Below are 57,671 nucleotides of genomic sequence, written 5' to 3'. Positions count from 1 at the left end.
CCGTCTTCACTGAGGATGCTGCCGCCCTTGCTCAGTACGGCATCGGTCATGTTCTCTTGCCCCCACATCGGCTCCCAACCGTAGAACGTTGTTTTGTCGCCGTCCTTCACGGTCATCTTGGCTGCCGCCGCTGCCAACGCTTCCCACGTTTTCAGATCTTCCGGCTTAATGCCTGCCTTCTCGAGCGCGTCTTTGCGGTAGTACATCACTTGGGTCGTGCCGTACATCGGCAGGAAATATTGCTTGCCGTCCACCTGACCTTGGTTCAGGAAGGTCTGTACGAAATCTTCCGCCTTGAAATCCGGATTCGCTTGAATGAGCTCGTCCATCGGCGCGTAAAGGCCTTTTCTAGCCCATGCCGAATTGGCGCTCAACACCGCAGCCGGCACTTGCTTGGCGGCGATCGCCGCTTGAAGCTTCTTCTCGGTCTCCGAATAATCGGCTTGCGCGATCCCTTTGACGATGACTTCGTCCTGGGAGGCATTGAACTTATCGATCTGCGTCTTCATCAGATCGCCCAGCTTGCCGCCAAGTCCGTACCAGAATTCGATCGTCACTGGCTCGGACGGCTGCTCGGCCGGCGCTGCCGTTGTTGTTTCCGTCGTGTTCGCGGCTTCCGCATTGGCGTTCGCCTCGCCGTTGCCGTTGGACGCGCCGTTCTGCCCGCAAGCCGTAAGCAGTGCCATGGAGATTAGCATGGTTGTTGCAATGGTTTGTTTTGTCTTGGTCATGATTGAATAACCCTCCAATATTGTTTATTCTCGTACCTTTAGCCTTTGGCGGCTCCGGCCGAAAGATTAAAGCTGTTCATAATCGTCTTCTGCATGAGCAGGAACAGAACTAACAGCGGCGCGATGGTGAACGCGCTTGCGGCCATAATGAGCGGCCACTTCAGCCCGTACGCGCCGCCTTCCACGAAGAAGCTGCGCAAGCCCGCCGATACCAGCTGAAGCTCGGGGCTCTTCGTAATCAGCGAAGGCCAGAAATAGTTATTGTATTGATCGATGAACGTAATGAGCGCCAAGACGGCGAATGAAGGACGCGTCAGCGGCACGAGAATCGTCCATAGAATCCGGAAGTGGCTCGCCCCGTCGATCTGGCCGGCTTCCACCAGTTCATAAGAGACTTGCAAGAACGCCTGTCGGATCAGGAAGATCGCGAATACGCTGACCCCATTGGATAGAATCAATCCCGCGTACGAATCGAGCAGGTGCAGCCGGGACAAGACGACGTAGCTCGGCAAGTAGACGGCCGTAGCCGGGATCATGAAGCCGAGCAGGATCGCGCCGGAGAACAAGCGCTGAAGCCGGAATTTCATATGGGTGACCGCATACGCCATCATCGCCGAATTGATCGTCTGCAGGATAATAATCGCCAGCGCAACGCCCGTACTGTTGGCCATATACCGCCAGAATGGCGCTTCCATCCAAGCTTCCGCGTATTGCTGCCATTGCGGCGATGCCGGCCAGAGCACCGGCGGGAAGCTCCAAATCTCATCATTCGTTTTCAATGCGCTTGTGGCCATCCAATAGAATGGGAAAGCCATCGCCAAGGCAATAACGAGCAGCGCTGCATGCCGGAGTACTTTGCCGGCAGTCTCCCAAAGTTGCGTGGATTTTGTCGTAACCACCGTACTTTCTCCCCTCTATCAGTAATGGATGCTTCGTCTGCTCACGAAGGAAGAGGCGAGCGACAGCAAGAGGCAGCTGATCACCAGGACGACCGCCACAGAGGAAGCCTCTCCGATATTGAACGATTCGAAGGCGGATTGGTAATACATATACAGCAAGGTTCGCGTGGATCCGGACGGTCCGCCTTGCGTCAAAACGTTGATCTGATCGTAGGCTTGCAGCGCTCCGATCGTCTGCACGATGAATAAGAAGAACGTGGTCGGCGACAGCAGCGGCAGCGTGATCCGCACAAGCTTGTCCCATCCGGATGCCCCGTCCAGATCGGCGGCTTCCAGCAGCTCAGCCGGCACATTCTGCAGAGCCACCAGGTAGAAGACCATCGCCCATCCAATCGATTTCCAGATCGTCACGATGAGTACGCCTGCCAATGCCCACTTCGGATCCTGCAGCCAACCGATCGCCTCTGCGCCGAACGCCTGAAGCACCGTATTCGCAAGTCCGACCTCCGGCTCGAAGATCCAGGACCAGACGATCGATACCGCGACCATCGGCGTCACCCAAGGCAGGAACATGAGGGTCCGGTATAGGCCGGCCGCTCTCATCGGGCGGTTGAGGAGCAGCGCTAGCACTAGACCTCCTGCCATTGACGGCAGGACACTGCCTGCGCAGAACAAGAAGGTAACCTTTATCGCTTCATAGAAGGCCGGATTGTCGAAGAGATAGCGATAATTCTCCAGACCGACGAAGACCTTCTCCGGGCTCATGAAATCCCAGGACGTGAAGCTGAGGTACAAGATATAACCTAGCGGGATGAACCAGAACAGCGTCAGCGGAATCATGGCCGGCAGCGTGAATGTTACAGCCAGCGCATCCTTCCGCAGCTTAGCGGAACGTCTCATGCTGAAACACTCCATTCAATTTTGTTTGAATTTTTGATAGAATACAGGATATAATCACCGCTCTCTCATTTCTGTACAATTATTTTTGTACACTCAATGTACTGCTTGTTTGTCAACGGAGCATCAGGATCTCTTAAATACTTTGTAAAACTTGTCGAATTGCGGAGGGAAACGGATGAAGAGGCCGACAGAGGCAGGCGGAGAAGCAGCACCTGCCAGACGGGGTGAATTGCGGGCAAAGGTGATCGATGCCATCGCCCAGACGATGGATCTATATGGCGCGAACTATTCGTTCGGCCAGCTGTACGGGATTATGTTTTTCGAGGATAAGCCGATGACCTTGGAGGACATGAAGTCGCATATGAATATGAGCAAGAGCAATATGAGTTATGCCATTCGCTCGCTGCTCGGCTCCCAGATGGTCGTCAAGCTGGAGGAGAAACAAGACCGCAAGGATCTCTACGTGGCGGAGACGGATTTCTTCCAGGCCTTCCGCAATTTCTTCACGATGAAGCTGCAGCGCGAGATCGACATCATGACGGCAGCGATCGACGATGTCATCCAAGAGCTATCGGAGATGGCGCTTGCGGAGGAAACCGATGAGGAAGAGCGCCGTTTATGCTTGAATGACCTGCACAAGCTGCGTCACAGCATCGGCTATTATGAATGGATGCAGCGCTTTGTCGACCGCCTGCAAGCCGGCGATTTATTTGAGCATGAGGGAAAATCGCGTCCGTGAACAGCGGTTATCCGGTTTGAATAAAGCAACGAGAATAGGAGCGCGAGCAAAAAGGGCTTCGTAAGTTAGAAGCCCTTTCGCATTCGCTGCTATGGAGTAAGGTTCCTATTTTCTACTCTTCCTCGCCTTCGCAATTCACTTCCGTAAACATATTCAACGGGAAAAGCGTCGGCACTCTCCGGCCAGGCGTCTGGATGAATTCCACGAAATCACGGCCGACGCGGATCAAGGTCCCCCGCAGTTCGCCGATATCTTCCGCTGTGGCCGACACTTCAAAAGGCAGCGTCCGTTTGACCCGTTCGTTCAGGACGATATAGAAGGAAGTCTGCATCGCAACGACCGTTGTCCCTACCGTAAACGAGCTCTTGGTTACGTTGGAGAGCTTGCCGACCGTTTTGGTCAACCTCGGAAATCCAGGCTGGAACACCGTAACCGTCCGTCCTATCAGCGGTTGCAGGCGCTGTACCAAGGTAATATTCTGCGGGGCCGGGCAGCCATGAATATTGTTCTTGGGCACCATATCTCCTCCTCTTGCATTCTAGTTCGTTCTATTAACGTATGTACGTCACTGCGATTATGCTTGGGTGAATCTTCTTGTATGAGAGCACAAAAAAGAGCCGCGCGTCTCTCGCAGCTCTTCCCGATTCTTGCTTTATCGATCTTGTGCAGGCCCTGAACCATGCCACTCCACGATTCCCCACTTGCGAATGATTTCGCGCCCAATGTCGGATGGCAGCTTACTCTCCGTGTCGACAATGATATGCTCCAATTGCTTCTTAGCGAGTTCCTCGGCAAGTTGGGCGGAACGTTGCAGATGCCAATTCAGCGACGCAACGGTCTTCTCCCTGCCCCGTATCCGGGCATGGTTCACTTCAAGCGGCGCAACGAGCCGGACGACGAATACGTCCGCTCCCGGAACAGCTAATCGTATTTTGTCCAGATGCTCGTTACTCTCCATGACGCTTGGTATGATGAGGCATTTTGCCCCCATAGCACGATAGTTGCTCCAGACGGCAGCCAGATTCCTGAATCCCAACTCCATGTTGAACGGATCTTCGCTTGGCGGAGGGAAGGAACGCCTTACATGATCGAGGTCGACTACCGCATGGGGGATTGAATAATCATACTCCAGCGTTTCGGATATGGCATCCGCGGCACTCGACTTTCCGATACCAACAGGTCCAATGATATTCAGCACGGGAACGCGTTCTTGCGTATGCATCGCATCCACTCCTCCATTTGAATCCATTCTCATAAATAGGGGTATTTCCCTTGTTGGCTGATCAAGCTAGGTTACAGCTGATGAGGTAGTATCGGCTGTTCCACTGAAGGCGCTTCGTAGCCATCTGAATCCAGATTCGCGGGTTGACCGGAAGAAGCCTCAATGCGTGCTGTTTGCAAGCCCCGCGTTACTTGAATGCAGAGCGTGAGGAAGATCGCGTACAGAATAAACGTGGATAGGCTTAAAGTAAGAAACAGCGAACCGCTCAGCTCATCGACTTGACTGACAATACGATTAAGCACGTTCGTGACCATCGTGAAGAGCAGCAGCGGCGCCGCCAAGCGCGCGATCCAGCGCCCATCCTGCTTAGCGCCGTCCGTATGTTCTTGATACCATCGGCCAATCGTACTGTATATGGACGGAATCCCGTACAGATTGTAGACCGGGACCAGCATGCTCGCGAGGGACATGCCGGGGGAACGCGTGAAGTGCGGGAAGAGCGCGTTCAGATCCATATGGACGCGATAAATCCAGATGAGATAGACGATCGCGACGACATAGTACAAGATGGCGGATACGATCTCGATGAAGCCGTAGAAATCATACACATAGATGGAGAAAGCCTCCAGGCTAGCTGCGTACACGATGGAACCGGCCAAATCGGCGCAAGCCAATCCGACAAGCACCCACAGCAGTATTTTCAATACATTCGATAGCGTTTCCGACTTTAACTTCAAGGCATGTTCACACTCCGGAGATAGGGATTAGGTAATTGCTGCAAATAGGCAATGGCTTCCTCCAAGGTCGCGACAGGAACGACCTGGAGCGTCAAATTCAGTTCTTCGGCGGTCTGCTCCGCCTCTTCCTCGTTGCTGATCCCCAGATACAGGAACGTCTCCTTATCCTTCGGGACGAAGAAAATATCCGTACCCGCGGCCTCGGCCGTACGCAGCTTATCGCGAATGGCGCCTACGGAACCGACCGTATGATCTGCTTCAAGCGTTCCGGTCCCCGCAATAATAATTCGTCCGCCTTGGGAGAAATCCTCGCGTTGCGCTTCTTCCACCAAGCCGATCCCCAGCATAAGGCCGATGGAATCGCCATAATACCCCGAGGTTTCGTCAATCAATTGCTGAAGGCGCTCATCCCGCCCATCTTCCGTGGCGGGAGCGGAGGTCACCTCCGATGCCGAATCGAAGGCATGGTGGATCGTCTCGTCGCGCAGGTCTTCCTCGAATTCCAACATCGCGCCGAAATCGTCTTTGGCCGAGGCATCGACCTTGGTGAATACGGCTTCCGGATCCCGAAGACCGATCGAATATTTCTCATAGCGGTTACGCGTTATACCCTCTTGCACATACACGAAGTGAACGCTGCCGTCCACATCGATTTCCCGGACGGCAACGATCTCGCCCCGGGACGTGAAGCTATAGTAGTGGGGCCAATAGGCAAAGACGGCAATGGAAAAGGGGATGAGGAGCAGCAGTAAGACAATGATCCAGTGGCGGTATGATTTCCGACTGCCGTGGCTAGGCTTCAAGGGGATTTCACTCAACTTTATAACCATCCTATAGGTTGAATTGTAGGCGAACGACACCTAATTCGACAATACGGCAGGTATTCCTGCATGCTCGAGGAAGAATCATGATCTTGGAATCATGGCGTATAGATAGGCGTTCATCTAATCGCATACGCCTATCGTTTGCATATATTGCTCTAGAAGGAGGAGTATGTTATGCATCATCCCCATGTTCAGAACGTCCACCCGAAGCATCCCATCCCGTTCTATGCGGGAAAGGTCTTCAGATATGACTATGACGATGGCAATGTATTCATCATTCATTTCTTTGACGCCCATCATCGGCATGACGAAGGAATTGCCGGGCAGCATAAAGGATACAAAGGCTACTATCAATTTAATTATGTGGAGATAGCGCCCCATGTTTACTTCATGTATTGGCTGGAAGAAATCTACACCGTGAGTCAAGTCGTCGATTTCAATAGGATGCATGTCTATACGCACTATACCTATGACTACGGCGGTGTTCGCCAAAGCTTGTTCCATTCGGGCAAGGTCACCCAGCTACATGCGGCAACCAATTGTAATTCCGGCTCATCCTATTATTAATTCACCCTTGCCGCGTCGTCTGCTCCTAGCGTCACAACGACGCAACAAAAAATCCTCGATCCATTTTGAATCGAGGATTTTCCATGTTTCAGACCTTCCTGTACCGAGCCTATTGCGCCAGAATCCCGTCGATGCGGGCTAGCTCCTCGGTACTGAAATTCAAATTGTTCAGCGCTCCGACCGCATCTTCGATTTGGCTGATCTTGCTCGCTCCGATTAAAGCCGAGGTGACGCGGCCTCCGCGCAGCACCCAAGCCAGCGCCATCTGCGAAAGTTTCTGCCCTCGCTCTTGCGCAAGCGCGTTCAGTTGGCGCACCTTGCCGAGCACTTCCTCGCTCAGCTCTTCCGAACGGAGGAAGACGCTAGGGCCGGCCGCACGGGAATCCGGTGCAATCCCGTTTAAGTAGCGGTCGGTCAGGATGCCTTTATTAAGCGGAGAAAATGCGATAGAACCAATGCCTTCCTCCTCAAGCACATCCAAGAGACCATCTTCGACCCATCTTCCCATCATGGAATACCGCGGCTGATGAATGAGGCACGGCGTTCCGAGGCTTCGCAGGATGCGCGCCGCCTCCCGGGTTTCCTCCGGTCCGTAGTTGGAAATACCGACATAGAGCGCTTTGCCTTGGCGAACGATCAGGTCCAGCGCAGCCATCGTTTCTTCGAGCGGCGTGTTCGGATCCGGACGGTGATGATAGAAAATGTCCACGTAGTCCAGTCCCATCCGCTTCAGGCTTTGGTTCAGACTGGCCACCAGATTTTTCTTCGATCCCCATTCTCCATAAGGGCCTGGCCACATATAGTAGCCCGCTTTGGTGGAGACAATCATCTCATCCCGGTACGGCAGGAAATCCTGCTTCAGCATCTGGCCGAACATTTCCTCTGCGGATCCGGGCGGCGGTCCGTAATTGTTAGCCAGATCAAAGTGGGTGATTCCCAGATCGAAGGCTCTGCGCAGCATCGCCCTTCCGTTCTCGAAGCTATCGATCCCGCCGAAATTATGCCACAGTCCAAGTGAAATGGCTGGGAGCCGGAGCCCGCTCCGCCCGCAGCGATTGTATGTCATATTGCCGTATCTTTCGGCATTAGCTGAATATACCATGGAATGTCCTCCTCTTTCGTTCTCTCCATAAGTCTCCTGCTTATCGTAATCGAACCGAAGGAATAAACCTATGTCAGCATGTAATTAGAATATGGCGTAATGTCAGATTAATAGAGGTTTCGGTATTGCGTGGGAGACATGCCCTTGAGCTTTTTGAACGCTTTGGAGAAGACCAGCCCGTCCTGATAACCGACCGAACTGGCCACTTCCCCGACCGTGAATGACCCGTTCTTCAACAGTTCGCAAGCACGTGCCATTCGATACGCCAGCAAATATTTCTGCGGAGGCAAGCCGACCGCTTCCTTGAATATGGCGGACAAGTACTTCCGGTCGAGGCCGATCATGGAGGCGAGCTGCTCTACAACGACGTCTTCGCTATAGTGGTTATGCAGAAAATCCAGACAGCGGTGAATATATTCATCGCGCGATCGCCGATGTCCATGCACGGCAGGAGAAGCAGGGGCAAGCTGAATCACCAATGTCAGGAAGTCGAGCAGAAGCGCGCTAAACCGTAAATCCCTGCTGCTGTCATCTTGCGTCGCTTCATTCAACATCTCGTAAAGCTTGGGCATGATTTGCATATCCATCGGGAAAACCGGGCGATCCGGCGTTAAAGAAGTTCGCGACAGGATGGAATCCGCCTGCTCCCCCCGGAAGCCGATCCAGGAATACGTCCATGGATCCGCAGCATCCGCTTGATAGAAGACGACGTGGCCGGGAAACGTGAAGAATGCTTGTCCCGCCGCGATGTTGTAAGTCCCCGCGGAGGTGCGGACGATGCCGGTTCCTTGGTGAATGAAGTGCACCTTGTACATATCCCGAATGCCAGGGCCGAAGGAGTGGCTTGGCTTGCAAGCTTCTTTGCCCCAGTACATCAAATATACATTCGGATTGTCGCCATACGGCTGCTCCGGATTATAGTGAAAGATAGCCATTGCTTCTATCATCAACCTTTAATTGTGATGTGAACGATATTCTAGAATGATCCTGCTGATACCCTATCATAGCATGTATCTATATACGGAATGAATGGAAGCACTGCATAACGAAGAACAGGAGCGCCTTTGTCCAAGGCTGCTCCTGTTCGCTGTCGTTCATGAACGCTTCATCTTCCACTTCACTACCGGATACAGCATGACCACCAGCAGGATAAAGACATAACCCACATAGCCGATCATGCTACCGAATATCTCGAATGAGATTACATTCTGCGGCCACATGCTCACGAGATAAATAATAGGCGCGATCATCACTACCCAATGAATCCGCTTGCCCTTCTTGAAGATGGAATAGCCGGCATGCATCGCCAAATCGATGGCCATCGCGGTCGTATTGAATAACGTCATGATCCACACCGTGAAAAAGACCGATTCCATCCGTTCGAAGAACTGTCCGGGAATCTTGACTTCCTTGGCCATCTCAATCGCAGGGTAACCAATCTGCATCAGCCCCGCCTGCGAGAAAATCCCCACGCAAGCCAGATAGAGCGCCGTACTAATCAATACGGGAATCCCGACGCCGGCAATGGCTGCTTTCGGAGCATCCTCGGGACGTTTCAACATCGTCGCATAAAAAAGAATCGATTCATACCCGATAAGCGTAAGACTGCTTTCCTTGACCCCACTGAGCAATGGCCCCCAGCCTGTGACGAAAAGCGGTTTCAACTCCTGCCATACGATAATTTGATTGCTGAGTATGAGCACAATCATCGTAAAGGCAAGGACGATCGGCAAGAATAAAGCATTGAGCCGAAGGATACCCATACGCGATCCCGACACCGCATAGCATACGACCAGCAGAAACATAAGCGCAATGGCTTCCGAAGGCGTCCGCTCGAAAAGATAGGTTTTGGAGATGTTGGCGACCGCCCTCACCTGGTACGAAGCGTACATCACATAATACATAAGAACGACAAGAATAAGCGCTGTTGCAACCGGCTTGGTCAACAGCTTGCCGGTGAATTCGTAGAAGGTATTGCTTCCCAGTAACGCGCCGTATTTTCCAAGCACAAAAGCAAGCAGCATGCAGAAGCAACCCGCGATTATAATGGAAATCCAGCCGTCCGAAGATTCTGTAATTCCCGCCAGCACGCGCGGCAATGCGAGTACGCTCGCGCCGATAATCATGGACGTAGTAGCCATCGCCATCTCCAAAGCGGAAATCCGATTATCGTCGTATTGTTGTCGGGTCATCGAAACCACCACTATTCCGTTAAGTCAACAATCTACCCTTGCTTCTCCCCTGCCACAGCCCATCCGGATCAACATGGTGATCGAGCATCCCTTATTTCTTCTTATGGTAGCTCAACATTGGAAATTTATACAAATAACTCGTCTGGATCCTATTTATCCCCTCTTTCCTGCTCCTTGATCACCTGCTCAATCCCGAGCAGTATCAGCTTCAAGCCGAACTCGAATGCCGCGTCGGTCCCCATCAACTCGAACAGCCCCCCATTGAACATCCTCCGGAACAGTCCGGCATCCGTCTCGCTCATCGAATCCAGAAGGCGGGTCATCTCTCCGTCCGGAAGCTCGCCCTGGTCCTCCACGATTGCGGCAACATTGCGTTGATGCTCATAATCGTCCAGCACGAAGTAGAACACATAGTTTACAAGCGTCAGGACCGCCTGTAACTTCTGCTCTTGCGCAAGCGGCGTCGATTCCACGCAGAGCAGCATACGGTTGGTGAACCGGATGATGTCCGGCTCGTGGGGCAGCGTCATCATCATGAGCTGCGTCGAGCAAGGATGCCGGCGAAGCACGCTCCGTATGGTGATCGCTAGCCCCTCCATCTGTTCCTTCCAATCCCCCTCGGGGTGGAATTCCTCCAGAATCATTTTCGAGATCTGGTTGGCCAGCCGCTGATAGAGATTCTGCTTGCTCTTGAAGTACCAATATAGTGAAGGCGCCTGAATCCCCAGCCGATCAGCCAATCGCCTCATGCTGAATTTCTCGATGCCGTCCTCGCTAAGAAGCTCCCACGAGGTATCCAGAATCTTTTCCTCCGAAATCTGAGGCTGCTGCTTTTTCATCCCTATCCGCCCTTTTATCTAACAGTGTAAGTTTATACTTTACAGGTACCTACGTTCATGATACCATCTAACACTGTAAGGCACAATCTAACACTGTTAGATAACACCACAACAACAAAGAAAGTAGTGACCGACATGGATGCAGAAAACCTCCATTACTTCGAGAAAGCACCGATCGCCAAAGCTGTAGCTCACTTCGCCGTACCTATGATGCTGGGCATGTCCATGAGTGTTATATACGCCATCTTGAACGCCTATTTTCTAGGCACGCTCCACAATACGGCCCTATTAACCGCGCTTGCGTTAACCTTGCCGTTATTCTCGATTATTATGGCGCTTGGCAACTTGATCGGCATGGGCAGCGGTACCTTCATCTCCCGGTTGCTAGGCGAGAAAAGATTGGACGATGTCAAGCATGTGTCTTCGTTCGCCTTTTACAGCAGCTTGGTACTCGGTCTTATCGTGATAGCCGTCGGGCTGCCGCTAATCGACTCCATCGTTCATGGCCTCGGGGCAACGCCGGACTCCTTCGGATTTACGAAGGACTATGTTACGGTTATGCTGATCGGATCACCGATCGTCGTGCTTTTCTTCACGCTCGAGAACATCGTGCGCTCGGAAGGCGCGGCCGTCACGTCAATGATTGGTATGATTCTTAGCGTTGTCGTGAATATCATTCTCGATGCGCTCGTCATCTTCGTCTTCCATTGGGGCGTGATCGGCGTTGCGTCCGCTACGGTTGTTTCCAACCTGGTTGCGAGTGCATTCTACGCCTACCATATGGGTTATAAGAGTCAATTCTTGAGCATCTCAATGAAATGGTTCAAGGCTAACAAGGATATTCTAAGCCATGTATTCAAAATCGGCGTTCCCGTCTTTATTATGAGTATTTTCTTGGGTGCCATGTCGCTCGTCTTGAATCATTTTCTTGTCGAATATGGTGATGCGGCTACGGCGGCTTTCGGAATTTCATCACGTCTGCTGCAATTTCCGGAGTTTATTCTGATGGGATTGTGCGAGGGAGTGGTGCCGCTCATCGCTTTCTCATTCACAGCGAATAAATTGCGCATGAAGCAAACCATTGGATTCACGATCAAGGCAATCGTCGCGTTAGCAGGCGTGTTCGGCGTCATCGTCTATCTGACTTCCGACCATCTGATCGGTTTATTCACGAATGACCCGCAATTAATCGAGATGGGCAGTTATATTCTGCATGTGACGTTCTTATCCCTATTCATTTCGGGAACGACCGCGTTGTTTACGGGGATCTTCCAAGCTACGGCGCAAGGAACCGCCGCGTTTATTATGTCCGTCATTCAAGGCATTACGCTGATTCCGGTGCTGTATATCGCCAATCGCATGAATGGGTTCCACGGCGTCGTCTGGTCGCTCGTCATCGCGGATGCCGTCGCGTTCCTTGTCGGGGCTACCATGCTGGTTGTTCTGCGGAACAAGTTGCAGCCGGATTTGGAGCATGTATAGGCAATAAAAAGCAATAAGCGAGGTCTTCTCTCTGGAGACCTCGCTTTCTTCAGGTGATATGGATAAGTGCTTGACATAGATGCCGTTATACCTTCTTTTTGTAGGCTCTCATCGCGAAAATATACGCCACAATCATAATTCCGATGCACCACGCGAGCGCAATCCAAATGTCGTTGCCGACTTGTTGACCTGACAACAAGTCGCGGATGGTTTCTACGATAGAGGTTACGGGCTGATTCTCGGCGAAGACGCGAACGGCGGTCGGCATGGACTCGGTAGGCACGAATGCGGAACTGATGAATGGAAGGAAGATAATGGGGTAGGAGAAGGCGCTGGCGCCATCGACGGTTTTGGCGGACATTCCGGCAATAGCTGCGACCCATGTTAGGGCTAGCGTAAACAGAGCGAGTATTCCCGCTACGGCAAGCCATGGCAGCACGCCCGCGGATGAACGAAAACCCATTAATAACGCGACGAGTATGATGATGAGCACCGACATGGCGTTGGATACGAGCGACGTCAGCACATGCCCCCAGAGCAAAGCAGAGCGAGAAATCGGCATGGTCTGAAAACGTTCGAATATGCCGCGCTGTACATCGGTAAACAACCGGTACGCCGTATAGGATATTCCGCTGGCGATCGCCATGAGCAATATGCCGGGCAGCAGGTAATTCACATAATTATCCGTCCCGGCTTGAATGGCGCCGCCGAATACATAGACGAACAACAGCATCATGGCGATCGGCGTGATGGTAACCGTAATGATGGTATCCATGCTGCGGAAGATGTGACGCATGGAACGTCCGAGCATGACGCTAATATCGGTGAAGAAATGTTTCTTTGTCGCCTCCATATTACATGCCCTCCTTTTTACCGACGATGTTCAGGAAGATTTCCTCTAAGGTCGGTTGTTTCTCGACATACTCCACCTTTGCGGACGGGAACATTTTCTTGAGATCGGAGAGCGTGCCGCTGGCGATAATCCGGCCTTCATGGAGAATGGCAATGCGGTCGGCCAACTGTTCCGCTTCTTCCAAATACTGCGTGGTGAGAAAGACGGTCGTGCCGCCGTCGGCCAACTCCTTGACGATCTTCCATACTTCGATGCGCGCTTCGGGATCAAGTCCAGTGGTTGGTTCGTCGAGGAAAATGACCTGCGGTTTGCCCACGAGGCTCAAAGCGATATCGAGTCTGCGGCGCATCCCGCCGGAATAAGTCGATACTTTACGGTCTGCGGCGTCTGTCAGGCCGAACCGGGTCAGCATCTCATCCGCAATCTGGCGCGGGTTCTTAAGATAGCGCAGTTTGGCAATCATGACCAGATTTTCCCGCCCCGTCAATATTTCGTCCACGGCGGCGAATTGCCCGGTCAGGCTAATGGACTGACGCACATGATCGGGTCGAGACGCGACATCGTATCCGTTGATGGCGGCGGTTCCGCCATCCGGGGTGAGCAAGGTGGTGAGGATTTTGACCACCGTTGTCTTGCCTGCCCCGTTGGAGCCGAGGAGCGCGAAGATACTCCCCGCCTCTACCTCGAAATCTACGCCTTTCAACACCTGATGCTGCTTGTAGGATTTTTGCAATCCTTTGACTTGAATGGGTTTGGTTTGCACGCTTGGCATCGGAATCCCTCCCTGAATTAGATGACCGTTACTTTCGATACCTTGGCTTCCATGCCTTTGAGCAGCGCGAACGTCAATTTATCCATCGTTGCGCCGTCGAAGTCGATCGTCTTGATCGCGCGATAATACTTCCTCGAGAAGATCGATGCCGACTGGAAGGATACGTTCTTGAGCGTTGCGCCCTTGAACGACACCCCGTTCAATGCCGCTTTGTCAAACTTGACGCCGATGAACGTTTGCCCGTCGAAGTTTTGCCCGGTTAGGTCACAATAGGTGAAGTCAACGCCGTCGAATAGGCAGCCTTCGAAAGTCGTTTTCCTCAGATCGGTCATCGTTAACGTCACGTCGGTCATTCTTATGCCCGTGAATTTGGCGCCGTCAAGCCCGGACTTGTTGAAGTTGGTACGAACCAGGATCGCCTTATTGAAGCTTGCGTTGCGCAGGTCGAGCGTGGTGAAACTGCAATCCGTCAGATTCGCGCCGTCGAAATTCGCTTCGCGCACGTCGCTGCTCTTGAACGAACTGCCGGTCAAGTCTGCGCCAGAGAAATCGGAACCGTGCAGCGCGCTGCTGTTGAACTGTCCTTTGTGAGCCTTCACGCCCGCAAAGTCGCTCTGCGCAAGGTTGCTTGCGCTCAGGTTCGTCACCACTTCACGCTCGAGCGAGCGGGAGAGGTTCGCGACTTCCAGAATCGTCTGCTCGATGTCGCCGATGCTCTCGACCGTCATCTTGAACGCCGTATCATCGTCCTTGCCCGCGGCCTTGAGTTCACGGTAGCGCTCCTGCAGATCGGAGAGCAGGTCGGCCTTCAATTCGGTCACGCTCTTCACCCCGTCATACGGCATAAACACGCTGTTCAGGTAATCCGTCAATTTGTGGCTCATCATCAAATCTCCCCTTAAAGTAAATTTTCCAACACGCGTTTGGCATACTCCCAATTGCTTTTGTTGCGGTCGTAAGTCTCCATGCCCTTTGGGGTAATCTTAAAATATTTGCGCCGTCCGCCCTGTGATTCATCGCCCCAATACCACTCGATGTCGCCGTCCGCTTCAAGCCGGCGGAAGCTGGAGTACATCGTCGCTTCCTTCAGTTCATACTCGCCGCCGGAACGCTCGGCGATCAGCTTGACAATCTCGTAACCGTAACGATCAGCTTCGGACAATAGCCGTAGGATCATCGTATCCGTGTGTCCGCGTAACAGGTCGGATGTGATTTTGTTCTCGCTCATCTCATCACCTCCATAACTGTATAATACGATACACTACTATGACAGTCAAGGTACTTCTGCAGTTATAATACTCTACCTGTAACAAAGTGTGTATCCACAAGGTGAAACGGCTTGCGCCGTCCTCTGGCGGCGTATTAAGTTTCATTCCGGAGAAATAGAAGATGGTTAATAAGCGTGAAGCTTAAAAATCCTTATATTTTAACGAAAAAAAACCGTGCAGCGCACGGTTTTCTAGGCAGGGAGTTCGACGGAAGTATCCGGCAGATCTGAGCGTCCGCCGCTCTTCACTCGCCGCGAGTATCATCGAATAACTCCCTCAGCATCTTCTCCTTGTTATTCAGGAACTCCTTCATAATCAGAAAGTGATCGGTCTCCTCCAGCGCCTGGACTTCGATGCCATCCGGCGTCAGATTATAAATTATCGAATCCGGATATGCCATCAGGATCGGGGAATGGGTCGCAATAATAAATTGGGAGTTGCGCTCAACCAGCTCATGGATCCGTGACAGCATCGCCATCTGGCGAAGCGGCGACAAGGCCGCCTCGGGCTCGTCCAGAATGTATAATCCATTCCCGCCGAACCGATGTACGAATGCGGCGAAGAACGACTCGCCGTGCGACTGCTCATGCAGCGACTTGCCGCCGTACGAATCTTTGATCGGCCGCCCGGATGAAGGCTGGCTATCCAGCTCATCGATCGTCGTGGCGAGATTATAGTAGCTTTCCGCCCGGAAGAAGAAGCCATCCTTCGGCCGCCGCGGTCCTTTGACCAGTTGGATATAGTCAAACAGGTTCGAATGGGTCGCCCGGGTCGAGAAGGAGAAGTTAATCGTCCCTCCCTCCGGATTAAATCCCCATGCGACGGCGATGGACTCCATCAGCGTCGATTTGCCCATGCCATTTTCACCTACGATATAAGTGACCTTGGGGTGGAATTCAAGGGTCTGAAGGCTGCGAATGACTGCCAAATCAAAGGGATAACGATCATATGCGGGAATCTGCTGCCTCATGAGCTGAATGCGTCGTAAAAAAGAAGGCGGTCCGTTCAATTTGCTTCACTCCCCTGCATGGAATTATCCGCTCCATCCACCATACTTTACGCTCGGCACGCATGCAAATTCTCTTGGGCAGACGCCCGAAGATAAAGGGAGCGGCTGCCGCGGCAAGCCACTCCCTTCTCCCGCTTCTATTGTTTGGCTTCGCTCAACCGTTCAAATCTCATCCGCAGCGCGAGCGGAGCGGCCAAGAACACAATCACGGCCGATAGCACATACGTGGGCACGAGGTCGATGCTCTTCATGAAGATGCCCGAGAGCCCGGAACCGATTAGGATGCCGGCCATCATAACAGGCATTATCGTTCCATTCACCCGGCCGATATAAGCCTCCGCGACGATTGAGATTAATGCCGAGCTTAGGATAATCTGCATGAAGGCCACCGCTCCGCCGACCAGGAACCGCATCGCAGCCGTCACAGGGACCCACACGGACAAGGCTTCCACGACGATCGACACCGCAAGGAAGATCACGGCCGCGACGACGACGGTTCGAGCATTCGCCTTCTGGCCGAAGACTGTCGCCAGGCCGCCGCCGACCAGCATCCCGAGTCCCGCGAGCGCGTAGAACCATTGCAGATCCTCTTTATCCAGGTCAAGACGTTCGGTAATCAAGAAGACATCCAGCGGCTGGATCAATCCCGATCCGAGACCGATCAGCGCGAACACCCCGGTAATGAGCAGCAGATTGCGTTGACCGCCCACGTACCGCAGCCCCATCACTAGCTCATTCCATACGGAGCTCTCTTCGGGCGGCTTCTCTCTCGTATAAGCAGGCAGGGCGAGTTGAACAAGCGCGGCGAAGGCGAAGGCGATGACCAGAATAACGAGCGAGGTGTTGACGCCGAGCCAGCCATAGATCGCCGTACCGATCATGGGACCTACGATGACGAATAAGGAGGACAGACTCTGCGTCATTCCGATGGCCGTCGGCACCTGCTCTTCCGGGACATGGCGCTTGAACATAATGGCAGACGAAGGCTGCGAGAATTGGCTGATAACGGCCGATACGACCGTCGCCGCGAACACGGCCTGCCACCATCCCGTCGCGATCAACGCTAGAATGACGGCGACAGATACGGCGCTGAGCGCATCCCCTATAATCATCGTCCACTTCGGATTCCAGCGGTCAGCGAGCGTCCCGCCGATCAGCGAGAAGACGAAGATCGGCAAATACTCGAATACGGTCAGCAGCGAGACCGCGACAGGATCGTTGCCGGTCTGCTCCATTACATAGAACAGCAGCGCCATATTACGGACCCAGATGCCCATCTGTTGGATGAGGTCTACCGAAGCTATGATCAGGAAGACCCGATTGCGGAACAATTGATTCACGCTTATTCACCCCTAATTATTAATCCGACTAGTCAGTCTAATAATTAAACAAAAAAATTTATCTCTCTCTCTGTCTACTTCTTCCGAATGCCACGAAGCAAGATATCGATCGATCTCCGGTATAGAGGAAGAATCCGTTCTGAGCTAAGGTCGTAATACGCAACGCCCAGGCCGCCCAGCAATCCGAGCACGATATACATCAGTTCAGTCGTCTCCATAGGCTCGAATTCCCCGCTGCTCATCCCCTCCTCCAGCAATTGCCGAAGAATCGGATAGTGCATGCGCGTCATCTCGAGCAATTTGGCGTGTATGTCCGGATCTGCAGATTCACTGCCGGCGAATTCTTCCGCAGCCCGCATGAGCGGATTCTGGAAATCGGTCGCGAATAGCTCAGCCAGCGTATATAACTTCTCTGTCGCCGTGTGCAGCGGTTCGGAAGAACGGGCCCACTTGTCGAGCCATTCCTCTGTCGTTAGCTCCAGAATGTATAGGAATAGCTCCTCCTTGCTCTTGAAGTGATAATAGATGCTGCCCTTGCTGGTTCCGGCAATCGTGACGATCTCATCCATCGTCGTAGCCGAATATCCTTTTTGCTCGAACAGGGATTTGGCCTTTAACGCAATACGCTTCTTCGTTTGTTCCCCCGCTCCAGCAGGTCTAGCCATTGCTCGCTCTCCTTCCCTTCCGTGTTGCCACCCATTAACCGACTACACAGTCTACAAACTCAGTATAGGGGGAGATTTGCCTGCTTGCAAGAAGCAACTGCCTGCGGTGGGTATAAATTCCGTATGGTTCCGTAGCAAAAAAGCGCTCAACCTTGCAGCGGCAAGATTAAGCACTTGTTCGTGTCCTTTCTCTACATCATCCGTTGGCGCCTGCTTGAGAGGCAACTCGCGGACCGGTTCGTACCGTTCTTTGGCTCCCGACCGATATTCTCTTCTTGAAGTAGCTGATTACGCTGGAGACGATGAATACCGATGCGATGGACAAGATGCCCTGTATGATGCCGGCCGAATAGAAGCCGAGCGCAACAATGCAGGAATCGATAATAAAATTGACCGTACCCGGGTTGGCCTTGTAACGCTGCTGCAGGAACAAAGCCAGAATGTTGGAGCCGCCAAGCGAAGCTTTATTCATGAACAACGTCGACAATCCTAATCCGCACAGCAAGCTGCCGATGAGCGTGCCTGCGTACATATTAACGGCAAAATCCGGCAACAGCCGATCAACCGACGACATCGCGGTGACGAGACTGACGGAGAGCAGCGTGAACAGCGTGAAGTTCCATCCCATCCGCATAACGGAGAAAACGTAGAACGGAATATTGATCAGAAAAAACAGCCATGCAAACGGGATATCGACCAGATAGCTGAGCGTCAGGGAAAGTCCCGCCGTTCCTCCGGTCGCAACCTCGGCATGCCCGAGCATAATCAGCCCTGAGCTGACAAGCATGCAGCCCAGCAGAATATTCAAGATGCGTATCATGATGATTCATCCTCCATTTCCAAGCTTTCCATGTTCTTTCGTTGTTTACATGATATAATACGGAATAACCGAAACACATGTCTTTCTACACGATAATCCGACTAAACGGTTATCATTTTGAAGATATTTTCGCAATTCCATATTCATTATGAAGGTGATTACGAAATGGATCAGATCGATATCTCCCTGCTGCAGATCCTGCAAGAAGATGCCCGCATTACCGTCAGCGATTTGTCGAAGAGATTGTCGCTCAGCAGGCCGAGCATAACCGAGCGGCTGCATCGTCTGCAGGAAAAAGGAATCATCGAAGGCTTCAGCGCGCGCGTCTCGCCTGCTGCCATCGGCCGCAACACGCTCCTTATCATTCAAATCACCGATCTGAAGGTACCCGCCAGCCAGTGGGAAAAGATGATCACGCTAGAAAAGGACGTCCTCGAATGCCACCGGGTAACCGGACATATCGGCTATATAATCAAGGCCGCCGTATCCGGCATGGATGGCTTGCGCGATCTCGTCGACCGGCTGATGAATTACAGCAATCATGTCAATACTTCGATCGTGCTCACTTCCCCGGTCGGCTACCGCCCGATCCTTCCGAACCAAGAGACGGATTCCGCCGGCTGAACGGCTGCAGACGATAGACGAAAAGCGATTGCCCGCGCGGGCAATCGCTTTTCGTTTTTCGCGGAATAACACATCTATCTCATTAGGTCCATAGCCCCTTAAACCCATGAAAGAATCGTGTTTCCCACCAAACAATTTATCAATTTATACAGGATTGAATCGAATCATGTCGAATTGGTAGTTTATAACTCTTGCAATCAAGGAGGTCTCACTTGCATACATTCCGTCAACCGATCATTGTTTTTCTGCTATTGAGCATCTCGATTATTTTCATGTCATTCCTCTCTACGAGATCTCAAGACGCTGTGAACGAAATTACCATTCCCGATTGGAGCATCGCCTGGATTCAGAAGACCGAACCGGTTGGCTCTATTCCACCCTCTCATCTATCCTGGCAATTCTCGGCCATCGATGATCCGCTTACTACATTGCCAAGCGGAACCGCTGGCGCTTGGGTGCGCATCTCGATTCCGCCTACATCCGGCTTCAAGCACCCAGGAATATATATCAACCGGTTATACGGCCTTGACATCACCGTATACGAAGACGATCAACCCGTTTACAAGTCATCGCGGGACTACGATTTCGAGCCGAACATCTTGTTGATTCCGCTGAATGCCAAGCCGGAGGCTTCTGATCTATACATCCGCATTGTCTCCAAGGAAGGCGCCGGTATCGGCAGCGACGTTCGGATCGGCGAATTCACCGCTTTGTCCTCCTCGAACGTTCATAAGATGCTGCCGAATGTTCTGCTCGGCGCCGCAATTGCGTTCCTCGGTTTCATCATGCTCGTATCGACCGGTTTTTTCGTGCGGAATCTGACCCGAACGTCCATTACGCTTAGTCTGTTTATCTTATCGACCGGCATACTGATCGTCACGAACTCGTCATTACCCTATTATTATTATCCCGACTATGGACCTGCGTTGTTCTTCTTGTTCGACGTGTTCATGCTGATCCTGTTTCCGGCTTTGTTCTGCTTCGTCATCCGTTTCTTCGAGGAAGCCTATAGTTGGCTGATGAAGTTCGAGAAGTGGGTCATCGGCTATTTTGGCGTGAGCCTCTTCGTTATGGTTGCTTATAAAATTGTCGGCGGTTCTTTTTATTGGTTGTATAAACTCTTTACGTTCTGGATTCTGGCGCCTGTTATTCTGGGTCTGCTGGTCCTTATCATCATTCTTGCCATTCGGAGTGCCTTCCGCAAAGAACGCAGCTCCATGTTTATCTCGATTGGATTCGTTGGACTCGCTCTCTCCGGCATTGCGGATCTCTCCATCCTGTTCTTCCGTCATGGCGTGTATGAATTCGTCTTGTGGAAACTAGGGCTCGTGTTTCTGATCGCCTGTCTGGTCATGGCCCTGAATCGGAGAATCGCCGGCGACTATTCGAAATTGCTGTCTTACTCCAAGGAACTGGAGATGTACAATTATCAACTGCAACAATCCGAGAGAATGCAGATCATCAGCGAGCTGGCCGCCTCCATTGCGCATGAAATCCGCAATCCGCTTCAGGTGACCAGGGGATTCTTGCAGCTGCTGTCCCGCAATGCGACCGAAGCGAACAAAAACTATTACGGTATGGCGATTAACGAACTGGACCGGGCGGCCGGCATTATTACCGATTATTTGACATTCGCCAAGCCCGAGCAGGAAACGATGGTCTTGATGGATGTCAAACAGGAATTGAGCACCATGGAAACGATTATTCGGCCTATGGTCATGCTGCACGGCGGAATTCTGAATGTGGAAGCGTCCGAGCATCTGAAGATCATCGGAAGTTCGGCCAAATTCAAGCAAGCCTTCATGAATATGTTGAAGAACAGCGTTGAATCTTTGCAGGAAGATGGGACAATCGATGTGGTCGCTTACGAGGAAAACTCCGCGGTGGTGATCCGCATATCGGACAACGGGCTAGGCATGGACGAAGATCAGCTCGCCAAGCTGGGCAATCCCTATTTCTCGACCAAGACCAAAGGTACCGGTCTCGGCCTGATGGTCACTTTCCGAATCATTGAAGCGATGAACGGAACGCTTGTGTTCCACAGTGAAAAAGGAAAAGGAACCGAAGCGACGATCCGGTTCCCTCTGGCAAATCAAGATTAGGTCCAATTGTATTTGAGGTTGCCCGACTCGCCATCCAAACCCTCGAGTTCTTCCGGATTAGGCGGGATAACAAACACATAGCTTGTAGGCGTTTCCGCCACGACTTGAAGATCGATTCCTTCCGGAAGCGTGATGCCGAATGATTCTTGCAGCGCGCTTCTCGGATCGGCGATCAGCTTCGCTTTAAACTCCGGATCTTTCCATGCTTTCTCAATAATCTGTACTTTTAAGGACTCGAAGGACATAAGACAACAACCTTTCAGGAATAAAGTGGAGTATCTCCACCCATTGTAGCAATTTCATAGTCATTTTGTCCTATAAATTATCAAATTTCGACATTAAACGCGAAAATCCACCCTCTGTAGCTAAGCTTACTCGGTTTACTTGTACCTTTCGGGCCGCCGCCCGGATCTCCTCTGCAATCGCCGCCGCAAAAGCGGCAAGCCCATCCGGTCGATGAGGTATCTGCTTCAGCCGCTCAACATAGCCCTCGGCGATGTCCGCAAGCGTATCTACGGCCTCATGGTGATAAATCGCCGTTCGGACGGTGCGCTCATCCAACGCTTCACCGCTCGTAAGTCGAAGCCGGGCACGTACGACCGACAAGAACGCATTCCCGTTGGGACATGGAAGATCCTCCTGCCAATCGTCCCAATCATCCGATAGTTGGAGCGCCGCGAGCGCGAATTCGACCGCTTGCTCTACCTCTTGGATTCGCTCCTCCATTCCCGCATGAACCAACAGTCCGACTGCGCCGATCTTGACCGGAGCGGCTTTCCAGGCCAAATGCCCGATATCATTAGGGTCGATCGGATCTGCCATCTCCGTATAAACCGCCGTTGTCCATTCTCCGACATATCGGCGATAACAGTCCCACACCATCATATTCTGCGGCAAATGGCGCTGGTATCGTTGTCTAAACAGCTCTTCGAGCAGCTGGCCCAGCGCCAACGAAGCGCGAATCCCCGCTGGACTTCGCTCCTTGCCGTCCATCACGTCATCCAGCAGAAAATAACGGAGCATCGCGTAAATATTACCGACCGCCAGATCGCGGCACATCCCGATCGGGCTATTCGTCATTTCCCTCATCCAGAACGGCAGCATGTAACTGATCCGGTTCGCTCCTCCGTCGCTCCGCAGCGGATGGCTGAGCGTTAACAGATGCTGTCCCCGGTCACGGAGCCCTGCCGGGAGCGCCATTAATTCCTCCGCTGCTTCTGCGAAAATACGCTCTACTTCATCACGAAATTGTTCCATTGCCAGCGCTTCGCCCCTCATCTAGCTTTTCACCTATTATACGCATTGGCAGGCACGATTCGATAGTTCGTCCGTTGCACGGGCGTTCGTAAGCCTGTTACATATCCGTAATCGCCGCAGTTTCAGGCCTCCCCCCCACTTTAATTTATATTTTAAACCCGATTTCGAAATTAAATTAATTTTCTTAATTTAAAAAACCACAAAACTTTATATTGTTAATCCAAAAACCTTCTGCTATACTCAACTCACTAACATGTTAGAAAATATAACATCATAAAGGGGAATGTCGTATGGGGAAACGTACGGGACGGAAGGTTTGCTTGTCATTATCGGCTTTACTGGCTTTTAATTCATTAGCTTATGTCGCAAATGCTGACACCAACAACGGTTCAACTGTACCCAAAACGCATTATTTGGCCGCCAACTCGGACAACGTGCGTTGGGGGAATATCGGCAAAGGCGATCCGGTGCTGACGGTCAATTCCGGCGACATCGTAACGGTCGAAGCCATTACCCATCATTCCGGCGACGATTATGAAAGAATGATCAAAGGCGATGCCGGCGTCGAGGATATTTTCCACTGGGAAGGCGATGACAAGCACGAAGCGGACCGCGGACCTGGCGTACATATTATGACCGGCCCTATCGCCGTCGAAGGAGCGGAGCCCGGCGATGTGCTGGAAGTCAAGATCTTGGATATGAAGCTCCGGCCTAACGGCAACGAGGAATATGCAGGCAAGACTTACGGCGTTAACGCCGCCGCCAACTGGGGCTACTTATACGGAGAAATGGTCGAAGAACCGAAGACGCGGGAAGTCGTCACCATCTACGAGATGGATTCGGATGGCGTAACGGATTATGCTACCGCGCTGTACAGCTACAGATGGACGCCGCAGACGGATCCGGACGGCAAGGTGCATCCGACCATCGATTATCCGGGCGTAATCGTCGACCACGATACGATCGAGAAGAACTTCAACGTGCTTGAAGGCGTGAAGGTACCGGTCAGACTGCACTTCGGCACGATGGCCGTCGCTCCCAAAGAAGCCGATGTCGTCGACTCCGTCCCTCCTTCCTACTACGGCGGCAATATCGACGATTGGCGCGTGACCGAAGGCGCAACGATGTATTACCCCGTCTCCGTATCGGGCGCTCTGTTGACGATAGGCGATCCGCATGCCGGCCAAGGCGACTCGGAGCTCAACGGAACGGCGATCGAGACCTCGGTCACGGGCGATATTCAGATCACGCTTCATAAAAAAGCAAATCTGGACAACAAGCTAAGTGAGCTCAACTACCCGCTGCTCGAAAATGAAAACGAATGGGTCGTCCATGGCTTCAGCTATGCGAACTATCTGGAAGAGCTCGGAGAAAATGCGCAAAAAGACATTTATAACAACTCTTCCATCGATAAAGCGATGAAGGATGCGGCGAATAAAGCGAAGGCGTTCCTCATGAAAGGGATGGAATTAAGCGAAGACGAGGCATACTCCCTCATGTCGGTGTCCACCGATTTCGGCATTACGCAAGTCGTTGACGGCAACTGGGGCGTACACGCCGTAATCGGCAAAGGGCAATTCGGGGAAGCGGAGCAGAAAACGGTCAATTTGCGTACCAGCTTTGAAGGTTTCGGCGCTAAAGTCGGATGGCAGACCGCAACGCAAACGATCTCGATCAGCTATAACGGCAACACGCTTTCCGCGGTAATCGGCGCAACAACCGGAACCTACAACGGCGCAACCGTCAAACTGACGGCTCCCGTGCAGCTGAAGGATGGCAAGGCCGTGGTCAGCGATTATTTTGCAAGCTTCTATCAATCGGTGTTATCGAAAACGAATTAATCCGTTCGTACCAAGTTAACGACAGCAACTTCGAACGAGAACAGAACAACCGCCGGTCTCCCTGAGAGCAGGCTGCACAACTCAAGTTGCAGCAAGCCGATCAGTCCGAGCCACCGGCGGTTTCTTCTTGCTTATGGCACTGCATCAGATATTGAGGCCGTCCTGGTTTTTATGGCGTTTCAGCAGAATTTGATTTTCGACGCGAACGAGCCCTTTGAGCGAATAGATCGATTCATGCATGAAACGATCCATTTCGTCCATATCTTCCACCAGAATATGGACATGGAGCAGGCATGGGCCGGTCATCTCATAGAGAACGGCAACGCGCTCATTGGCTTTCAGCGCTTCGACGATCTCGTCCAGATGGGCAGGTTCTACCTCTAACTCCAGGTAGGCGGATATTTTTTTCCCCAGCTTCTCAGCGCTGATGACGATCGAGAACTGTTCGATTATCCCTTGATTGACAAGCCTGTCAATGCGTTCCTTCACCGCAACCCCCGACAAGCCCACTTCTTTCGCCAAATCGGTATATGATATTCTGCTGTTCTGAGCCAGCCGCTGCAAAATGTGATTATCGATTGAATCCAGCATGGTCTCACCTCTTAGTCGCTATTGTACCAAAAACGGGAAGACGGTCGCCACAAGTACGTACGCTTATCCTTCTCCCTCTCAATTGCCTCATCCCTATATTCAAAATGCATCTGCCATGTTATGATACAAAACAACCAATCATCCTACGTTTGAAGGAAGTGAACGGATTGCTTCATAAGACGAGTCGCCTGTCGCTTGCCGATCAGGCTTCCATGCAGATCGAACAATTAATTGAAAGCGGCACATGGCCTGTCGGGATGAAGATCCCGAGCGAGCCCGAGCTGATGGAAGAACTGCAAGTCAGCCGCAATACGCTGAGAGAGGCTATTCGCGCGTTAACCCATACCGGACTGCTGAAGACGAGGCAAGGAGACGGTACTTACGTATGTTCATCCAGCGCTCTCGGCCCCGTTCTGCAGAAGAAGGTTCAACGGACGGATGCATTGCAGACGTTGGAGGTCAGGCATGCGCTTGAACGGGAAGGCGCCATTCTTGCCGCAGCGCGGCGGACCGAGCAGGATCTGGAAGAGATGCGCCAGTGCTTGGCGTCTTGCAAGCTGGCCGTACATAACGGCGACTACGCGGCTTATGCCGCATCGGACATGGCTTTTCACCGCTCGATCATCGCGGCTTCCCATAATCCCCTGCTCATGGAGCTGTACAACCATATGACCGCTGGCGTGCAAGAATCCATCTCGGAGGTTGTGGAGCTTAGCTCGCACAGCTATTTTTTGCTCAATCACGAAACGCTCCTCCACGCGATCGGGCAGCAGTACGAGAATCAAGCGGCGGAAGCGGTACGCATCTACATTGAACAATCGAAGAAACATTTTCAGCAACAGAGAGGGTAATGAACAACCATGAAGCCGCTACACTCCTCGGCTCCCTTGCGAGTCGAGACGAACTTGGCCCAACAAGGATGGCTGCTCGTCCTTGGCATTATACTGGTCGCCGCCAACCAACGAGCGCCGATTACATCGGTCGGCCCGCTAATCGGCGACATTCGGACGTATACCGGAATTTCCAATACGGTTGCCGGCATGCTGACGACGGTTCCTTTGCTCGCTTTTGCGCTGATGTCGCCTTTTGCTCCCAAGCTAGCGCGACGTTATGGCATGGAACGGGTCATCTTTTGCGCGCTCATCGTGCTGCTGATCGGCACTTTATGCCGCTCGATTCACGGAGCCGGAACTTTATTTGCCGGCACGGTCCTGATCGGACTTGCGATATCCATCTGCAACGTGCTTATTCCGAGTCTGGTCAAACGGGACTTCTCCCATAAAGTCGGGTTGATGACAGGCGTTTATTCCATCTCTATGAATCTATGCGGAGCTCTGGCATCCGGCATTAGCATTCCCCTCGCTCGGGATGCCGGCTTCGGTTGGCAAGGCGCTCTGATCTGTTGGGGCATACTGGTTACCCTCGCGATGATCAGCTGGTCTCCGCGCCTGCGCGCTTCACAATCCACAACTGCAGCAGCATCGGTTGCCATCAACGGGGCAAAGCCGAACTTGTGGCGTTCCGGACTCGCTTGGCAGGTTACGGCCTTCATGGGCCTGCAATCGTTAATCTTCTATATGCTGGCTGCTTGGCTTCCCGAGATCTTGGTCAGCCGCGGAATGTCGCAGGATGCAGGCGGATGGATGCTGTCTCTTCTTCAATTCTCCATGCTGCCGTTCACGCTCTTCGTACCGATCATAGCCGGACGCATGCGCAACCAGAAACCTCTGGTCATGCTAACCACTTTCCTGTACCTAATCGGCATCGGCGGATTATTCATGGAAAATACTGCGCTTGTGCCGCTATGGGCAATCATTATTGGCATTGCCGGCGCTTTTTCGTTCAGCTTGGCGATGATTTTCTTCAGCTTGCGGACGCGGACCGCCCAAGAATCGGCCGAGCTGTCCGGTATGGCACAGACCGTCGGCTACATCATGGCCGCCATCGGCCCGATGCTGTTCGGCGGGCTGCATGACATCACGCACGGCTGGAATCTGCCGCTCATGATCCTGATCGTCGCCAGCCTCTGCATATTCGCATTCGGATTAGGCGCGGCACGTGACCGATTCGTGCATCCCACCGATTCTCATTCAGCTTGATTACGGAATGGTAACGCTAGCTTCATCAAGAACGCACAATGGCTGAGCCTGGAGGGGCTCAGCCATTGTGCGTTAGCGGAATTCAATCCGCAAATGCTTGCAACTATAATATTGGCGAGTTCGATGTATGACGCTCGTGCGAGTAATCCTCGAGCGCTTCCTTGGCCCGCTGAACGTCATCTTTATGAACCTGCAGTTTCAGGGCTGAATGCTGGCCGGAAGCGTGCATCCCGCCGGCGGCAATGCCCGATGCCGGCTGGCCATCTTGCTCGCGGATGCGGGAGCGGATCCCACGTCCGTGTAAATAGGCATGTTTATTCTGTAATTCCTCCGCATGATTGCCTGGCGCGGTCAACACTGTTTTCCAACGGCTTGTGCGGATAAGAATGGCGGCGACAATTACGAACACAGTGACACCAACGATAATCAGAAATGCATTCATCGTCATTCACCTCTTCGTTCTGGGGTAATTCCCCGTTTCCCTTACCATAACCATCACCGAACCGTGGTGAAACAACTGGTCAAGCCCATGAGAACAGAAAAATTCAACTCACGATACGCTGCTAAGCTAGTCAATCTTGGTCAGTCACATATAAATACAAATTTCAAATTCACCCTGTCATGAGTCAAGTGACCCCGACATATCTTTCTAAAGTCGATAATAAGGGGGGATTTCGTTGGATGCTTTTGTAGCGCGATCACTGGATGAAATTAGATTTTGGTCAAGAATAATGAAAGAACATTCCCTGTTTCTAAAACTCGGTTTCCGCTGCGAAGATACGCAACTCATCCAAGAGGCGAATGCCTTTTATGCGATTTTCGAACAGATTGAAGCGAAGTCACACGCATTTAGCGCTAATACTGCTCCCCAACAAATCAGGACGTTCAACGCGGAAGTCTACAATGCGGTTTCACATATATGGGTCTTCAAACGCAAGGTACTGGGCTTGATTCTGACTTGTAAGCTTCCTGGCGCCAATAATTTCCCACTTCTAGTGGACCACGTAAGCCGGGAGGCCAATTATTTCAGAAACCGGCTCGCGGAGTTGAATAACGGTCAGCTTGAACCGTTGGCGGATGCCATTATCGATGAGAACGTCTTTTTCTTAAAAATCATGGCTGACCACGCCAAGTTTATAGGACATTTACTTGACCCGTCCGAACGGAAACTAGTCGAGCAAGCTAGAGATTTTAGCCATGACTTCGATACGTTGCTGTGGCAGGCTCAGGACTTGAGCTCCATGCGCCCACAGTCGCAAACTCAACCTTTGCTTAGTCAATTTCTAGACCAGAACCGCGTTTCGGTTGTAAGTCTGCGCGATTTTAAGAAGACGGCTCGAGACCTTATAGATGCTTGCCGTATCAAGAGCATCATACATCCATTGCTAGCAGACCATGTATATAGAGAGGCAGAGCACTTCCTCACTATTATCGATATGTTCGAAAGCCACTTAAGAGGGATTCCTCCTCAAGATCTGGATCAGAGCGCTTGGCATTAAGCAACGTCAACAAAGAGGCGAACTGCGGCGTTCGCCTCTTTCTCTTTGCTAGGTTAGAATTCATTAAACCTTTGCGTCCCGCGTTAACGAGCCTTCCGTCTGCGAACGATATACGCGATTGCACCTGCCCCGACCAGCGCGATAATCGCGTACACGACGCTCGAATACGCGTTCATGTAGTCGACGATCGATTCCCATGAGGAGCCGACGGTCGCCCCGACCGTGACCAGGAATGTGTTCCAGACGAGAGATCCTAACGTCGTGAAGAGCAGGAATGGGAGCAGCCGCATCCGGGTGCTGCCCGCCGGGATGGAGATCAGGCTCCGGATCAGGGGAATGACCCGGCCGATCAGCACGGCCCAAATGCCGTATTTATCAAACCATGCGTGGGCTTTGCGGATATCATCGGGCTTGAGGCGCAGGAATTTGCCATAACGGGCAACGAAAGCGATCTGACGCTCGAGCGGCATGAGCCGGCCAAGTCCGTACAGAGCAATCGCGCCTGTTAGCGAACCGGCTGTCGAAGCCAGGATAATGCCAATAATCGTGAGCTCCGTCGAGGTCGTCATGAACCCTCCGAACGAGAGGATCAACTCCGACGGCAGAGGCGGGAATAGATTTTCCAGCGCAATTAACAAAAAAATGCCCAAATAACCGAAATTACTCATCGTCTCCATAATCCACTGTTCCATTGCTTCAAACTCACTTCTTTCGCTAAAAGTCGTTCACGCTTCATACCGTTACGCGGTCACAGCACTTTATACGTGGAAAAGCCGTTTGATCCTCACGAAAACATGGCGATTTTGTGCCTTCGATTCGATCTTCACATAAAAAGTGCCCACCTTGCCATTAAGCAAAGTTGAGCACGATCCTATCTCTCTATTAAATGACGGTGCTACCTAAGCCGATGTGGCTGGAATCGGACCAGCGTCATATTGCACGCCCTGCAAGCGGCTGTACACTCCTCCTGCAGCCATCAATTGCTCATGCGTCCCCTGCTCGGCAACCCCTTGGTCTGCGATGACGACAATCTTATCCGCTTCCTTAATCGTCGCCAGCCGATGCGCGATGATCAACGTTGTCCGGCCCTGCGAAAGCTCCGACAGCGCCAACTGGATAGCCGCTTCCGTCTCGGTATCGAGCGCGGATGTCGCCTCATCCAGGATCAGGATCGGCGGATTCTTCAGGAACATCCTGGCGATGGACATCCGTTGCTTCTGTCCGCCCGAGAGCATGACGCCGCGCTCGCCTATCATGGTGTCGAGCTTCTCCGGATGGGAGAGAATGAGCTCCTCTAGCTGGGCACGTCTCGCCGCCTCCATGATCTGCTCCTCGGTCGCATCGAGCTTGCCATAAGCAATATTCTCGCGTATCGTCCCATCGAACAAGAATACATCCTGCTGCACGATGCCGATGTGCGAACGAAGCGAGTCCAGCTTAATGTCGCGAATATCGATGCCATCAATCTTAATCGTCCCGGCCTCCGCCTCATAGAAGCGTGGCAGCAAGCTGCATAGCGTCGTCTTGCCTCCGCCGGAAGGCCCTACCAGCGCAATCGTTTCACCCGCGCGGATCGTCAGCTGCACATCTTTGAGCGTCGGCTGCCTGCCCTCATAGCCGAAGGTCACGCCATGGAAGCCAATATCCCCGCGAAGCCGATCCACAGACTTGGCCTGCGGCGAATCGGCAATATCCGGCTCCGTCTCCAGCAGCTCCAGATAACGCTTGAATCCTGCCATCCCTTTCGGGAAGGTCTCGATCACGGAATTGATCTGTTTGATCGGAGTCAGGAAGACGTTGGAGAGCATGACGAAAGCGATAAATTCGCCATACGTCATCCGATCTTGAAGGACGAACCAGCTGCCGCACACCAGCACGAACAGCGATACGAATTTCATGAGAATAAAGCTAATCGACGAGTTCCAAGCCATAATGCGGTAGGCAATCAGTTTCGTTATACGGAAGCGCTCGTTCTGCTGCGCGAACCGTTCCATCTCATAGCCTTCGTTCGCGTAAGCTTGAACGACGCGAATGCCGGTAACGCTATTCTCGAGTCGGGCATTGTAGTCCGCAATATCGGTGAACATGCGGTGGAACGCACTGGACATTTTGCGGCTGAAATAGAGGGATAGATAGATCATCAGCGGCACGATGATGAAAGTTAGCACGGCCAGCTCCCAATTAATGCCGAGCATGATGGCGAAGGCGCCGCCCAGCGTCATGACGGCGATGAACAGATCCTCCGGTCCGTGATGGGCGACCTCCCCGATATCCATCAGATCGTTCGTCATCCGCGACACGAGATGCCCCGTCTTATTCTTATCGAAGAAGCCGAAGCTAAGCTTCTGCACCCGGTCGAACAGCTTCCTTCTCATATCCGACTCGATGTTGATCCCAAGCTTATGTCCCCAATAGGTCACGACAAAATGGAGAGCGGCGCTTAAGAAATAAATGCCGAGCAACCCCAAGCAAGCATAGAAAATCCATAGCCAATTGCCGCTTGGCAGCAAGTCGTCGACCACCCGGTTAACCGCCAGCGGGAATGCCAGCTCGAGCAGCGCCGCCAGAATCGCGCATCCGAAATCGAGCAGGAATAACTTTTTATAAGGACGGTAATAAGCGAAAAAACGGCGAAACACGACAACACCTCTTTTCTTGTTCAATCTCAACTGATAATGATTCCCATTATCAGCAATATAACGCGGCAGATACATTCCAGCAATGGACAAACCGGAGATGATGGTTGGACAATTTTTATAAACCTCTATAGACAAATAAAAGAAGGAGCAGGATGATTCCTGCCCCTCTTGTACGCTGCGTGTTAACCTTCTTCGATAATGACGAATCCCCAACGCGCTAATTCGATTCGTTGTCCTGTCGCGACCGAATCGCCGGCTAGTAATTCGCGGCCTTCCTGACGCGGGTAGACGAACGATCGCGATGCATCGGAATAGTTGAAATAGAAACGCACCGTTCGGCCGTTATCATTGACGCCCGATTTGACGATTAGCGGGAATTGATTTTCTTGGTCCGCTCCCCACAGCCCTGCCGCCTTGGCTGCCCGCTCCAGCACTTTGCTCGCAACCGCAGCGCTCGGGAAACATCCGATATAAGTCGCTTTCCCTTGTCCGTAGCGGTTCTCGGTTACAGCGGCATAACTTCCCCAATGCGGATGGTCGTACCAAGCCAATACTTCCGCCGTCGTCGGTTCGATCAGTTCCATCCAGGTATGGACTTGGTTATGCTCCGCCCCGACTTCGAAGGGGTCGCCTTTCAACGTAACATTGTTGGGCTCGACGAATTGACTATATTGAATTCCGCACGCTTCGCTTAGCATGCCCGGTTGAGTTACGCTTCTCACCTGAACGTTATCGTTGGTGAAGCCGCTCTTGAACGTGTAGACGACATGACCGCCGTTATGGACATACTCGTTAAGTCTCGCGAGAAGCTCGTCCGGAGCTGCGTATAGCGCCGGCACGACGAGCAAGTCATACTTGTCGAGCGCGGCTTCGGAGGCGTTAATGACATCGCATTCGATATTTAACTCATACAAGGCGTCGTACATGAGCCGAACAACGTCATTATAATTGAATTTGCGTCCAGGCAGCGGGAACCATTCCATAGCCGTGTAGGCTTCATTGCTGACGAGCACGGCCGCTCGATTCGTCTTGCGCAGATTCGCCAGTTGCGGAGACAGCCTTCTGAAATCCGCCCCGACCGTTTTTGCTTCATTATAGGTAGGGTTCGGACCCAGATCGTGGCTGAGCAACCCTTTCCAATACGTCTCGAACGAGTTATGAATCGAATGCCAATGCCAATATTCGACCATGTTGGCGCCGGAAGCCACGTGACTGAAGGCTTGCAGTCTCAACTGGCCCGGGTACGGCGTCCAATCCGGGAACGCTTGGGCTTGCGTCTCGAGCACGAAGTAATTCGCCCCTTTCAGCGACCGGGTGGAATCCCCTCCGAAGGCAATCTCTTTGCCTGTCAGGTCCGCCTGCGACGGATGATAAATATCGACGCCGGCAATATCGATCGACTTGGAAGCTTCCAGATGATTCACGTCCGGTTGGACGCCGAATGAGTACCCTCTCCATTCGAAATCGAAGTTGTGGGTGACGAACTGGCCCGGCTGCTTATACTCGCCCACGATAGCGGCTTGCCAAGCTAGAAACTCCGTTACCAGCCCGCGTTGGAAACGGGCGAACTCGGCGCCGAGGCTTCCGTTAATGGTGCCGACGACCGAAGGGAAGTCCTCCCAGCTATTGATGCGATTGCTCCAATAGTCCAGACCGAATTCCTTGTTCAGCCGCTCTAACGTACCGAACTTCTCGCGGACATACTTCACGAAACGGAGCTGCACGTTGGGACCGGACGTATGATAGTGCTTCGTTTCGTTATCGATCTGATAACCGATCACGGCAGGATGAGCGCAGACTCGCCCGATAAGCTTCCTAATGATTCTCTCCGCATAGAACAGATAGACGGGACTCGTAATATCCATGATCTGTCTTGCCCCGTATCGTCCCAGCCCCTTAGGCGTCTCGGCCAGCACCTCGGGATGCTCGCGCACCATCCACGTCGGCACCGCATAGGTCGGCGTTCCGACGATGACTTTGATCCCCGCTTCGTACATCGCGTCCAATACCCGGTCTACGCTGGTAAAATCGAATACGCCGTTCTGCGGCTCATGCGTGCTCCATGTCGATTCCGCGATGCGCACCAGATTAATCCCTGCCGCCTTCATCATGGCGATATCCGTCTCCAAGCGTTCGGTAGGCATATATTCATCGTAATAGGCTACTCCATATAGCAACTCGTTCAATTCCGTTCTCCTCCTCGAGTAAAAATCCAATTCGTTGCCGCAGGTGAACCCTCACTTGCGGCAAAGGCAATCTATCGTTCTAGCCAGGCCCCAGGCTCCGCTTATCCTTTCACGGCTCCTGCCATAACGCCTTTCGTAATCTTCTCATTGAACATGGCGTAGATGATAATCGCCGGAATGGAGGTCAATACCATGACCGCGAACTGCGAGCCGTAATCGGACGAATATTGACCCGCGAAGTTCATGACGGAGAACGGCAAGGTTTTGAATCTTTCGTCGCTGATGAAAGTGTACGCCATAATGAATTCGTTCCAGCAATTCAGGAACGTCGTAACGGCAACCGTGACAACGGCCGGCATCGTCAGCGGAAGGATCAATTGGAATACGATCCGGTAAATGCTCGCTCCGTCCATAACCCCGGACTCTTCGATCTCAACCGGAATGCTGCGCATGAAGCCCGTCAAGATAAACGTGCTGAACGGTACCGATACCGAGGTATAAGGAAGAATCAGGCCCCAGTAGGAATTCGTTAAGCCGAGCGACTTGAAGATGGAGAAGTTCGGCAGCAGCGTCGCATGGATCGGAATCATAATGCCGAGAAGAATGACGGCATAGAAGAATGGACGCCACTTCCAGTTCATTCGCGTGAAGGCATATGCCATGGAGATCGAGACGATGACCGTAAGCACGATGGTCACGAACGAGACGAACACGCTGTTCCACAGGTAGTGCAGGAAGTTGCCGTCTACCCAGGCATTAATATAGTTATCCCATTTGATCGAATCCGGCCAGACGAGTACCTTCTCCGAGAAGAATTCGCTGGATTCGACCAAGGAAAAGTCCGTCAGCCATACGAGCGGGAAGAGCTGGACGCATGCAACCAGAAGGAAAAAGATCCAGAGTGCGGTACGTTTTGATTTTGTCATCTTTCACCCTCCTTAGAAGTCCAAATTTTTGTTCTTGGTCAATTTGTTCAAGACGAACGTGATGATTAAGCAGACGAGAATGAACAGGATCGAGATCGCGTTCGCATAACCGTAGTTGCTGGCCGAGAACGCCTGATTGTACAGGTATACGGCCAGGAATTGCGTGGAATCGCCTGGCCCTCCGTTCGTGGTGAGGAAGACGGTTTCCATCTGCTTCAGTGCCGTAATGACCGCAAGCGTGATTTGGACCGTAATAACCGGGGACAGCAGCGGTACCGTAATTCTCCAGTGCAGCTTAAAGCCGGAAGCGCCGTCCAGTCGAGCCGCTTCATACATATCGGCCGGGATGCCTTTGACCCCCGCGTAGTAGAACAGAAGTCCCCATCCGAAACCTGACCAGATCAGAATGCTGAGCAGCGAACCGAGCGCCGTGCTGGCATCGCCGAGCCACGCATGCTGCAGATCGGACAGTCCGATCGAGGCCAATACTTTATTCGCGATCCCGAATGTAGGATCGAGTACGGATAGCCACATTCTCGAGATGACGACGACGGAAATCACGCACGGAATGAAGAAGATCGTCCGGAACCACTTCTCGGCTTTGCCGCCAATACGGTCCAGCATGATCGCGAACAAGATACAGATGGGATGCTGTATCACCACAAAGCCCAGTCCGAGCAGCAAGGCATTCCGCAAGGAGAGCCAGAAGCGCTCGTCATGGAATAGGATTTCGGTAAAATTGCTGAAGCCTACCATTTTCACCGGCGTCCCTGGAGCCAGCGTCTCCGTGAAGGAATAGTAGCCGCTTAGTATGATCGGCGCGACGAATGTTAAGACGAAAAACGCAAGCCCGGGAAAGACGAATAGAAATATGGCGAGCCTGTCGTTAAGTACTTTATGCATGGTGCATCTCCCTCCAAGATCATCTCTTTGCATTATGATAGCAAGGCGACCGGAAGGAGTAAGTAGAGAAAAGATGCAAAAGGTTGAGAAATAGCTACATCTCCGTCCCGCTTCTTGTACAATCGCGGACCGCGAGCTAAACTGGATTACATCTATTTATGAAGGGAAAAATGGCTAACGATGAGCAGCTACTTTTTCAATCTCAGCATCAAGAAGAAATTCATCATTATCATCCTGCTCATGACGTCACTGGTCTCTGTTACGTTAGGCTATTATTCGTATACAACGAGCAAATCGCAGATTATCGACAATGTCAGCACGTCCAGCTTGTCCGTCACGCAGGTCGTGAACAGCAACTTGTCCAGCATGCAGAAATCGATCTCGGATTGGGTGACCGTCTTCATTCTCTCCTCCGTCGTACAGAAGAGTCTGCAGCAGCGTTTGTCGGAATCCGATCTGGAATCCGCCCTGTATTCCGGTCCGACCGCATCGATCATGGACCAAATGCTCATTACCGGCAGCACGGATTATATCGCCCTGTACGGGACGGCGAACGACCCTCTCTATCAAGTGGCCAAAGACGGGAGCAGCGGAGCCGGGACGTTCGATCGTATCCGCGGCAGCGCCATCTATGAAGAAACTTCGCGGCGCAACGGAGCAGCCTACTGGTATCCGCTATCGGACGAGAACAATCTGTTCATTGAATACAACACCAAAGAAAAGATCGGCATGAGCCGGATCATCCGCAGTACGCTGAACGGGGAGAAGCTGGGGTTTATCTTCGTCGGGGTCAACCATCAGACGATCCGCAACCAGTACTTGCGGAACCTGTACGACGAAGATCACGGCATCATGGTGCTCGACCAGAGCGGAACGCCGCTCATATCCGCCGGCATGGACTTCTATAGCGCCGACTTGCTGGCCATGACGAAGAACGGACGGCAGAGCGACTCCGTCATTACGACCTCCAAGGGAGAAGAACTGCTGCTGACGTACAGCAAGACGGATAGCGGCTGGATCATCCTGTATGCCGTGCCGATCGGCCTGTTAACGAAGCAATTGGATTCGATCAAATTGTTCGTCATCCTCGTGATCCTGGCGTGCATCCTCCTCAGCTTGCCGCTGAGCATGACGCTCAGCCACATTCTGTCCGCGCCCGTGAAGAAGCTGCTCATCTCGATGCGGCGCTTCCAGAACGGCCACTTCGAAGAACGGGTCGAGGTGAAGTATCAGGATGAGATCGGACTGCTCGGCCAGGGCTACAATCGGATGGTCGCGAGCATCAAGACGCTGGTGGATGAAGCGTACGTGCTTCAATTAAAGGAACGGCAAGCCGAACTCAAAGCGTTGCAGTCCCAGATTAATCCGCATTTCCTCTATAACATGCTCGATATGATCTTCTGGGAAGCCGAGCGCGCAGGCCAAGAGCATATCAGCGAGATGGTCATTACGTTGTCCCGATTATTCCGGCTTAGCTTGAACCAAGGGAAGAGCTTTACCAGCATCGGCAAAGAGAAGGAGTTCATCCAGCTGTACTTGCAGTTGCAGCAAATGCGTTTCAACGACAAGCTCACCTACCGCATCGACATTCCGGAAGAGCTCGATCATTACGTTCTCCTGAAGCTTTGCTTGCAGCCCTTCATCGAGAATGCCCTCATTCACGGCATCGAGCGCAAACGGGAAGGCGGATATGTGCATATCGACGGCTGGCTCGCGGACGGTTACGTTCACTTCACCGTTACGGACAATGGCATCGGGATGAGCGACGAGACCCTTCAGGAGATTACGAAGCTGAAGCAAGAGACCGATGTGTACACGTCGCACGAAACAGGCGGATACGCCATTCAGAACATTATTCAGCGGCTTCGTCACTACTATAACGATCAGTACAACCTGACCTACACGAGCCAACCCGGTCAAGGCACCAAAGTCGAACTGAAAATTCCCATCATGACGGAAAACCAGGAGGCAGCATATGATCCACTTAATGATCGTTGATGATGAGGAGAGAGCCCGCTACGGGGTCCGGACCTTAATCGATTGGCAGGAACATGGAATCCGGATCGTGGCGGAGGCCCGCGATGGCGTAGAAGCGTTGGAGTTGTTGAAAGAGCATCAGGTCGATATCGTGCTGACCGACATTCGGATGCCGGAAATGGACGGCTTGCGTCTCATCGAATATTTGCGGGAGCATTACCCGCATATCAAATCGATTATTATGAGCGGTTACGATGATTTCAATTACGCGAAGAAGGCGCTCACGCTGGGGGCCAGCGATTACTTATTGAAGCCGAGCCGCCGGCAGGAGATTCTCGGGACGGTGCTCAAGCTGACCGAGGAAATTTACGCGGCGAACAAGCAGCGCATGGTGATGGAGCGTCTTACGGCGGGTTTCCGGGAGAGTCTGCCTTTGCTCAAGGATAATGCGCTAAGCCGGCTCGTCGTCGCCGAGGATGTCCCCTACGGCAAGCTGCTCGGCACGTTGGAATTAAGCGGTCTATCGTTCCCTGAGCCCTACTTCGGCATCGGACGGATCCAGATCGATCAAGACGCAGCGAAGCAAAGCGAATACAGCACATTCGAGAACGAGCTGCTGAAGTACGGGCTCAAGAACATCGCCGAAGAGACCCTCTCCGTCGCGGGCACCTGCGCGGCTTTCGAGGATCAGGACGATATCGTCGTTATTCTCAACTGTGACCGGGAGCAAGAAGTCGCTCACATCCTGCCGCACATGGAACAGTTGCGAGATAACGCCAAACATTATTTGAAGCTCAGCGTCTCGATCGCGATCGGCCGGGTCGACAAGAAGATCGATCAGCTGCGCACCACTTTTCTGACGGCGACCAGCGCATTGGACACGCAATTCTTCATGGGGCCGGGCAAAATCATCAACTATGAAGAACTGCTCGACGTCGAGCCTGCCGAGTCCACCTACCCGATCGAGCTGGAGAAAATGATTCTGCACGCCGTCCTCACCGGCGAAGCGGCGACGATCCGGAGCAACATCGAGCTGTTCCGCCAGACGCTGCTGGGCGAGAAGCATTCGAAGGACCTTGTCATGAAGTTTAGCTTCTCGTTATATTTTGCCCTCTACCGCCTATGCATCGACAAAGATCTGAACGTCAACGACTTCTTCGGCCACCAGCTCGAGGAAATGACGCATAAGCTGGCGAAGTCCAACGTGGAGCATATTCATAACGAATTGCTGCAGACGGCCTTGCGCATCGGCGAGCAGCTCAATGACCGGAAACAAGGCAACAAGCTTCTCGATAACGTGCTGAACTATATCCGCGCCAACTATAACCAAGATATTAATCGCGAGATTATCGCGAATGAAGTGTTCATTACGCCGGGCTACGTCAGCTCGCTCTTCAAGCAGCATCTGAAGATGAGCTTCCTCGACTTCCTGCACCAGGTTCGCATCGAGCATGCTTGCGAGTTTCTGAAAGATCCGAGCCGGCGAATTATGGACATCGCCTTCGAGGTCGGATACAGCGACGAGAAATATTTCTTCCAGGTGTTCAAACGCTATACGGGAATGACGCCCAAGCAATTCCGAAATACAACGATGCGTTAATTTCGATATTTCCACACCTACGTCATCTTTTCTCTACTTACGACCCTATAGGCGCTTTGTTATCCTACACATAAGAACTTCATCGATAGTTCATAACACGAATTTAGGGGGACTTGGAATGTCTAAAAAGAATTGGTCGCGCCGCGTAGGTGTACCTTTGACCCTTGCAGCCGTAATGGCGTTAACCGCTTGCGGCGGCAATAGCTCCGATAACGCTTCGAATGCTGCCGGCGGCGATACAGAGAATGCGGCATCCGCGAACGCGTCAGGCAACTCGGCCGAAGCCGTCACGCTGCGGCTGTTCTCGAACCTTCCCGACCGTAAGTCCGGACAAGGGCTTGCCGAACAGATGGTCATCGATAATTATATGAAAGAAAACCCGAACGTGAAAATCGAAGTCGAAGCGCTGGCGGAGGAGCCTTTCAAGAATAAGCTCAAAGCGTATATGGCCTCCAACGAGCCGATCGACCTGACGATGGTGCACGGCGGAGCCGAGCTGAATACCCTTGTCCAGGCGGAATATGTAAAAGAGTTGAATCCTGCGGATTATGAGAGCGATACGTACAACTTCCTGCCGGGCGTCTACAAATCGTTCACGTTCAATGACAAACTATACGGACTGCCGCGTAATAGCGACTATGAAGTCATCTACTATAACAAGAAGCTGTTCGAAGACAATGGCGTCAAAGTGCCGACGACGTTCGCCGAGCTGCTCGATGCCGCGAAAGCGTTCCAAGACAAGAACATTATCCCGATGTCCATTAACGGCAAGGACCTCTGGAGCTTCGGCGGCCTCTATCAATTCATTGCCCAGCGTTATAGCGGGGACTTCAATCTCTTCCTGGACGCGGTCGACAAGAAGATCAAGCTCAGCGATGACGAGAGCTTCCTGAAAGCAGGGCAGTACATGGCTCAGCTACGCGAAACCGGATTATTCCAGGACGGCTTCATGACCGCGGACTACGGCGCATCGCAAAACCTGTTCACCCAAGGCCGGGCCGCTATGTGGTTCATGGGCTCGTGGGAAGCTGGTATGGCGACCAACGAAAGCCTGCCGGCCGAATTCCGCAGCAATCTAGGCGTCGTCGAATTCCCGATTGCCGAAGACGGCAAAGCCAAAGTAACGGATCTGCTTGCCTGGAATGGCGGCGGCTACGCGCTGGTCAACAGCTCCGAGCACCCGGAAGAAGCGAAGAAGTTCCTCGATTATCTGTTCCAAGCCAATCAGTGGGCAAAATCGGCATGGGACACAGGCGCAGCCGTTCCGGCCCAGAAGTATGAATTGACCGGTAACGAAAGCGAAACGCAGAAGAAACTTACGGACATTCTGCTGAATGCTACGTCTTCGCCGGGAGCTTTCGTCACCGACTACGGAACGCCGAAATTCAAAGATGATACGCAAAATGTATTCGGCAAGTTCTTCAGCACCAGCATGAGCGGAGAAGAACTCGTCCAAGCGCTCCAAACTGCGATTGACAATCAATAGAACGTCTACGGCTGCCGAATAATGGCAGCCGTTTTTTCTTTGTGATCGTCCATACTTGTCCCTTACTGCGCGCCTCTCCATGCAGATCCCTTCCTACGGGACCTTTTAGTTTGTGCCCATTCGTTTGCTCTTCTTGGATGGCTTGGGCACGTTTTTACCTCGAAAAATAGTAGCCTCGCTATTCTTACCTCGTTTGATCGTAGCGTTACTGTTCCGACTTCGAATGATACTAGCCGTCCCTTTATTGGCTCGAACGACTTTAACCCTGCTATTACTAGTGGCGGGAGGCACCGTAAGCGGAGTCAAAACCTCGGTTAATTGGCGATTCAAAATTTGCGTCCTGGAATTGGGCACAGTAGAGAATATATTGACGATCACGTTGCGAGACAAATTAACCGTAACCCGAACTTCATGGATGTGAAGATTAGCAAAGCCAAAACCAACCGGCAATTCGCTATTGGCGGGTATAACGAACGACTCGTTAATTAAAAGAACTTTATCACGCCAATCGACGATTTGAATCAATACGCGGCTTGGTATTGCGTTCAGATTCAGGATGAAACAGTCAATATCGCCGAATTGCCCTGTCATCCCTGGAACTCCAGGGAGCATACCCGTAGAGAAAACAGCCATTCTATCACCTCTTTCCTAAACCTATTCTATAACTGGTTGAATATACGGCCCCTGTATAATTCAAGACGGTTTGAATTGCGGACATCATTCACCTCCTTCCTCGTAATAGAGTTTATGACCAATGAGAGATTTTGCTTGGACTTATTGGCATTTGCTTGTCCTGCCCTATGCAAAACAGCGGCATTCCGGACGAGAAAATATCGCCTTGGAATGCCGCTTCGCAATAACAGGTTACGCGCCATTAATAGCTACGTTCTGGTTCCCCAGAACAAAGTTGTTCTCTCTCCAAGCTAACGTGTTCAAGATGTATCCGAGACCGTCTGCGTTATATCTCCCGGCGATCCTTTGGTAGGCCAGCAGCTCATAGACTTGGTTGGCGTCGAAATCCACGGGATACAATCCGCTTAGCGGATTCACGAACCCGCTGATAGGCTGCTTCAGCTTCCCGTTCTCATCATAGATCTCGCTTAAATAATCAGAGCCCTTGTAAGTAAGATCAATCGTATATTTCACATTGTTCGCCTTGCTAACGACCTCGACTTTGTAGTCATCCTTATAAGTAACCTCGTATTTATAGGTCTCGTTGTATAAATTAAAGTCGAACATCAACAGCGGTTTATTATTGACGAACGAATAGATATAGTGGTACATCATTCCCCCGCTGCCGCCGGAATCGATGCTGATCAAAATATCATTGATTTTGTTCCCGGTGAAGTCGCCTAGAAATAATCTTGGATTATATCCCGCGTTATCTTTAAGCGGTACATGGGTCACATGGCCGTTGGCGCCATCCCGTACGACCAGACTAATCCCCTGTATAAAAGGACTACCCTCCGTTCGGATCCCCGTGAGATAGACATAATCGGCGATTCCGTCACCGGTTACATCTCCTGTGGCAAAAGAGACAATACTTGGTTCAGTCGTAATCGCCCTATAGTAATGATACATATGATTCTCCTTTATACCGATATGATGTTCTCTACATCGTATGGGCGAATACGGAGTTTGCTACAGGTTTCGTTGTTCATTTGACAGACTAGCTTCAATGAGAATAGGGAGCAGCGCCGAGGCTGCTCCCTATTCTGGTTCAACTAAAGGTGGAATCATCTTATTAAGCTACTCCACCGCTTGCGCGGACAAATGCAGCTCCCTGTATTTCGCCGGCGTGATGCCCTCCTTCTTCCGGAACGTCGCCACGAAATGGCTGACGTCATTGAACCCGGCCAAGACGGACACCTCCTTCAGCGCCATGCTTGGATTGGTGACCATAATTTTTTTCGCTTCGCGCAGACGCAGTTGGATCAGGAACGAATACGGACTCATACCGAAGGCGTCACGGAATAGCTCGTTGAGATAGGATACGCTCATCTGTGCTTGCTCGACGATTTCCGGCAGTCCAACATGTGCCGAGCAATTATTCTCCATCCATTGCACGACCGGACGCAGCTTCTCGTAAAAATGGGACAGCGACGGCTGATCGTTGCGCATGCCGAATTTCCGCATCAGCATGAGAAGATGATACAGCTCGGTGGACGATTCCAAGCCGGAGAATTCGGGATCGCGGTCGGCCTTATGAATCATATTCCCGACGATATCCGCGAACGAGACTCTCTCCGACGTTTCCGTATACAAGGCAGACGTATTCATATCGAGCGTATCCAATATAGCGGGCGCCGCCACGCCGCCGAATGTAATGTAGACGGTAGACCATCGGTCCGATATAGGGGAATAGGAGTGAGGCGTAAACGGTGTCACCAGGATACCTTTTCCCGCTGTCAGCGAGAAACGTTCGCCTCCCCAAATCTCGAAGCTTCCTTCTCCGCTCAACGTATGAAGCCAATGATAATACGGATAGCCGTCAGGCCTGGCGAAGATCCGCTCCCACGCGCTGTAGCCAATGGTTTCAATGTACAACGGCAGGGAGCGCTCCAAAGAATTGAAGACGCATCGGATATTCTCGTCACCCCATTCCATCATCGGACCTCCTGACAGCAGCATAATTTTGGTAATCTTTCGCTAAATTTTCGACACTGTGTGTGGATTCCCTTGCTTCGCGAAACTGAAAGTTTGCTTAAAAAAGGCTCTGTCGCCTTTACAGGAAGGAACAGAGCCTTAAACCATCATACGTCTGGGATTGGATCCAATCAGTTCGTTTTGTACAGTTTCACGTTGTCGATGTTAAGCCAGTTGTTGGCGTTCGCGTTCGAATAGAAGCCGATCTGGATTTGGCCGTTCGTCACCTGAATGTTGTCAATCCGAACCTTCATCCAAGAGGATGTGCTGACCGGAAGCGACGTTTGCAGTTCAGTTCCGCCGTAATTTTTGGCATACATATACGCCGCGTTCTGCCCTCCGCTGTTCAACACCCATGCCGTCAACGAATACGTTCCGTTCGCAAGTCCGGTCTTGGTCTGATAGGTCGAAGCGGTATAAGCGGTCGCTAGCCAATGGGTCAACTTATAGTCGCCGGTAACGCCCGGCTGCTCGGTCTTAATCGCGCTCAAGTTGCTTGTCGTATTCGCCCACACCGACCAGCCTGTAGGCGTGCTTGTATAGCCGTTGGCCTCGAAGCTGCCGTTGGTGAGCAGATTCGTCGGCGAGGTTTCGCTGAACACGGACAAGGACGATAACGCATTGCCATTGAAGTCGAACAGCGTTTGGTTATCCCATGGATTGGACAGCAGCCCCGTATCGCTGTTATACGCCGCGCCTTCCGCCGTCCCCCAGTTCGCGCCCGTTACCGGAAGCCAAGCCGGTTCCCACCAGAAAATGCCTCTTCCCCGGTCATTCGGCACGTCTTCCACAATCTCTCGGAGATCGCGCATATAAGCTGCTTGACCTGCCGGCGTTGCCGGATAGCCCCCGACGCTTTCTTCCGTCGTATAGAACACGTTGCCGAGCCCGTCGCCGTCGTCCAGCGTGAAGCCGTAAGCCGTCTCGACGATCATGACATCCTTGTCGTACCGCTTGCTGATGTCATTCAGGTTATAAGACAGCTCGCCCATCGTGCCATGCCAAAACGGATAGTAGGACAAGCCGATGATGTCGAAGTCCACGCCTTCCGCGACAATGCTATCAAACCACCAGGTATACAGGCTGTTGTCGCCGCCATGGTCGAGATGCAGAATGATTTCGATATCCTCGCCCGTGGACAGCGCATCGTTCACGCCGTCAATGCCCGCCGACAGCAGCTCGCCCAATTGCGTGAAATCGTCAATGCCTCCGCCAACCTTGCCGTCGTCCCAGAGTACGCCGGCGCTCGTTTCATTGCCCATCTGCACGATGGCCGGCATCACGTTTTGAGCTTTCATCGCTGTAATGACGCTTTGGGTATAATCGTGAACAGTCGTTTTGAGCTGGGTATACGTGAGATTTTGCCAAGCCTTGGGCTTCGTCTGCGTGCCCGGATCGGCCCAGAAGTCGCTTAATTGGAAGTCAAGCATGACGCCCATCCCCTTAGCCTTCGCACGCTGCGCCAGCGCAATCGTCGTTGCCAGGTCGTTCGTGCCCCCACCGTACGGATTGCCTTGGCTGTCGTACGGGTCGACCCATAGACGGAGCCGCACATAGTTCATGCCGTTCGCGCTCAAAATTTGCAGGGCGTCCTTCTGAACGCCGCCTTCATAAAACTTACCCCCTTTTTGCTCTACCTCATGGAGCATCGACACGTCCGCTCCCCAGATGAAATCGCCGGCCGCCTCCGCCGTTCTGCTTCCGAAGGACGGAAACATGAGCGTAACCGCGACCGCCAGCATTCCACTTGCTTTCAACCATTTTTTCAAGCTTGAACAACTCCTTCTCTTAATAATGTAGGAATACATTTATTGAATCGAGAGCCTTCCCTTGGAAGTCGAACAACCCTTGGTTGGCCCAGTGATTCCCCATTGAAGCGACATCATTGCCGTAGCGCATGCCCTCTGGGCTCGCCCAGCTCGTGCCGTTCACCGGCAGCCATGCCGGCTCCCAGTACACGATTCCGAGTCCCTTGCCGTTCTCTACCGTCTTAACTGTCGTCATCAAATCCGACAAAAACTGCTTCTGCCCTTCGACCGAGGCGGGATACCCGCCTTTGCTGGCCAGTTCCTCCGTGAAAATATCAGCCCCCGAGGGACTATCGGACGTGTGCCCGTACGCCGTCTCGACGACAAGCACCTCTTTATCGTAGCGTTCGCTAATATCGTTTAGGTTGAACCGTAATTCTTCAAGGCTGCCGTGCCAAATCGGATAATAGGACAAGCCGATGATGTCATAATCGACGCCCCTTGCGGTCATCTCGTCAAACCAGGTGCGATACAGCACATTCGAGCCGCCAGCATCCAAGTGCAGGATGACCTTCATATCTCCGGCTTCTCTCGCAGCCCGAATGCCGGCGCTCAGCAGGCGCGACAGCCGGTCGAACGCAGCTTCCCACTCTGCTGCTTCTACGTCCTCGAAAGCTTTCTCTTCGAATACATACTTCGGCGTCCGACCGTCGGGCCACAGCATGCCGTTCGTCGTTTCGTTGCCGATCTGCACGAAATCCGGCTGCACGTCGCACGCCCGGCATACGGCCAACACCTCTCGCGTGTACCGGAATACTTCTTCTTCAAGCTGCTCTCCGGTTAACGATTGCCAAGACTTCGGCTTGAATTGCTTCTTCGGATCGGCCCAAAAATCGCTGTAATGAATATTGAGCATAAATTGAAGGCCCTGCTCCTTGGCCCGCTTCGCCAGCTCGATCGTCGTCTCGAGATCGTTCGTGCCGCCCAGATACGGGCTGCCCTCTTCATCGTAAGGGTTGAGCCATAGACGAAGCCGGACCGTATTCAGCCCCTTCAGCCGCAAAATATCGAACAGCTCCTTCTTCTCTCCGTCCAGAAAAAAGGCGCCTCCTTGCGTCTCGACTTCCTTCAGCATGGAAACATCCGCGCCTTTTATAAAGTGTTGGCTCATCTTGATCTTCCCTTCCTACCCTTTGTCTCCGCCGGCCGTCAGGCCGTTGATCAAATATTTTTGAAGCAGGATGTACAGCACCGCGATCGGAATCGCCACAAGCACGGAGCCTGCCGCAAACAGCGTAAACTCGTTCCTCGTCTGGTCGCTGATCATCGAATAGAGGCCGATCGCCACCGTCTTCTTCTCTTCGCTGGATATGAGCAGTCTTGGCAAAATAAAATCCATCCATGGCGCGGCAAACTGCAGCACGGCGACGAAAGTGATCATCGGCGAGGCAAGCGGCAGTATAATGCGGACGAAAATCTGCGTCCGGCTCGCCCCGTCGATCAACCCAGCCTCGTCGAAGCTCGTCGAGATGTTGTCCAGATAACCCTTGAGCAGCCATATGTTATAGGGCAGCTGCGCGGCCACGCCGACGACGACCAATCCGGTCAGACTGTCCAACAGGCCGAAGTTCAGGAACAGCATATATACCGCGATTGCAGTCAGAAAGGCAGGGAACATTTGCAGAATAAGAATGGTCAGCAGGCTCGCCCGCTTCCCCTTGAAGGTAAACCGCGAGAACGCGTATGCACCAAGCGTGGACAGCAGGACGCCGAAGAACATGTTGGCTGCCGCCACCTTCAATGTGTTCATGTACCAGAGCGGATAATTCGTCTGCTGGAACAGCTCCTTATAGTTCTGCAGCGTCGCCTGTTCCGGTATTGCCGAAGCGTTCGCTAACCCTTTCGAACTGCCGAAGGAGGAGCCGACGATCCAGATCAGCGGGTAAATGACGATCAGCGCCACGACGATCAGCTCGATATAGATCAGCACGGTTTTCAATATTGCACCAAGGTTGGTTCGCTTATGAATCATCATTAAAGCTCCTCAAACGTTTTCGATTTCCGCAGATTAATGAGCGAGAAGCTGGCCACGATCAGGAAGACGATAATGGACATGACCGCCCCCATGCTGTACAGCCGGTTATCGAGCGTCAGCTTATACAGCCACGTAATCAGCAGGTCGGTGCTGCCGGCGAAATTGTAATCTGGATTGGCCGGGCCGCCTTCGGTCAGGAAGTAGATGACGCCGAAATTGTTGAAGTTGCTCACGAACGACAACATCAAGAGCGGCGCGGTCGCCTTATACACGATCGGGAATGTAATATTCCAGAACGTCTGACCCGATGTCGCGCCGTCCATTCGGGCCGCCTCATAATAACTTTCCGAGATGGTCGTCAGCGTACCGCCGATCAGCGCCATGAAATACGGAAAACCAAGCCACAGGTTGATCAGAAGCGCCATCCCGCGGGCCAGATTCGTATTGCCGGGATCGGTAAACCAATAAATTCGCTCCGAGGTAAGACCGATATCGAGCAAGAATTGGCTGACCGGGCCGAATTGGCCGTTAAACATCGATTTGAACACGAGCGCCGAGATCATCGCCGGAACCGCCCATGGCAGGATGTAGATGCTGCGCCACAGCTTCTTGAACTTCACGGCCGAGTTATTCAGCAGCACCGCCTGGAAAAAGCCGAACAGGTATGTCGTGACCGTCGCCAGAATCGCCCATACGAACGTCCACAGCAGCACGCCCAGGAAGGTATGCATCCACGAGAACACCTGCGTCACCGTGGCGAAATTATCGAAGCCGACCCAATGGACAAGCTTCGTTGGCGGCGAGTTGTTGCGGCTATAATCGGTGAACGCGATCAGCACGCCGAACACGATCGGCAGCACGCTGACGAACAGCGTCAGCACCGCCGTCGGGGACAGCACGATGTAGGCGTACATCGTATCCCACAGCCTCTTGAAATGTTGGAGCGAGCTTTCCCTTATGCCTGTCTCGCAATATTGCCGTCTTGTTGTAACCGCGTCCCTAATGTTCCAGATGTAGAACAAGGCAAGAAGGAGAAGGAAGAGCAGCGCGATGATCCCGTTGGCCATCAGCACGATGGAATGGTCGCCGGCCGTCAGGCCGGTTAATCCCATTTTTCTCGGCTGGGTGCCCAGCGTGATCAACCCCCAGATCCCTTTCAGAAAAAAGCCGCCGTTCTCCCGGAACCGGAATCCGTCCGCAAGACTGTCGCGCGTATAGCTTCCCGTGGCCAACTCGGCTGCTGCGGCTCCGGCTCCGATCAGAAGGAAGAGTAGGCCCTTCAGATATTGCCGGTTCCAGCCCTGCCCGGCCCCCCATACAATCGCCGATAGCAATCCGGCCGCCCAAGCCGGTGACTGTTTGCTAGATAATTCGTTCATGGTCGTTTATTGGCCGAGCGCTTTCAGATTGGCGTATTCCTGTTCCGCTTTTTGCTGCGCTTCACTGACCGTCATGAGATTATCCCAAACGTTGACGATCAGCGCGTTGCCGGACGTGTACAGGTATTCCGGAATTTGCGGCGTTAAATCGGCGTTCTCCGATTGGGCGATAATGCCTGCGATATGCTCGTTTCCGTTAATGCCTTCCACGCCTTGAATTTGGTCCGACTTCAGCGCCGGAATGGCCCCCGTCGATTGGTACAGCGCGGCCGCTCCTTCGTCCGAAGCGATGAAGTTCGCGAATACGCGGGCAGCGGCGGGATACTTCGAATAGCCGGATACGACCGCAACCGAGATCCCCGTCAACGATGCGGCGGCATCGCCGGAAGCCGCCTTCGGCAGCACCGTTACGCCGTACTCGAACTTCTTATCCGCAGCGGCTTTGTCGAAGTCTTTGAATACCCAAGGTCCGGTAATGACATACGGCGTCTGGCCTTTGACGAATTCATTCTCGATCGAATCCCATGTAGCGTCCGCCGAGTTGACGTCCCATATGGAGCGAAGCGACTTGTAATACTCCAGTCCCTTCGTAAGCGACTCGGAGTTGAAATTCGGCTTATCCAGATCGTTGTCTTCATACAGATGCCAGCCGAGCGAGGATAGCACCGGATACGCGTAATAGAGCTGTCCGGCCAGGAAGCGAATCGTCCAACGGTTCGCGCTGCTGTCGTTATATTGATCCGCAAGCGCCACCACTTCTTCCCATGTCGATGCCGGTTTGTCGCTGCCGGTCAGCTCCTTAAGCAGCGTCTTATTGTAGAAGAGCGCGATCGATTCCGTCGAGATCGGCACGCCGTACATCTGATCGTCCTTACTGACTACCTCGATGAACGTGTCCGGAACCCGCTCCTTGAGCGACTGCTCATACTGGCCGATCGGGGCGGCCGTCGCGTTGTCGATCGCTTGAGCCAGCTTGTCGTAGTTAGCCATGAAGACGTCCGCGCCTTTGCCCGCTTCGCCGTCGAGCGACATCCGCTCCACGCTCTCCACCTTCGCAACGACTTCGTACTCTACGTTCACCTGCGGATGTTTCACCTTGAACGCTTCGACGAGCGCTTTGCCATATGCCTCCGTTTCCACCCAGATCTTAAGCGGCTGCTCGCCGGAAGCAATCTCCGGCTCCATGACATAATCGTTCGCCGCCGCATCCCATTGCAGACCGCCTTCCTCTTCCGCGTTCACCTGTGACGTTGTGGACGACGGCGCCGCATCATTCGTATTGTTGGTCCCATTACTAGTGTCGTTGCCGCAGCCGGACACCGCCAGCATGGAGACAAGTGACATCGCAACGCCGATCGCTCCGATTTTCTTCACGTGAATCCCCCCGTTTTTATTTGAAGTTTAACCAAACTTTTCCTTCTCAAAATGAATTATAAAACGTTTTCAAATGAGAATATATATAATAAACGGAGGGCATGGAGTATAAGAATCTTATGGCGCGAATTGGAAGATCCGTATGCCGCAACTAAGATTTAAACACGAAAAAAGCTTAACTTTTGCAGTCAGCAAAGTTAAGCTCTCTTTCATTTATGTATCCATTTTAGGTTAGACGGCCGAAAGAATTTCGCTGTGTTCGGCAACATGCTCATAGAGATCGGGAATCTCCGTTCCCGCGAATATAAACTTTAGATCGATTTCATCGGCGAGCCTTTTAAACAGCTCGAATATCTCAACGTCTATGACTTGAATATCATCGATGATAATCACGGAAAGTTGCTTTTTAATAAGCTCTAATCTCAGGATATCCAAATAAGAGTCTACGGAGGCACTTTTAATGAAAGGCACCTCTAGCGAGTATAGTAACCCAAGCAAGATCATTCTAGGGGATTTCGCAATTGACTGAGGCAGATGCATATAGAATGCCGACTTGTGCTCTTGACAGTATCTTCTCAAAAAATAGGTCTTCCCGGTTCCGGACGCAATCGAGAAGAAACAAAAGACTTTGTCTTGCTCTCGTAAAAAAAGCGAGAGCTCGGTACTTACTTTCTCGTAATTTAGCAGCTCCATGATCGTTCCTCCAAGGACATTCGTCCATATAAAACTATCATGGCCACAAGTTTATCTTTTTAGACATGGAGAGATTAACGAGACGGCCTCCTATTAATCGGTTTGCTTTCGCTTTCTGTACATGGAAGGGGTCTCTCCGAAGACCTCCCGGAACTTGCGGGTAAAATGGATCGCGCAATCGAATCCGACGTCCGAGGCGATCTCCGATACCTGCCGGTTGGTCCCTGACAAGAGCTGCGCTGCTTTATCCAGACGGAACTTGCACAGCGTGTTCAAGATGGAATCCCCGACCTGCTCCTTAAATAGATGGGATAACCGTGAAGTAGACATACAATGCTTTCTGGCGAGCTCCGGCAGACTGACTTTTTGCGCATAGCATAACTGAAGCTCCCGTAAGAGAGCGGCAATTCTCGGATCCATCGTGACCGAGCTTTCCGACCCGCACGTTTGCTGAATATAGATCAGCGTCTCCTCGAGAGCGAGTTCAGACAATCGGCGATGGAGCCCGGAGCTCCCTGCAGGCAGGTCATGTCTGACCATCCGCGTCAGCGAGTCTTGAATGGAATGACGCAGCCGTTCATCTTCGATCTGCGTCATGAAGAAACGCGCTTCGGTTCCAGGCAACCTCAGCCAAGTGCTCCATTCCGGATCCGGAATAAAATGGACCCATAGAAACTCCCAAGCCTCCCCTTTCGTCCCGTAATGATGAGGGATCCCCGGCATAAGCAGAACGACATCGCCTGCCGCGCACGTCACGGCCTGATTTTGCTTCTGAATCTGGCCTTCCCCTGAGACGGTATACATCAGCAGCCAATCCTTGCTCCCAGAAGGACGATGAATGGCATATTCGGACGATTCCTTATAATGACCGGCAATTAGAATCCCATAGGGACGTTCGGTATACATAGCATAATCAGTTGGTTTCTTAGCCATATCATCACTACCTCGAATGATCTATAATGCCCTAAAATAAAGGAATAACTTCATTCGAACCTTCAATCCAAACAGTAGAAATCATCGCAATGAACATAACACAAGGAGGACATTCGAGCAATGACTAAAGTCTCGATGCTGAATCTTAGCGAAGCTGGCGAAGTCGAAATTCGTCCAGGGAAAATGGGAGCCAATGGCGGAACAAATTCGCAAGGGGAATCCTTTGGTTTCACCAATTACTATATGACCCGTAACCACGAGCCTTTTATCCCCGTTGTCGGCGAGTTTCACTTCTCCCGCTTCTCATATCTGGGATGGGAGGAAGAACTGCTCAAGATGAAAGCCGGCGGCGTGAATATCGTAGCCACCTATATCTTCTGGAATTTCCACGAGGAGGAAGAAGGCGTATTCGACTGGAGCGGCAGCCGCAATTTGCGCCATTTCATCGATCTCTGCGCGAAACTGGAGTACCCGCTCATTCTGCGCATCGGTCCGTTCTGTCATGGTGAAGTTCGCAATGGCGGCATTCCGGACTGGGTATTCGCCAAGCCGATCGAGATTCGTTCCAACGACCCTGCTTATTTGAAGCTTGCCAGAAGATTGTACCGCCAGATCGCATCGCAGATGCGAGGCAGCCTTTATCAGGAAGGCGGTCCAGTCGTTGCGATCCAATTGGAGAACGAATTTATGCACTGCGGCGCCCCCAACGATGCGTGGGGCTATAAGACGGGCAAATTCATATCCTCCGGAACCGGCGGCAATGCGCATCTGGCTGAATTACGCCGGATTGCGGAAGAGTCCGGCATCCTGCCCTTATTCTTCACCGCTACCGCTTGGGGCGGAGCCGCGGTCCCGGAAGAAGGCTTCCTCCCCATGCTGGCCGGTTATGCCTATACGCCATGGATTCCGAACCAGCCGCCGAGCCGCGAATTCATCTATCGGGATTTGCATGCCATTCCAGCAGAACCGGTCAACTACGATACCCGCGATTATCCGGTTGCCTACTGCGAGATGGCCGGGGGCATGCAGGTCAGCTATAATGCGCGGCCTTTGGTCCCCGCAAACAGCGTAGAAGCGATGGCGCTCGTGAAGCTTGCCAGCGGCAGTAATCTGATCGGCTATTATATGTATCACGGAGGCTCCAACCCTGTAGGCAAAAAAGGATACCTGAACGAACAGTTCCTGCCGAAGATCACCTACGACTATCAGTCGCCTCTCGGCGAATTCGGGCGTATCGGCGAATCCTATGATCGGATCCGTACGCTATCCATGTTCCTGGAATCGTTCGGTACTGCTCTTGCTCCCATGACGACCATTCTGCCGGATGGCCAATCGGATCTCGAGGCAACGGATACGGATTCGTTACGTTGGTGCGTAAGACACAAAGACGGTGCGGGCTTCGTGTTCCTGAACAATTTCCAGGATCATGTGGACATGCCGGATCGTCCTTTCCGCATTGAGCTGGAGACAAGCCGCGGTTCCGTCGCGTTCCCTGCGGAGGGTGAAGCAATACTGCCCGCCAACATGGGGGTTGTCCTGCCGTTCCATCTTGATCTTCACGGCGTGTCCCTGATTAGCGCAACCGCGCAGCCGCTTACTCAAGTGCAAGCGAATGGCGAGCATGTCATCTTCTTCTACGCTCACGCAGGCTTGACACCTGAATATGTCGTCGCCAAGTCCGCGCTCTCCCAGTTGGAGACGGAGGCGGGACAAGTGGGCGAATTTGATGACCATTATGTGATTCATCCGGTAGTCGGCAAGAACAACGGTGTTGCGTTCCGAACCGCAGACGGTAAGCGCGTTCGCTTCCTTATGCTGTCTCGCGAAGAAGCGCTCCAGACCTATCGTTTTGACCTGTGGGGCCAACAAACGGTTGTCATTAGCGATTGCCCGGTAATTGCGCAACAGGGTCAGCTGGTATGCACCTCCCCTGGCAGCAGCGCCTTGTCCGTATCCTTGTTCCCGGCACCGGCAACGGAGCTTCGGACGAATACCGGACAACCTGTACCGTTCGAAACAGCTGGCCTATTCCAAGATTACAAGTTCGAGCTTGCATCCTATACGCCACAGCTCACGATTACGAAGCCTTCGGACAAAACGGCGCTTCTGCAATTCGCGGGCGACTGGCCGGCGCACGTGGAAGATGTGTGGCTCGAAATTGACTACGACGGCGATGTCGCCGAAGCTTTCCTAGATGGTACACTTCTGACTGACCACATTCATTACGGCAAAACGTGGAGCATCGGCCTTAAAAACTTCTACACGAAGCTGGAACAGGCAACGCTCCATCTGCGTATTACGCCGCTGCGCAAAGGGACCGTCCACACATTCGTCAATCAGGCACAGGTGGAGCGGTTCGAAGGCGTCGAGATCGCCGTCTTCCACCGCATCGAAGCCATTCCGCATTATCGGGTGTCGCTTGCGCCTGCGGCACGGAGATAATTGTCGCGTGAAATTTAAGTTTTAGACGGACCATAAAAATGAAACAGCGGCGGACCAAGACTTTGAAAGTAAAGTCTTCGTTCTGCCGCTGTTTTTGTGTAATCATCGGATGTCAATCCAAATTGATGTGTATGGTTATCCCGCTATTATTCGCTACAGCGTGAAAAAACTCCTCGGTTAATTCGGTTTTAAGCACGCCTACTCGTGTTGACGGCATATCCAAACGAGCCTCGTTACGACGAAGTCTCGGTTAGAGAGAAAGACACGAAGCTCTTCAAAGGCTTCAGTCGTGTTGCGAATGAACGAATAGTAGCCGTTTTTCACCATGTCTGCGATGGCGAGAGCATCCTTTTTGTCGCTCTTCGATGGCGTATTGTCGCGGTTTTCCTTGTTCTTTTTCACGAGATGAAGATTAACAAGGACGACCTCCGCACGAGCGACATGTGTAAGTTGTGCGATGTCGATTCCGACGACCAGATGGTTCATTTTGTTTGTACTGGGCTTTAAACTTCATAACAGAGCGTCCTCCTTGATGATGGGATTTTAAGGTCTATGCCCCGTTACGTACTCCCATCGTACCGAGGCGCTTTTCTTCTTGCAAAGCTCGTAATTTACACTCTACAGGAAGGCTAAAGTGAGTCTGAGTGAGGAAACTGAATCATTTCGAGGAAGCTTAATGCTGAGTATACTTTTCGAGATCATTTATCCACCCAAGCTACTTCATCGGTGCTTAGCTATCCTTCCCACTCTCTCGCTGACCAGAAAGAGGACGAAGTAAATGGGGACTGAATAGAGTATGTTCCAATGAACCGTCCGATAGAACCCGAGCCATATAAAAATTAACTCGCCTACTGTACTAACGATCGTAAAAATTAGCGCTTTCCAGTACACAGACAGTTTCGGTTTAACTTGAATGAGCATCATAATTAGTATCGGGAGCAGACAAAAATCCCACGGTACATAGCTTGGAATCGTTGGTATGGCCAGTCCCGTATAATACCACAGACCAAAAACAACCCCATTAAAATCAAACCACGAAGAAATGATGAGCGCTATAAATCCCGCAAGGAGTAATTGTCCGCGCATTTTCTTATCATGATAGCGAGCCCAAAGCACCCACGGAATAATAGCAAAGCCCCATGAGAGCCAAAAATCCCAATGAAAAAGCGTATTTTCTTTCCAGTATTCAAAATAATTTTTATTGATTTCCGCTGTTTTTTCGAAAAATTTACCGACCTCGTTTAACTTTTTAGAATCCTGTATAGGTTTAATTTCCATTAGACGGCTCCACCTCAATTACAAAAATGCACTTCTACATGTTTACTATTTCCTAAAATGTCTTATGGAACACTTTTCCCTGCCCCATAGTTGAGAAAGCGGCAGCCGATCGTTGACCGGCTGCCGCTGTTGAATGTTGAGCTATAGTTCCTCGTTTAGCTTAAACCCGAATGTAATGGATGTATAAGCGATGGTGGCAACTTAGTAAAAGCATCAACCTTGGCTGCGTTGAGTTGAGCTTGGGTAAGAAAGATACTCTTGGAAAGGTCAGCACCTCTCAGGTCAGCGTCCCGAAAATCTGCGCCGATAAGATCAGATCCACTTAGGTCGCTACCTCTAAGGTCAGCAGCAATAAGGTATGCCCCGCGTAAGTTGACTCCTCTAAGATCTATTCTTCTAAGATCGGCTCCAATAAGGTCGGCTCCCCTACCAATGGTCTTTTGACGCCCTGACCTAGCTTTTTGTTCCGGAAGGATCGTATTCCTGCTACGGGCCTCGGATCGCACAAGTTCACTAGTTTTCAGGAGTAGCGTGTTGACGGAAGCCCGGTGTTTAGCGATGTCCAGCTCCATGAGCGAGCTAACTCCAAGGTATGTAAGGCCTTCTGTCTCATCAAGCATGGAGCGGAGCTCAGCGTATATAGGTCCGGCCGGTTTTAATGTGAGCGCTTCCTCAAGATACCAAAGTAATTCATGGAGCTGCATCATGATTATGAACACTTTGAACATCGCGTCTGCGGAATCAGAGCTGTTCCGCCAATCTTGTCCAGCGAAGCTGACTTGAGAAACCTTTTGCCCCGCGCCAAAGCAGTCAAAAGCAATACATCCTTTAAGACCTCGTTTACTGAGGCTATTGTGAACACCACAGCGAAAGTCTGGTTGCAGGTTAAGGCAGGGTTCGCCCGCCTCTTTGTCGATTGGGAAACCTTCCGATGCTGAGAAAAATAATGCGACACAGCACAATCCGAAACATTTTTCGCAATCAGCGCGAAGGTTATTACGACTCGAGTCGCATAACGAATTTGGTTGATTAGACACTATGTGCACTTCCTTTAATTCAATATTACTTACTTCCCTCTAATAGTATCTATTAATTCCAATATTCGTTCAACTATACCGCCCGTTTCCTTAATCAAAAAGGAGTATCTGCCGCGGTGGCAAACTCCTCCCTGGATCATTGAACTAAAGTTCTCCGTTAGCTCAATCCCCTGGCCATAACGGGACCAGTTAAACAAAAGAAATGAATGCATCATGTCGATAATAAAAAATGAATGCATTGAACAAATCATTCAAGTTACAGTCTGCTCGTTGCTGCGCCGCGTTGCTCACCACATCTTGTATATCACTAATGTTTAAAACATGGATCAACCCGTTTTCGATAGCAAACTGTGGTGCTTCTTCATCATATTCTAGATCATCCAAATTCAAAATTGCAGAGGGACTATCTAAGTTCCAATCTTCGTTTTCCGGAAGAAATAAAGAATCCGCCCAAGAATAATTATGAGGATCACCTAGGACATCTTTAAGTGTAATTAGTTTACTCATAGTTTAATTTCTCCAAATGATGTATTTATCCGGACCTTTACTTCAATGAAAATGGCTATTGATCACTAGCTGGCTGCCACGTTTCTTATTCTACTAACGTTCCCAGTAAGACTAAGAGAAAGTTTGTTATTAACACTCCCCTTGAAAAATATAAGGTGATGAGGATTTCAGCAACCTTTCTACCCCATCCCTATGATAAGGCATTAAGTTATTAGCAGTATTAATGTCTACCCACTTTACCTCTATGATTTCATTCTTGTCTTCAATGCTGATTTCTCCTGCAATGACTTTTGCATGAAAGGTCATAAATATTGCATGATGTCCATCACTCCCATGGCTTGGGAAAAACGCCTCATTAACCGCTAGAATACTCCCTACCTCAATCACTAAACCAGTTTCTTCTTTTGTTTCCCTAATAATAGCCTGCTCTAATGTTTCACCTATTTCAACTGCACCGCCAGGAAGAGACCATCCCTCGCCTTTGTTACTAACCATTAATACCTTTTTTTCGGCTTCGTCATAAATCAATGCATATACAACATCCATTCTCTTCATTCTTCAACCACCTCCTTGGAAAGTTTAAGTTATAACGTAGGTTCGGTACTAAGTGAATTAGATACTTATTGAATCCCTAGCCTAAATGACACCTGTTAATTGTACCCATTTTTTTACAGGATTGTCGCATTACTCTGCCCGATAGCTCAACGACAGAAGGAGCAGCTGCGCGGCTGAACTGCACCCGTCAAGTAGACAGTACAAATAATAAATTTTAGGCGGCCTCGGTCTGTATTCCATTGGACTGAGGCTGTTTAATTTGGCTTGTAATCGGACGTGGTTATAAAAGTGGATGATCACGATTAAGCAATATACCCAAGTTCTTGTCATTCACTAATAACATGAACTTGGGT

General features: G+C 51.9%; 56 protein-coding genes and 1 pseudogene (1 of these 57 running past the window's edge). 13 read left to right on the top strand and 44 right to left on the bottom strand.

Going from position 1 to position 57,671, the window contains the following annotated elements:
• The 3 genes in view from FHS18_RS22045 to FHS18_RS22035 are tightly spaced (at most 38 nt apart) and all read right to left on the bottom strand, a layout consistent with a single transcriptional unit that may run on beyond the window.
• A protein-coding gene (locus tag FHS18_RS22045) for an ABC transporter substrate-binding protein (RefSeq protein WP_183602533.1) crosses the window boundary here: on the bottom strand, window positions 1-731 show its 5' portion. It extends 634 nt beyond the left edge of the window; the window shows 731 of its 1,365 coding nt (coding positions 1-731); it begins with the start codon at window positions 729-731; the stop codon falls past the left edge of the window.
• Window positions 732-769: 38 nt separating this feature from the next.
• The gene (locus FHS18_RS22040) at window positions 770-1,630 is read right to left on the bottom strand and encodes a carbohydrate ABC transporter permease (protein ID WP_343060626.1); all 861 of its coding nucleotides are present in this window, start codon (window positions 1,628-1,630) and stop codon (window positions 770-772) included.
• 18 nt (window positions 1,631-1,648) lie between these two features.
• The gene (locus FHS18_RS22035; RefSeq protein ID WP_183602532.1) at window positions 1,649-2,530 is read right to left on the bottom strand and encodes a carbohydrate ABC transporter permease; all 882 of its coding nucleotides are present in this window, start codon (window positions 2,528-2,530) and stop codon (window positions 1,649-1,651) included.
• 175 nt (window positions 2,531-2,705) lie between these two features.
• Between FHS18_RS22035 and FHS18_RS22030 the strand changes: the two genes are divergently transcribed.
• A complete protein-coding gene (locus FHS18_RS22030; protein ID WP_183602531.1) occupies window positions 2,706-3,269 on the top strand; it encodes a GbsR/MarR family transcriptional regulator in 564 nt (187 codons plus the stop codon).
• 112 nt (window positions 3,270-3,381) lie between these two features.
• Here the strand turns inward: FHS18_RS22030 and FHS18_RS22025 are convergent, their stop codons facing one another.
• From FHS18_RS22025 to FHS18_RS22010, 4 genes are all read right to left on the bottom strand, one after another.
• On the bottom strand, window positions 3,382-3,789 hold the full coding sequence (locus FHS18_RS22025) for a hypothetical protein (protein WP_183602530.1): 408 nt from the start codon (window positions 3,787-3,789) through the stop codon (window positions 3,382-3,384).
• Between the two features lie 132 nt (window positions 3,790-3,921).
• Entirely contained in the window at window positions 3,922-4,491 is a 570-nt protein-coding gene (locus FHS18_RS22020; protein WP_183602529.1) for a hypothetical protein, read from the bottom strand.
• A 71-nt stretch (window positions 4,492-4,562) separates the two neighbouring features.
• A complete protein-coding gene (locus FHS18_RS22015) occupies window positions 4,563-5,228 on the bottom strand; it encodes a DUF4328 domain-containing protein (RefSeq protein WP_183602528.1) in 666 nt (221 codons plus the stop codon).
• The gene (locus FHS18_RS22010; protein WP_183602527.1) at window positions 5,225-6,046 is read right to left on the bottom strand and encodes a hypothetical protein; all 822 of its coding nucleotides are present in this window, start codon (window positions 6,044-6,046) and stop codon (window positions 5,225-5,227) included. The genes FHS18_RS22015 and FHS18_RS22010 overlap by 4 nt, the downstream gene beginning before the upstream one ends.
• Before the next feature lie 180 nt (window positions 6,047-6,226).
• Here FHS18_RS22010 and FHS18_RS22005 point away from each other — a divergent pair, with 180 nt between their 5' ends.
• On the top strand, window positions 6,227-6,619 hold the full coding sequence (locus tag FHS18_RS22005; RefSeq protein WP_183602526.1) for a MoaF-related domain-containing protein: 393 nt from the start codon (window positions 6,227-6,229) through the stop codon (window positions 6,617-6,619).
• 109 nt (window positions 6,620-6,728) lie between these two features.
• Here the strand turns inward: FHS18_RS22005 and mgrA are convergent, their stop codons facing one another.
• The 4 genes from mgrA to FHS18_RS21985 form a co-directional block, all read right to left on the bottom strand.
• Window positions 6,729-7,721 (bottom strand): L-glyceraldehyde 3-phosphate reductase, encoded by a 993-nt coding sequence (gene mgrA, locus FHS18_RS22000; protein ID WP_183602525.1) that lies wholly within the window; start codon window positions 7,719-7,721, stop codon window positions 6,729-6,731.
• Window positions 7,722-7,828: 107 nt separating this feature from the next.
• The gene (locus FHS18_RS21995; RefSeq protein ID WP_183602524.1) at window positions 7,829-8,656 is read right to left on the bottom strand and encodes an AraC family transcriptional regulator; all 828 of its coding nucleotides are present in this window, start codon (window positions 8,654-8,656) and stop codon (window positions 7,829-7,831) included.
• Window positions 8,657-8,815: 159 nt separating this feature from the next.
• The gene (locus FHS18_RS21990; protein ID WP_183602523.1) at window positions 8,816-9,913 is read right to left on the bottom strand and encodes a GerAB/ArcD/ProY family transporter; all 1,098 of its coding nucleotides are present in this window, start codon (window positions 9,911-9,913) and stop codon (window positions 8,816-8,818) included.
• Between the two features lie 149 nt (window positions 9,914-10,062).
• Window positions 10,063-10,752, bottom strand: coding sequence for a TetR/AcrR family transcriptional regulator C-terminal domain-containing protein (locus FHS18_RS21985; RefSeq protein ID WP_183602522.1), 690 nt, complete (start codon window positions 10,750-10,752; stop codon window positions 10,063-10,065).
• Between the two features lie 135 nt (window positions 10,753-10,887).
• Here FHS18_RS21985 and FHS18_RS21980 point away from each other — a divergent pair, with 135 nt between their 5' ends.
• Window positions 10,888-12,234, top strand: a complete 1,347-nt coding sequence (locus FHS18_RS21980; RefSeq protein WP_183602521.1) for an MATE family efflux transporter — start codon at window positions 10,888-10,890, stop codon at window positions 12,232-12,234.
• An 85-nt stretch (window positions 12,235-12,319) separates the two neighbouring features.
• Here the strand turns inward: FHS18_RS21980 and FHS18_RS21975 are convergent, their stop codons facing one another.
• From FHS18_RS21975 to FHS18_RS21940, 8 genes are all read right to left on the bottom strand, one after another.
• The gene (locus tag FHS18_RS21975; protein ID WP_183602520.1) at window positions 12,320-13,087 is read right to left on the bottom strand and encodes an ABC transporter permease; all 768 of its coding nucleotides are present in this window, start codon (window positions 13,085-13,087) and stop codon (window positions 12,320-12,322) included.
• 1 nt (window position 13,088) lies between these two features.
• Complete coding sequence (locus FHS18_RS21970; protein WP_183602519.1) at window positions 13,089-13,859, bottom strand: ABC transporter ATP-binding protein; 771 nt, start codon at window positions 13,857-13,859, stop codon at window positions 13,089-13,091.
• 17 nt (window positions 13,860-13,876) lie between these two features.
• A complete protein-coding gene (locus FHS18_RS21965; protein WP_183602640.1) occupies window positions 13,877-14,743 on the bottom strand; it encodes a pentapeptide repeat-containing protein in 867 nt (288 codons plus the stop codon).
• Window positions 14,744-14,757: 14 nt separating this feature from the next.
• Complete coding sequence (locus tag FHS18_RS21960; RefSeq protein WP_183602518.1) at window positions 14,758-15,087, bottom strand: PadR family transcriptional regulator; 330 nt, start codon at window positions 15,085-15,087, stop codon at window positions 14,758-14,760.
• A gap of 284 nt (window positions 15,088-15,371) precedes the next feature.
• Window positions 15,372-16,097 (bottom strand): AAA family ATPase, encoded by a 726-nt coding sequence (locus FHS18_RS21955; RefSeq protein ID WP_183602517.1) that lies wholly within the window; start codon window positions 16,095-16,097, stop codon window positions 15,372-15,374.
• Window positions 16,098-16,273: 176 nt separating this feature from the next.
• Entirely contained in the window at window positions 16,274-17,476 is a 1,203-nt protein-coding gene (locus FHS18_RS21950; RefSeq protein WP_183602516.1) for an MFS transporter, read from the bottom strand.
• Between the two features lie 74 nt (window positions 17,477-17,550).
• A complete protein-coding gene (locus FHS18_RS21945; RefSeq protein WP_183602515.1) occupies window positions 17,551-18,141 on the bottom strand; it encodes a TetR/AcrR family transcriptional regulator in 591 nt (196 codons plus the stop codon).
• Window positions 18,142-18,337: 196 nt separating this feature from the next.
• Window positions 18,338-18,961 (bottom strand): YitT family protein, encoded by a 624-nt coding sequence (locus tag FHS18_RS21940; RefSeq protein ID WP_183602514.1) that lies wholly within the window; start codon window positions 18,959-18,961, stop codon window positions 18,338-18,340.
• Window positions 18,962-19,126: 165 nt separating this feature from the next.
• Here FHS18_RS21940 and FHS18_RS21935 point away from each other — a divergent pair, with 165 nt between their 5' ends.
• On the top strand, window positions 19,127-19,585 hold the full coding sequence (locus tag FHS18_RS21935; protein ID WP_183602513.1) for an Lrp/AsnC family transcriptional regulator: 459 nt from the start codon (window positions 19,127-19,129) through the stop codon (window positions 19,583-19,585).
• Between the two features lie 212 nt (window positions 19,586-19,797).
• Window positions 19,798-21,687, top strand: a complete 1,890-nt coding sequence (locus FHS18_RS21930; protein WP_183602512.1) for a sensor histidine kinase — start codon at window positions 19,798-19,800, stop codon at window positions 21,685-21,687.
• Here FHS18_RS21930 and FHS18_RS21925 read toward each other — a convergent pair.
• On the bottom strand, window positions 21,684-21,932 hold the full coding sequence (locus FHS18_RS21925; RefSeq protein WP_183602511.1) for an NHLP leader peptide family RiPP precursor: 249 nt from the start codon (window positions 21,930-21,932) through the stop codon (window positions 21,684-21,686). The genes FHS18_RS21930 and FHS18_RS21925 overlap by 4 nt on opposite strands.
• A 70-nt stretch (window positions 21,933-22,002) precedes the next feature.
• Window positions 22,003-22,944: a hypothetical protein gene (locus FHS18_RS21920; RefSeq protein WP_183602510.1), complete on the bottom strand. Its 942-nt coding sequence runs from the start codon at window positions 22,942-22,944 to the stop codon at window positions 22,003-22,005.
• A gap of 290 nt (window positions 22,945-23,234) precedes the next feature.
• Between FHS18_RS21920 and FHS18_RS21915 the strand changes: the two genes are divergently transcribed.
• Window positions 23,235-24,785 (top strand): acetamidase/formamidase family protein, encoded by a 1,551-nt coding sequence (locus tag FHS18_RS21915; protein ID WP_183602509.1) that lies wholly within the window; start codon window positions 23,235-23,237, stop codon window positions 24,783-24,785.
• A gap of 144 nt (window positions 24,786-24,929) precedes the next feature.
• Here FHS18_RS21915 and FHS18_RS21910 read toward each other — a convergent pair whose 3' ends face one another.
• Window positions 24,930-25,376: an Lrp/AsnC family transcriptional regulator gene (locus FHS18_RS21910; protein WP_183602508.1), complete on the bottom strand. Its 447-nt coding sequence runs from the start codon at window positions 25,374-25,376 to the stop codon at window positions 24,930-24,932.
• Between the two features lie 158 nt (window positions 25,377-25,534).
• Here FHS18_RS21910 and FHS18_RS21905 point away from each other — a divergent pair, with 158 nt between their 5' ends.
• Both FHS18_RS21905 and FHS18_RS21900 read left to right on the top strand, forming a co-directional pair.
• Window positions 25,535-26,227 carry a FadR/GntR family transcriptional regulator gene (locus tag FHS18_RS21905; protein ID WP_425497313.1) on the top strand — a complete coding sequence of 231 codons (693 nt, stop codon included), beginning with the start codon at window positions 25,535-25,537 and terminating at the stop codon, window positions 26,225-26,227.
• Window positions 26,228-26,236: 9 nt separating this feature from the next.
• Window positions 26,237-27,475 (top strand): CynX/NimT family MFS transporter, encoded by a 1,239-nt coding sequence (locus FHS18_RS21900; protein WP_183602506.1) that lies wholly within the window; start codon window positions 26,237-26,239, stop codon window positions 27,473-27,475.
• Window positions 27,476-27,578: 103 nt separating this feature from the next.
• Here FHS18_RS21900 and FHS18_RS21895 read toward each other — a convergent pair whose 3' ends face one another.
• Complete coding sequence (locus FHS18_RS21895) at window positions 27,579-27,917, bottom strand: hypothetical protein (RefSeq protein WP_183602505.1); 339 nt, start codon at window positions 27,915-27,917, stop codon at window positions 27,579-27,581.
• 235 nt (window positions 27,918-28,152) lie between these two features.
• Between FHS18_RS21895 and FHS18_RS21890 the strand changes: the two genes are divergently transcribed.
• Window positions 28,153-28,974, top strand: a complete 822-nt coding sequence (locus FHS18_RS21890; RefSeq protein ID WP_221401420.1) for a DUF2935 domain-containing protein — start codon at window positions 28,153-28,155, stop codon at window positions 28,972-28,974.
• A gap of 83 nt (window positions 28,975-29,057) precedes the next feature.
• Here FHS18_RS21890 and FHS18_RS21885 read toward each other — a convergent pair whose 3' ends face one another.
• The 5 genes from FHS18_RS21885 to FHS18_RS21865 all read right to left on the bottom strand — a co-directional run bounded on the left by FHS18_RS21885 (window position 29,058) and on the right by FHS18_RS21865 (window position 35,628).
• Window positions 29,058-29,666 carry a DedA family protein gene (locus tag FHS18_RS21885; protein ID WP_183602504.1) on the bottom strand — a complete coding sequence of 203 codons (609 nt, stop codon included), beginning with the start codon at window positions 29,664-29,666 and terminating at the stop codon, window positions 29,058-29,060.
• Between the two features lie 207 nt (window positions 29,667-29,873).
• Window positions 29,874-31,613 (bottom strand): ABC transporter transmembrane domain-containing protein, encoded by a 1,740-nt coding sequence (locus FHS18_RS21880; protein WP_183602503.1) that lies wholly within the window; start codon window positions 31,611-31,613, stop codon window positions 29,874-29,876.
• A 182-nt stretch (window positions 31,614-31,795) separates the two neighbouring features.
• On the bottom strand, window positions 31,796-33,799 hold the full coding sequence (locus FHS18_RS21875; RefSeq protein ID WP_183602502.1) for a beta-galactosidase: 2,004 nt from the start codon (window positions 33,797-33,799) through the stop codon (window positions 31,796-31,798).
• A 101-nt stretch (window positions 33,800-33,900) separates the two neighbouring features.
• Complete coding sequence (locus tag FHS18_RS21870; RefSeq protein WP_183602501.1) at window positions 33,901-34,725, bottom strand: carbohydrate ABC transporter permease; 825 nt, start codon at window positions 34,723-34,725, stop codon at window positions 33,901-33,903.
• A gap of 12 nt (window positions 34,726-34,737) precedes the next feature.
• Window positions 34,738-35,628 carry a carbohydrate ABC transporter permease gene (locus FHS18_RS21865; protein ID WP_183602500.1) on the bottom strand — a complete coding sequence of 297 codons (891 nt, stop codon included), beginning with the start codon at window positions 35,626-35,628 and terminating at the stop codon, window positions 34,738-34,740.
• 180 nt (window positions 35,629-35,808) lie between these two features.
• On the opposite strand from FHS18_RS21865, the gene FHS18_RS21860 reads away from it, so the two are divergent.
• The 3 genes from FHS18_RS21860 (at window position 35,809) to FHS18_RS21850 (ending at window position 40,691) form a co-directional block, all read left to right on the top strand.
• Window positions 35,809-37,626 (top strand): sensor histidine kinase, encoded by a 1,818-nt coding sequence (locus FHS18_RS21860; protein WP_183602499.1) that lies wholly within the window; start codon window positions 35,809-35,811, stop codon window positions 37,624-37,626.
• On the top strand, window positions 37,604-39,205 hold the full coding sequence (locus tag FHS18_RS21855) for a response regulator (RefSeq protein ID WP_183602498.1): 1,602 nt from the start codon (window positions 37,604-37,606) through the stop codon (window positions 39,203-39,205). The genes FHS18_RS21860 and FHS18_RS21855 overlap by 23 nt, the downstream gene beginning before the upstream one ends.
• A gap of 118 nt (window positions 39,206-39,323) precedes the next feature.
• Window positions 39,324-40,691, top strand: a complete 1,368-nt coding sequence (locus tag FHS18_RS21850) for an ABC transporter substrate-binding protein (protein ID WP_183602497.1) — start codon at window positions 39,324-39,326, stop codon at window positions 40,689-40,691.
• 105 nt (window positions 40,692-40,796) lie between these two features.
• Here the strand turns inward: FHS18_RS21850 and FHS18_RS21845 are convergent, their stop codons facing one another.
• The 10 genes from FHS18_RS21845 to FHS18_RS21800 all read right to left on the bottom strand — a co-directional run bounded on the left by FHS18_RS21845 (window position 40,797) and on the right by FHS18_RS21800 (window position 51,499).
• Window positions 40,797-41,324 (bottom strand): hypothetical protein, encoded by a 528-nt coding sequence (locus FHS18_RS21845; protein WP_183602496.1) that lies wholly within the window; start codon window positions 41,322-41,324, stop codon window positions 40,797-40,799.
• Window positions 41,325-41,555: 231 nt separating this feature from the next.
• Window positions 41,556-42,272: a VCBS repeat-containing protein gene (locus FHS18_RS21840; RefSeq protein WP_183602495.1), complete on the bottom strand. Its 717-nt coding sequence runs from the start codon at window positions 42,270-42,272 to the stop codon at window positions 41,556-41,558.
• A gap of 168 nt (window positions 42,273-42,440) precedes the next feature.
• Window positions 42,441-43,301, bottom strand: a complete 861-nt coding sequence (locus FHS18_RS21835; RefSeq protein ID WP_246427828.1) for an AraC family transcriptional regulator — start codon at window positions 43,299-43,301, stop codon at window positions 42,441-42,443.
• Window positions 43,302-43,468: 167 nt separating this feature from the next.
• On the bottom strand, window positions 43,469-45,106 hold the full coding sequence (locus FHS18_RS21830) for a glycoside hydrolase family 53 protein (protein ID WP_246427827.1): 1,638 nt from the start codon (window positions 45,104-45,106) through the stop codon (window positions 43,469-43,471).
• Window positions 45,107-45,125: 19 nt separating this feature from the next.
• On the bottom strand, window positions 45,126-46,256 hold the full coding sequence (locus tag FHS18_RS21825) for a glycoside hydrolase family 53 protein (RefSeq protein WP_183602494.1): 1,131 nt from the start codon (window positions 46,254-46,256) through the stop codon (window positions 45,126-45,128).
• A gap of 15 nt (window positions 46,257-46,271) precedes the next feature.
• Window positions 46,272-47,120, bottom strand: a complete 849-nt coding sequence (locus tag FHS18_RS21820; RefSeq protein WP_183602493.1) for a sugar ABC transporter permease — start codon at window positions 47,118-47,120, stop codon at window positions 46,272-46,274.
• Window positions 47,120-48,499 carry a carbohydrate ABC transporter permease gene (locus tag FHS18_RS21815; protein ID WP_183602492.1) on the bottom strand — a complete coding sequence of 460 codons (1,380 nt, stop codon included), beginning with the start codon at window positions 48,497-48,499 and terminating at the stop codon, window positions 47,120-47,122. Before FHS18_RS21815 ends, FHS18_RS21820 begins: the two co-directional genes overlap by 1 nt.
• Before the next feature lie 6 nt (window positions 48,500-48,505).
• Window positions 48,506-49,873 carry an extracellular solute-binding protein gene (locus FHS18_RS21810; protein ID WP_183602491.1) on the bottom strand — a complete coding sequence of 456 codons (1,368 nt, stop codon included), beginning with the start codon at window positions 49,871-49,873 and terminating at the stop codon, window positions 48,506-48,508.
• 231 nt (window positions 49,874-50,104) lie between these two features.
• Window positions 50,105-50,566, bottom strand: a complete 462-nt coding sequence (locus tag FHS18_RS21805; protein WP_183602490.1) for an AAA family ATPase — start codon at window positions 50,564-50,566, stop codon at window positions 50,105-50,107.
• 93 nt (window positions 50,567-50,659) lie between these two features.
• Window positions 50,660-51,499, bottom strand: coding sequence for a helix-turn-helix domain-containing protein (locus tag FHS18_RS21800; protein ID WP_183602489.1), 840 nt, complete (start codon window positions 51,497-51,499; stop codon window positions 50,660-50,662).
• Window positions 51,500-51,619: 120 nt separating this feature from the next.
• Here FHS18_RS21800 and FHS18_RS21795 point away from each other — a divergent pair, with 120 nt between their 5' ends.
• Window positions 51,620-53,941, top strand: coding sequence for a beta-galactosidase (locus tag FHS18_RS21795; RefSeq protein WP_183602488.1), 2,322 nt, complete (start codon window positions 51,620-51,622; stop codon window positions 53,939-53,941).
• 112 nt (window positions 53,942-54,053) lie between these two features.
• On the opposite strand, the gene FHS18_RS35250 is transcribed toward FHS18_RS21795, so the two are convergent.
• From FHS18_RS35250 to FHS18_RS21765, 6 genes and pseudogenes are all read right to left on the bottom strand, one after another.
• Entirely contained in the window at window positions 54,054-54,158 is a 105-nt protein-coding gene (locus FHS18_RS35250) for a hypothetical protein (RefSeq protein ID WP_183602487.1), read from the bottom strand.
• Window positions 54,159-54,163: 5 nt separating this feature from the next.
• Window positions 54,164-54,455 (bottom strand): annotated as a pseudogene (locus FHS18_RS21785) (IS110 family transposase); the annotation flags it as partial.
• A 206-nt stretch (window positions 54,456-54,661) separates the two neighbouring features.
• Window positions 54,662-55,219, bottom strand: coding sequence for a CBO0543 family protein (locus FHS18_RS21780; protein WP_183602486.1), 558 nt, complete (start codon window positions 55,217-55,219; stop codon window positions 54,662-54,664).
• A 155-nt stretch (window positions 55,220-55,374) separates the two neighbouring features.
• Window positions 55,375-56,259, bottom strand: a complete 885-nt coding sequence (locus tag FHS18_RS21775; protein ID WP_183602636.1) for a pentapeptide repeat-containing protein — start codon at window positions 56,257-56,259, stop codon at window positions 55,375-55,377.
• A 186-nt stretch (window positions 56,260-56,445) separates the two neighbouring features.
• Window positions 56,446-56,763, bottom strand: a complete 318-nt coding sequence (locus FHS18_RS21770) for a DUF7716 domain-containing protein (protein WP_183602485.1) — start codon at window positions 56,761-56,763, stop codon at window positions 56,446-56,448.
• A 129-nt stretch (window positions 56,764-56,892) separates the two neighbouring features.
• Entirely contained in the window at window positions 56,893-57,318 is a 426-nt protein-coding gene (locus FHS18_RS21765) for an NUDIX hydrolase (RefSeq protein WP_183602484.1), read from the bottom strand.
• Between the last annotated feature and the right edge of the window lie 353 nt (window positions 57,319-57,671).

This window comes from Paenibacillus phyllosphaerae (genome assembly GCF_014192105.1).
GTDB classification, from domain to species: domain Bacteria; phylum Bacillota; class Bacilli; order Paenibacillales; family Paenibacillaceae; genus Paenibacillus_Z; species Paenibacillus_Z phyllosphaerae.
Note: the sequence above shows the minus strand (reverse complement) of the source record. Positions and strands in the feature narration are given on the sequence as shown.

Excerpts from the sequence above, each read along its gene's own strand:
- FHS18_RS22035 (WP_183602532.1), bottom strand. The coding sequence starts at position 2,530 with ATGAGACGTTCCGCTAAGCTGCGGAAGGATGCGCTGGCTGTAACATTC.
- FHS18_RS22030 (WP_183602531.1), top strand. The coding sequence starts at position 2,706 with ATGAAGAGGCCGACAGAGGCAGGCGGAGAAGCAGCACCTGCCAGACGG.
- FHS18_RS22025 (WP_183602530.1), bottom strand. The coding sequence starts at position 3,789 with ATGGTGCCCAAGAACAATATTCATGGCTGCCCGGCCCCGCAGAATATT.
- FHS18_RS22020 (WP_183602529.1), bottom strand. The coding sequence starts at position 4,491 with ATGCATACGCAAGAACGCGTTCCCGTGCTGAATATCATTGGACCTGTT.
- FHS18_RS22005 (WP_183602526.1), top strand. The coding sequence starts at position 6,227 with ATGCATCATCCCCATGTTCAGAACGTCCACCCGAAGCATCCCATCCCG.
- mgrA (WP_183602525.1), bottom strand. The coding sequence starts at position 7,721 with ATGGTATATTCAGCTAATGCCGAAAGATACGGCAATATGACATACAAT.
- FHS18_RS21995 (WP_183602524.1), bottom strand. The coding sequence starts at position 8,656 with ATGGCTATCTTTCACTATAATCCGGAGCAGCCGTATGGCGACAATCCG.
- FHS18_RS21990 (WP_183602523.1), bottom strand. The coding sequence starts at position 9,913 with ATGACCCGACAACAATACGACGATAATCGGATTTCCGCTTTGGAGATG.
- FHS18_RS21985 (WP_183602522.1), bottom strand. The coding sequence starts at position 10,752 with ATGAAAAAGCAGCAGCCTCAGATTTCGGAGGAAAAGATTCTGGATACC.
- FHS18_RS21980 (WP_183602521.1), top strand. The coding sequence starts at position 10,888 with ATGGATGCAGAAAACCTCCATTACTTCGAGAAAGCACCGATCGCCAAA.
- FHS18_RS21975 (WP_183602520.1), bottom strand. The coding sequence starts at position 13,087 with ATGGAGGCGACAAAGAAACATTTCTTCACCGATATTAGCGTCATGCTC.
- FHS18_RS21970 (WP_183602519.1), bottom strand. The coding sequence starts at position 13,859 with ATGCCAAGCGTGCAAACCAAACCCATTCAAGTCAAAGGATTGCAAAAA.
- FHS18_RS21965 (WP_183602640.1), bottom strand. The coding sequence starts at position 14,743 with ATGAGCCACAAATTGACGGATTACCTGAACAGCGTGTTTATGCCGTAT.
- FHS18_RS21960 (WP_183602518.1), bottom strand. The coding sequence starts at position 15,087 with ATGAGCGAGAACAAAATCACATCCGACCTGTTACGCGGACACACGGAT.
- FHS18_RS21955 (WP_183602517.1), bottom strand. The coding sequence starts at position 16,097 with ATGAGGCAGCAGATTCCCGCATATGATCGTTATCCCTTTGATTTGGCA.
- FHS18_RS21945 (WP_183602515.1), bottom strand. The coding sequence starts at position 18,141 with ATGGCTAGACCTGCTGGAGCGGGGGAACAAACGAAGAAGCGTATTGCG.
- FHS18_RS21940 (WP_183602514.1), bottom strand. The coding sequence starts at position 18,961 with ATGATACGCATCTTGAATATTCTGCTGGGCTGCATGCTTGTCAGCTCA.
- FHS18_RS21935 (WP_183602513.1), top strand. The coding sequence starts at position 19,127 with ATGGATCAGATCGATATCTCCCTGCTGCAGATCCTGCAAGAAGATGCC.
- FHS18_RS21925 (WP_183602511.1), bottom strand. The coding sequence starts at position 21,932 with ATGTCCTTCGAGTCCTTAAAAGTACAGATTATTGAGAAAGCATGGAAA.
- FHS18_RS21920 (WP_183602510.1), bottom strand. The coding sequence starts at position 22,944 with ATGGAACAATTTCGTGATGAAGTAGAGCGTATTTTCGCAGAAGCAGCG.
- FHS18_RS21915 (WP_183602509.1), top strand. The coding sequence starts at position 23,235 with ATGGGGAAACGTACGGGACGGAAGGTTTGCTTGTCATTATCGGCTTTA.
- FHS18_RS21910 (WP_183602508.1), bottom strand. The coding sequence starts at position 25,376 with ATGCTGGATTCAATCGATAATCACATTTTGCAGCGGCTGGCTCAGAAC.
- FHS18_RS21900 (WP_183602506.1), top strand. The coding sequence starts at position 26,237 with ATGAAGCCGCTACACTCCTCGGCTCCCTTGCGAGTCGAGACGAACTTG.
- FHS18_RS21895 (WP_183602505.1), bottom strand. The coding sequence starts at position 27,917 with ATGAATGCATTTCTGATTATCGTTGGTGTCACTGTGTTCGTAATTGTC.
- FHS18_RS21885 (WP_183602504.1), bottom strand. The coding sequence starts at position 29,666 with ATGGAACAGTGGATTATGGAGACGATGAGTAATTTCGGTTATTTGGGC.
- FHS18_RS21870 (WP_183602501.1), bottom strand. The coding sequence starts at position 34,725 with ATGACAAAATCAAAACGTACCGCACTCTGGATCTTTTTCCTTCTGGTT.
- FHS18_RS21865 (WP_183602500.1), bottom strand. The coding sequence starts at position 35,628 with ATGCATAAAGTACTTAACGACAGGCTCGCCATATTTCTATTCGTCTTT.
- FHS18_RS21860 (WP_183602499.1), top strand. The coding sequence starts at position 35,809 with ATGAGCAGCTACTTTTTCAATCTCAGCATCAAGAAGAAATTCATCATT.
- FHS18_RS21855 (WP_183602498.1), top strand. The coding sequence starts at position 37,604 with ATGATCCACTTAATGATCGTTGATGATGAGGAGAGAGCCCGCTACGGG.
- FHS18_RS21850 (WP_183602497.1), top strand. The coding sequence starts at position 39,324 with ATGTCTAAAAAGAATTGGTCGCGCCGCGTAGGTGTACCTTTGACCCTT.
- FHS18_RS21845 (WP_183602496.1), bottom strand. The coding sequence starts at position 41,324 with ATGGCTGTTTTCTCTACGGGTATGCTCCCTGGAGTTCCAGGGATGACA.
- FHS18_RS21840 (WP_183602495.1), bottom strand. The coding sequence starts at position 42,272 with ATGTATCATTACTATAGGGCGATTACGACTGAACCAAGTATTGTCTCT.
- FHS18_RS21835 (WP_246427828.1), bottom strand. The coding sequence starts at position 43,301 with ATGATGGAATGGGGTGACGAGAATATCCGATGCGTCTTCAATTCTTTG.
- FHS18_RS21825 (WP_183602494.1), bottom strand. The coding sequence starts at position 46,256 with ATGAGCCAACACTTTATAAAAGGCGCGGATGTTTCCATGCTGAAGGAA.
- FHS18_RS21820 (WP_183602493.1), bottom strand. The coding sequence starts at position 47,120 with ATGATGATTCATAAGCGAACCAACCTTGGTGCAATATTGAAAACCGTG.
- FHS18_RS21815 (WP_183602492.1), bottom strand. The coding sequence starts at position 48,499 with ATGAACGAATTATCTAGCAAACAGTCACCGGCTTGGGCGGCCGGATTG.
- FHS18_RS21805 (WP_183602490.1), bottom strand. The coding sequence starts at position 50,566 with ATGGAGCTGCTAAATTACGAGAAAGTAAGTACCGAGCTCTCGCTTTTT.
- FHS18_RS21800 (WP_183602489.1), bottom strand. The coding sequence starts at position 51,499 with ATGGCTAAGAAACCAACTGATTATGCTATGTATACCGAACGTCCCTAT.
- FHS18_RS21795 (WP_183602488.1), top strand. The coding sequence starts at position 51,620 with ATGACTAAAGTCTCGATGCTGAATCTTAGCGAAGCTGGCGAAGTCGAA.
- FHS18_RS35250 (WP_183602487.1), bottom strand. The coding sequence starts at position 54,158 with ATGCCGTCAACACGAGTAGGCGTGCTTAAAACCGAATTAACCGAGGAG.
- FHS18_RS21780 (WP_183602486.1), bottom strand. The coding sequence starts at position 55,219 with ATGGAAATTAAACCTATACAGGATTCTAAAAAGTTAAACGAGGTCGGT.
- FHS18_RS21770 (WP_183602485.1), bottom strand. The coding sequence starts at position 56,763 with ATGAGTAAACTAATTACACTTAAAGATGTCCTAGGTGATCCTCATAAT.
- FHS18_RS21765 (WP_183602484.1), bottom strand. The coding sequence starts at position 57,318 with ATGAAGAGAATGGATGTTGTATATGCATTGATTTATGACGAAGCCGAA.